This window comes from Streptomyces sp. YJ-C3 (assembly GCF_053891275.1).
Genome location: NZ_CM132685.1, coordinates 3,766,577 through 3,824,247 on the forward strand (window position 1 = coordinate 3,766,577; position 57,671 = coordinate 3,824,247).

At 71.5% G+C, this 57,671-nt stretch carries 43 protein-coding genes and 1 pseudogene (2 of these 44 running past the window's edge); 28 read left to right on the forward strand and 16 right to left on the reverse strand.

The genetic code is table 11. The annotated features are described in order from the left end of the window. The 5 genes from ACVHNB_RS16585 to ACVHNB_RS16605 all read right to left on the reverse strand — a co-directional run. Positions 1–178, reverse strand: the beginning of a protein-coding gene (locus ACVHNB_RS16585) for a hypothetical protein (RefSeq protein WP_428950384.1). The gene continues 245 nt to the left of window position 1, outside the view; only the first 178 of its 423 coding nucleotides appear in the window; its start codon is at positions 176–178; its stop codon lies beyond the left edge, outside the window. A 195-nt stretch (positions 179–373) separates the two neighbouring features. Continuing rightward, positions 374–1,603 (reverse strand): D-mannonate dehydratase ManD, encoded by a 1,230-nt coding sequence (gene manD, locus ACVHNB_RS16590; RefSeq protein ID WP_456228470.1) that lies wholly within the window; start codon positions 1,601–1,603, stop codon positions 374–376. Positions 1,604–1,727: 124 nt separating this feature from the next. Further along, positions 1,728–2,132: an ATP-binding protein gene (locus ACVHNB_RS16595; protein WP_428950382.1), complete on the reverse strand. Its 405-nt coding sequence runs from the start codon at positions 2,130–2,132 to the stop codon at positions 1,728–1,730. Positions 2,133–2,211: 79 nt separating this feature from the next. Beyond that, positions 2,212–2,640: a response regulator gene (locus tag ACVHNB_RS16600; RefSeq protein ID WP_428950381.1), complete on the reverse strand. Its 429-nt coding sequence runs from the start codon at positions 2,638–2,640 to the stop codon at positions 2,212–2,214. Position 2,641: 1 nt separating this feature from the next. Then, complete coding sequence (locus tag ACVHNB_RS16605) at positions 2,642–3,007, reverse strand: hypothetical protein (protein WP_428950380.1); 366 nt, start codon at positions 3,005–3,007, stop codon at positions 2,642–2,644. 118 nt (positions 3,008–3,125) lie between these two features. Here ACVHNB_RS16605 and ACVHNB_RS16610 point away from each other — a divergent pair, with 118 nt between their 5' ends. The 24 genes from ACVHNB_RS16610 (at position 3,126) to ACVHNB_RS16725 (ending at position 35,276) form a co-directional block, all read left to right on the forward strand. After that, entirely contained in the window at positions 3,126–4,715 is a 1,590-nt protein-coding gene (locus ACVHNB_RS16610) for a sensor histidine kinase (protein WP_428950379.1), read from the forward strand. Then, complete coding sequence (locus ACVHNB_RS16615; protein ID WP_428950378.1) at positions 4,712–5,950, forward strand: PP2C family protein-serine/threonine phosphatase; 1,239 nt, start codon at positions 4,712–4,714, stop codon at positions 5,948–5,950. The genes ACVHNB_RS16610 and ACVHNB_RS16615 overlap by 4 nt, the downstream gene beginning before the upstream one ends. 376 nt (positions 5,951–6,326) lie before the next feature. Continuing rightward, a complete protein-coding gene (locus ACVHNB_RS16620) occupies positions 6,327–7,148 on the forward strand; it encodes a SigB/SigF/SigG family RNA polymerase sigma factor (RefSeq protein ID WP_428957440.1) in 822 nt (273 codons plus the stop codon). Positions 7,149–7,686: 538 nt separating this feature from the next. After that, the gene (locus ACVHNB_RS16625; RefSeq protein ID WP_428950377.1) at positions 7,687–9,165 is read left to right on the forward strand and encodes a sugar transferase; all 1,479 of its coding nucleotides are present in this window, start codon (positions 7,687–7,689) and stop codon (positions 9,163–9,165) included. Positions 9,166–9,238: 73 nt separating this feature from the next. Then, complete coding sequence (locus tag ACVHNB_RS16630) at positions 9,239–10,555, forward strand: nucleotide sugar dehydrogenase (RefSeq protein ID WP_428950376.1); 1,317 nt, start codon at positions 9,239–9,241, stop codon at positions 10,553–10,555. Then, complete coding sequence (locus tag ACVHNB_RS16635; protein WP_428950375.1) at positions 10,545–11,810, forward strand: glycosyltransferase family 4 protein; 1,266 nt, start codon at positions 10,545–10,547, stop codon at positions 11,808–11,810. The genes ACVHNB_RS16630 and ACVHNB_RS16635 overlap by 11 nt, the downstream gene beginning before the upstream one ends. Continuing rightward, positions 11,807–13,174 carry a Wzz/FepE/Etk N-terminal domain-containing protein gene (locus ACVHNB_RS16640; protein ID WP_456228471.1) on the forward strand — a complete coding sequence of 456 codons (1,368 nt, stop codon included), beginning with the start codon at positions 11,807–11,809 and terminating at the stop codon, positions 13,172–13,174. Before ACVHNB_RS16635 ends, ACVHNB_RS16640 begins: the two co-directional genes overlap by 4 nt. After that, positions 13,171–14,685, forward strand: coding sequence for a Wzz/FepE/Etk N-terminal domain-containing protein (locus ACVHNB_RS16645; protein ID WP_456228472.1), 1,515 nt, complete (start codon positions 13,171–13,173; stop codon positions 14,683–14,685). Before ACVHNB_RS16640 ends, ACVHNB_RS16645 begins: the two co-directional genes overlap by 4 nt. A 3-nt stretch (positions 14,686–14,688) precedes the next feature. Continuing rightward, positions 14,689–16,623 carry an asparagine synthase (glutamine-hydrolyzing) gene (gene asnB, locus ACVHNB_RS16650; RefSeq protein WP_428950372.1) on the forward strand — a complete coding sequence of 645 codons (1,935 nt, stop codon included), beginning with the start codon at positions 14,689–14,691 and terminating at the stop codon, positions 16,621–16,623. A gap of 56 nt (positions 16,624–16,679) precedes the next feature. Then, complete coding sequence (locus ACVHNB_RS16655) at positions 16,680–18,866, forward strand: bi-domain-containing oxidoreductase (RefSeq protein WP_456228473.1); 2,187 nt, start codon at positions 16,680–16,682, stop codon at positions 18,864–18,866. Continuing rightward, entirely contained in the window at positions 18,863–20,806 is a 1,944-nt protein-coding gene (locus ACVHNB_RS16660) for an alginate lyase family protein (protein WP_456228474.1), read from the forward strand. Before ACVHNB_RS16655 ends, ACVHNB_RS16660 begins: the two co-directional genes overlap by 4 nt. An 8-nt stretch (positions 20,807–20,814) precedes the next feature. Beyond that, entirely contained in the window at positions 20,815–22,356 is a 1,542-nt protein-coding gene (locus ACVHNB_RS16665; protein ID WP_456228475.1) for a right-handed parallel beta-helix repeat-containing protein, read from the forward strand. A 1-nt stretch (position 22,357) separates the two neighbouring features. Beyond that, complete coding sequence (locus tag ACVHNB_RS16670) at positions 22,358–23,659, forward strand: O-antigen ligase domain-containing protein (RefSeq protein ID WP_428950368.1); 1,302 nt, start codon at positions 22,358–22,360, stop codon at positions 23,657–23,659. Between the two features lie 2 nt (positions 23,660–23,661). After that, positions 23,662–24,903, forward strand: a complete 1,242-nt coding sequence (locus tag ACVHNB_RS16675) for a glycosyltransferase (protein ID WP_428950367.1) — start codon at positions 23,662–23,664, stop codon at positions 24,901–24,903. Further along, positions 24,900–26,153 (forward strand): class I SAM-dependent methyltransferase, encoded by a 1,254-nt coding sequence (locus tag ACVHNB_RS16680; RefSeq protein ID WP_428950366.1) that lies wholly within the window; start codon positions 24,900–24,902, stop codon positions 26,151–26,153. Before ACVHNB_RS16675 ends, ACVHNB_RS16680 begins: the two co-directional genes overlap by 4 nt. After that, entirely contained in the window at positions 26,150–26,944 is a 795-nt protein-coding gene (locus tag ACVHNB_RS16685) for a glycosyltransferase family protein (protein ID WP_428950365.1), read from the forward strand. Before ACVHNB_RS16680 ends, ACVHNB_RS16685 begins: the two co-directional genes overlap by 4 nt. Then, complete coding sequence (locus tag ACVHNB_RS16690; RefSeq protein WP_428950364.1) at positions 26,941–27,603, forward strand: PIG-L deacetylase family protein; 663 nt, start codon at positions 26,941–26,943, stop codon at positions 27,601–27,603. The genes ACVHNB_RS16685 and ACVHNB_RS16690 overlap by 4 nt, the downstream gene beginning before the upstream one ends. Positions 27,604–27,606: 3 nt before the next feature. Then, positions 27,607–28,632: an NAD-dependent epimerase/dehydratase family protein gene (locus tag ACVHNB_RS16695; protein WP_428950363.1), complete on the forward strand. Its 1,026-nt coding sequence runs from the start codon at positions 27,607–27,609 to the stop codon at positions 28,630–28,632. Beyond that, entirely contained in the window at positions 28,620–29,903 is a 1,284-nt protein-coding gene (locus ACVHNB_RS16700) for a DUF4910 domain-containing protein (protein ID WP_428950362.1), read from the forward strand. The genes ACVHNB_RS16695 and ACVHNB_RS16700 overlap by 13 nt, the downstream gene beginning before the upstream one ends. 5 nt (positions 29,904–29,908) lie before the next feature. After that, positions 29,909–31,198 (forward strand): MATE family efflux transporter, encoded by a 1,290-nt coding sequence (locus ACVHNB_RS16705; RefSeq protein WP_428957439.1) that lies wholly within the window; start codon positions 29,909–29,911, stop codon positions 31,196–31,198. Beyond that, positions 31,195–32,169 (forward strand): glycosyltransferase family 2 protein, encoded by a 975-nt coding sequence (locus tag ACVHNB_RS16710; protein ID WP_428950361.1) that lies wholly within the window; start codon positions 31,195–31,197, stop codon positions 32,167–32,169. The genes ACVHNB_RS16705 and ACVHNB_RS16710 overlap by 4 nt, the downstream gene beginning before the upstream one ends. After that, positions 32,166–33,395, forward strand: a complete 1,230-nt coding sequence (locus ACVHNB_RS16715) for a polysaccharide pyruvyl transferase family protein (protein WP_428950360.1) — start codon at positions 32,166–32,168, stop codon at positions 33,393–33,395. Before ACVHNB_RS16710 ends, ACVHNB_RS16715 begins: the two co-directional genes overlap by 4 nt. Then, complete coding sequence (gene rfbC / locus ACVHNB_RS16720; RefSeq protein ID WP_428950359.1) at positions 33,392–33,943, forward strand: dTDP-4-dehydrorhamnose 3,5-epimerase; 552 nt, start codon at positions 33,392–33,394, stop codon at positions 33,941–33,943. The genes ACVHNB_RS16715 and rfbC overlap by 4 nt, the downstream gene beginning before the upstream one ends. 7 nt (positions 33,944–33,950) lie before the next feature. Then, a complete protein-coding gene (locus ACVHNB_RS16725; protein ID WP_456228476.1) occupies positions 33,951–35,276 on the forward strand; it encodes a glutamate-1-semialdehyde 2,1-aminomutase in 1,326 nt (441 codons plus the stop codon). 12 nt (positions 35,277–35,288) lie between these two features. On the opposite strand, the gene ACVHNB_RS16730 is transcribed toward ACVHNB_RS16725, so the two are convergent. After that, positions 35,289–35,975, reverse strand: a complete 687-nt coding sequence (locus ACVHNB_RS16730; RefSeq protein WP_428950357.1) for a phosphatase PAP2 family protein — start codon at positions 35,973–35,975, stop codon at positions 35,289–35,291. A gap of 357 nt (positions 35,976–36,332) precedes the next feature. Here ACVHNB_RS16730 and ACVHNB_RS16735 point away from each other — a divergent pair, with 357 nt between their 5' ends. Next, positions 36,333–37,256, forward strand: coding sequence for an endo-beta-N-acetylglucosaminidase H (locus ACVHNB_RS16735; protein WP_428950356.1), 924 nt, complete (start codon positions 36,333–36,335; stop codon positions 37,254–37,256). Positions 37,257–37,410: 154 nt separating this feature from the next. On the opposite strand, the pseudogene ACVHNB_RS16740 reads toward ACVHNB_RS16735, so the two are convergent. The 8 genes and pseudogenes from ACVHNB_RS16740 to ACVHNB_RS16775 form a co-directional block, all read right to left on the reverse strand. Next, positions 37,411–37,754 (reverse strand): annotated as a pseudogene (locus ACVHNB_RS16740) (response regulator transcription factor); the annotation flags it as partial. Between the two features lie 211 nt (positions 37,755–37,965). Next, complete coding sequence (locus tag ACVHNB_RS16745) at positions 37,966–38,580, reverse strand: hypothetical protein (protein ID WP_456228477.1); 615 nt, start codon at positions 38,578–38,580, stop codon at positions 37,966–37,968. A 56-nt stretch (positions 38,581–38,636) separates the two neighbouring features. Further along, the gene (locus ACVHNB_RS16750; protein WP_456228478.1) at positions 38,637–42,641 is read right to left on the reverse strand and encodes a CHAT domain-containing protein; all 4,005 of its coding nucleotides are present in this window, start codon (positions 42,639–42,641) and stop codon (positions 38,637–38,639) included. Further along, complete coding sequence (locus tag ACVHNB_RS16755) at positions 42,638–45,796, reverse strand: protein kinase domain-containing protein (RefSeq protein ID WP_456228479.1); 3,159 nt, start codon at positions 45,794–45,796, stop codon at positions 42,638–42,640. Before ACVHNB_RS16755 ends, ACVHNB_RS16750 begins: the two co-directional genes overlap by 4 nt. 97 nt (positions 45,797–45,893) lie before the next feature. Beyond that, positions 45,894–46,571: an FHA domain-containing protein gene (locus tag ACVHNB_RS16760; RefSeq protein ID WP_428950351.1), complete on the reverse strand. Its 678-nt coding sequence runs from the start codon at positions 46,569–46,571 to the stop codon at positions 45,894–45,896. After that, positions 46,559–47,239 carry a 4Fe-4S single cluster domain-containing protein gene (locus tag ACVHNB_RS16765; RefSeq protein WP_456228480.1) on the reverse strand — a complete coding sequence of 227 codons (681 nt, stop codon included), beginning with the start codon at positions 47,237–47,239 and terminating at the stop codon, positions 46,559–46,561. Before ACVHNB_RS16765 ends, ACVHNB_RS16760 begins: the two co-directional genes overlap by 13 nt. Further along, the gene (locus ACVHNB_RS16770; protein ID WP_456228481.1) at positions 47,236–49,350 is read right to left on the reverse strand and encodes an AAA family ATPase; all 2,115 of its coding nucleotides are present in this window, start codon (positions 49,348–49,350) and stop codon (positions 47,236–47,238) included. The genes ACVHNB_RS16765 and ACVHNB_RS16770 overlap by 4 nt, the downstream gene beginning before the upstream one ends. Then, positions 49,340–50,644: a hypothetical protein gene (locus ACVHNB_RS16775; RefSeq protein WP_456228482.1), complete on the reverse strand. Its 1,305-nt coding sequence runs from the start codon at positions 50,642–50,644 to the stop codon at positions 49,340–49,342. The genes ACVHNB_RS16770 and ACVHNB_RS16775 overlap by 11 nt, the downstream gene beginning before the upstream one ends. Before the next feature lie 204 nt (positions 50,645–50,848). Between ACVHNB_RS16775 and ACVHNB_RS16780 the strand changes: the two genes are divergently transcribed. Both ACVHNB_RS16780 and ACVHNB_RS16785 read left to right on the forward strand, forming a co-directional pair. Further along, entirely contained in the window at positions 50,849–51,562 is a 714-nt protein-coding gene (locus tag ACVHNB_RS16780) for a hypothetical protein (RefSeq protein WP_456228483.1), read from the forward strand. A gap of 4 nt (positions 51,563–51,566) precedes the next feature. After that, positions 51,567–52,262 carry an RES family NAD+ phosphorylase gene (locus ACVHNB_RS16785; RefSeq protein WP_428950346.1) on the forward strand — a complete coding sequence of 232 codons (696 nt, stop codon included), beginning with the start codon at positions 51,567–51,569 and terminating at the stop codon, positions 52,260–52,262. A 100-nt stretch (positions 52,263–52,362) separates the two neighbouring features. Here ACVHNB_RS16785 and ACVHNB_RS16790 read toward each other — a convergent pair whose 3' ends face one another. Together ACVHNB_RS16790 and ACVHNB_RS16795 are read right to left on the reverse strand one after the other, a co-directional pair. After that, a complete protein-coding gene (locus tag ACVHNB_RS16790; protein ID WP_428950345.1) occupies positions 52,363–53,358 on the reverse strand; it encodes a LacI family DNA-binding transcriptional regulator in 996 nt (331 codons plus the stop codon). A 132-nt stretch (positions 53,359–53,490) separates the two neighbouring features. After that, positions 53,491–56,454 (reverse strand): CBM35 domain-containing protein, encoded by a 2,964-nt coding sequence (locus ACVHNB_RS16795; RefSeq protein WP_456228484.1) that lies wholly within the window; start codon positions 56,452–56,454, stop codon positions 53,491–53,493. A gap of 543 nt (positions 56,455–56,997) precedes the next feature. Between ACVHNB_RS16795 and ACVHNB_RS16800 the strand changes: the two genes are divergently transcribed. Further along, positions 56,998–57,671: the beginning of an ABC transporter substrate-binding protein gene (locus ACVHNB_RS16800; RefSeq protein ID WP_428950343.1), read on the forward strand. 700 nt of this gene lie beyond the right edge of the window; 674 of the gene's 1,374 nt are visible here — the first part of the coding sequence; it begins with the start codon at positions 56,998–57,000; the stop codon falls past the right edge of the window.

A 57,671-nucleotide genomic window follows, 5' to 3' on the forward strand; every position in this document is an offset into this window, starting at 1 on the left:
AGTCGGGGCAGGCGCCGTGCAGCAGGACGGCGTAGAGGGGCATGAAGACGTCCGCGTCCTCCGCCTTCAGTTCCATGACGTCCTGTGCGTAGCGCACGAGTTCGGAGAGCCGCGTGAGCTGGATGCACAACTGCTGTCCGGCACGGTCGGATCCGCACGGTTCCACGAAGCGTTCCATGGCATCGTCGCTCGCTAGGTCTGGGCGGGCACGCCTTCCTGGGCTGAGTCGTGATGTGCGGGCCTTCGCGGCGCAGCCCACCAGAATTGTCCTCCGCCTACAGCCCCCGCCTCGCCGCAAGCCGGAATCTGTCCGTTTCGCGGACTGTCCGTACAGAAGCCGATCGCGGGCCCGCACCGGGAAGCGGTGAATCCGTCACCAGTCGTGGACGGTGCCGTCGGCGAGGCGGTTGTAGGGCAGATAAGCCTGCTGGTACGGGTGGGCCGCGGCGGCCTCCTCGTCCAGGTCGATGCCGAGCCCAGGGGTGTCGCCGGGGTGGAGCAGACCGTCCTTGAACGTCAGCGAGGGGCGGAAGACCACGTGCGTGGCGTCGCTGTGCCCCATGTACTCCTGGATCCCGAAGTTGTGGAGGGCCAGGCCCAGATGGGCCTGGGCGGCCAGGCCGACGGGGGAGATGTCGGTGGGCCCGTGGAAGCCCGACTTGATCTGGTACTCGGCCGCGGTGTTCATGATCTTGCGCAGCGGGGTGATGCCGCCGAAGTGGGTCGAGGCTGCCCGTACGTAGTCGATGAGCCGCTCGCTCAGCAGGGTCTGGAAGTCGGCCGCGTGGTTGAAGACCTCGCCGACCGCCAGGGGAGTGGTGGTGTGCCGGCGGATCAGGCGGAAGGCCTCCTGGTGCTCGGCGGGCGTGCTGTCCTCCAGCCAGAACAGGTCATAGGGCTCAAGGGACTTGCCGAGCTTCGCCGCCTGGATCGGCGTCATCCGGTGGTGGCCGTCGTGCAGCAGCGGCAGGGCGGGCCCGAACTCGTTCCGTACGGCTTCGAAGACAGTGGGCAGATGGCGCAGATAGGCGCGGGTGTCCCAGTCCTCCTCCGGAGGGCGGGGGCCCCGCCCGGCCGGCTCGTGGTCGTAGCGCTCGCCACTGGCCTGGGGCTGCGCCGCCACTCCGTACACGGCGTTGAGGCCGGGGACGGCGGTCTGGATCCGTACGGCCTGGTGCCCCTCCTCGATGTTCTGGCGCACCGAGTCGAACAGCTCGGGCAGATCGCGGCCGGAGGCGTGGCCGTAGGTCATGAGGCCGGTGCGGCAGGCACCGCCGAGGAGCTGGTACACGGGGAGACCCGCGACCTTTCCCTTGATGTCCCACAACGCCATGTCGACGGCGGCGACGGCGGCCATCGTCACCGGTCCGCGCCGCCAGTAGGCGCCGCGGTAGAGGAACTGCCAGGTGTCCTCGATGCGGTGCGGGTCACGGCCGACGAGCAGTTGGGCGAGGTGGTCGCGGAGGTAGGACACGACGGCGAGTTCGCGCCCGTTGAGCGTGGCGTCGCCGAGACCGGTGATCCCCTCGTCCGTGGTGATCTTCAGGGTGACGAAGTTGCGGCCGGGGCTGGTGACGATGACGTCGGCCGAAGTGATGCGCATGTCCACCTTCTGGGTCGAGGGAGCGACGGAGCCGGTTCAGTGCGTGAGGCCCGGCCGGGCCGGGTGATCGCACCGCAGGTCGTCTGCGGGCGCACCGTGGTCCTGGTCGTGGTCGTGACGCCGGTCACGGCCGACGGTAGGGAGCGGTACCCAGCACGGCGGAGATGGTCTTGCCCCGGTCGTGCGCCTCGACGGTGACGGCGTGCGCCAGGTCGTTGACCATCATCCAGCCGAACCCGCCGGGGACGGTGGGGTCGTGGGGTCTCAGGAGCGGTGCGTGCGGGCTGCGGTCGCTGACCTCGACCACCAGGGCACCGTCGTGGACGCGGGCGCTGAAGCCGGTGATGCCACCGCCGTGGCGCAGCGCGTTCGAGGCGAGCTCGCTGGCGATCAGGAGCGCATCGTCGTGCAGACGGCGGGCCTGCTGCTCGGTCAGGTCCGCGCACAGGGCGACCACGGTCCTGCTCGTGTCGGTCCGAGCCTGCGAGCAGGTGAAGCGCTCCGTGTCGGATGCGTCCGGAGCACCCACAGGACCTCCTCCAGTGTCTTCGGGCACCGGGCCTCTGCAGCCCGAACCCCGGTGCGCGGACGTCTGCTCCACGGTCTCGTCAGGGACGGGGAGGCTGAGTGGTCGTGTCCAGGTAGAACGCGTCGATGCTCTGGACCGCGTGCTCGAAGTCGTCGAGGTTGACCGGCTTGGTGACGTAGGCGTTGGCGTACTGCCGGTAGGCGCCCGTCACGTCGTCCGGAGCCGCGGAGGTCGTCAGGACCACCACGGGGATCGTGCGCAGGTCGTCGTCGCCCTTGAGCACGGCCAGCAGCTCCCGCCCGTTCATCCTCGGCATGTTGAGGTCGAGGACGATCAGGTCGGGACGCGTGGAGCTCGGGTCGCGCAGGTACTCCAGAGCGGCGATGCCGTCCTCGACCTGGGTCAGGTTCCGGGCACCGCGCGCGCTCAGGGCGTCCTGGACCAGCATGGCGTCGGCGAGGTCGTCCTCGACGAGGAGGACGTCGTAGGGACGGGGCGACGTGGTCATCTCATGGGCTCCGGGGCGGGGTCGGGTCGGCTGGGGTGCGGGACGGGTGGGTGATCAGATCGGGCCAGCGGTTCCTGGCCCCTTGCCGGGTGATGTTGAGGACCCGGCCGAGCTCCGGGTAGCCGGCCCCCGCCGCGACCGCATCCTGGGCCGCCTGGTACTCCAGGCGATCCAGCGCGCTCCTCAGTTGCAACACCATGTACAAGCGCGTCAACGCCTGTGATTGTGCCGTGACGTGGCCGTCGTCGGCGGGCCGGGGGTCCAGGGTGCGAGGGGTGAGCCGACGGACGAGGTCGCCGAGCGCGTCGATGGACAGCTGGGCGATCTCCTCCTCGGTCACACGTAGGGAGAAATGCTTGCCAGGCATGCCGCACACCCTAGGAAACTGCTGGTCGCTCGACAACATGACTTGTCGGATTGCGGTTACAGTATGCACGCCGCGCACAAGGGGAGGCGGCCCTGACTGATTCAAGGAGCGCCCCGGTATGGCGACCGACGTCAAGAGCGGACGTTCCCGAACATCCCGCGCGAACTGGACCACGCGCCGCTGGCTGCGGGTGAGCGCCGGCTCGGCGCTCGTCGTGCTCGCCGTGCTCGGCGGGCTCGGTCTCTGGTCCCTGACCCGCGCGTCCGCCATCACCGACGAGCTGGTCGGTGTCCGCAGCCCGTCCCTGTCCAACGCCGTGCGCCTGGAGGCGGCCCTGGTCAACCAGGAGACGGGCGTCCGCGGCTACGGCCTCACCGGTGAGCGTGCCTTCCTTGCGCCCTACGAGCAGGGCCTGACCGACCAGCGCTCGGCCGTGACCCAGCTGCGCGACCTGCTCGCGGACGACAAGGAGGGGCGGGCCGACCTCGACAACGTCCTGGCCAAGGCGGGACGCTGGCAGCGCACCGTTGCCCGACCGGTCGCCGAGGCCCCCGCCGGGACCTCGGTGGAACTCTCCGCGCAACGGGCCACCCAGGGCAAGACCTCGTTCGACGCGCTGCGCAAGGCCATGGTCGTCCAGCAGGACCACCTGCGCGACGCCCGCTTCGCGGCCACGGAGGATCTGAAGAGCGCGTCGCGGCTGCGCGACGGCATCCTCATCAGCATCGCCGCTGTCATCCTCCTGCTCACGGTCCTGGTCTTCGAGGGGCTCCGGCGGGGCATCACCACCCCTCTGGAGCGGCTGGGCGCCGATGCCCGCGAGGTCTCCGGCGGCAACTTCGAGCACCCCGTCGTCGCCACCGGACCCGCGGACCTGCGCCGGCTCGGCGCGGACATGGAAGCCATGCGGCGCCGGCTCCTGGACGAACTCGCCTTCACCGAGGAAGCCCGCCGCCGGCTCGACGAACAGGCGGTGGACCTGCGCCGCTCCAACTCCGAGCTGGAGCAGTTCGCCTACGTCGCCTCGCACGACCTGCAGGAACCCCTGCGCAAGGTGTCGAGCTTCAGCCAGCTCCTCCAGCGTCGCTACGCCGGACAGCTCGACGAGCGGGCCGACCAGTACATCGGGTTCGCGGTCGACGGGGCGAACCGCATGCAGAAGCTCATCAACGACCTGCTGGAGTTCTCGCGCGTGGGCCGCGTCCACAACGACCACCGCGAGGTCGATCTCGACGCGGTGGTCAGCCAGACGCTCGACGCGCTGAGTGTCTCCATAGAGGAGTCCGGCGCCCGGATCGTGCGCGATCCGCTCCCCACCGTCACCGGGGACAGCACGCAGCTCGGCATCCTGTGGCAGAACCTGATCGCCAACGCCGTGAAGTTCCGGCACGCCGACCGGGCACCCGAGATCACCATCGAGGCGACCCGTGACGGCGACCTGTGGCGCTGCGCGGTCAGCGACAACGGCATCGGGATCGCCCCGGAGTTCGCGGAGAAGGTGTTCATCATCTTCCAGCGCCTGCACACCAAGGACGCCTATCCAGGAAGCGGCATCGGCCTCGCCATGTGCAAGAAGATCACCGAGTTCCACGGCGGAACCATCGGTATCGACCCGGACCACGGGCCCGGCACCCGCTTCGTCTTCACCCTCGCGGCCACCGGGGCCGCGCAGCAGGCCGACGTCGTCGAAGGCGCGGCCGCGAGATGAACACCTTCGCACCCGAACAGCACGTGCGGATCATCCTGGTCGAGGACGACGACGGCGACGCCCTCCTGGTGGAGGAGTTGCTGATCGACACCGGGCTGCGCCATTCGCTGATCCGGGCCAGCAGCCTCGCCGCTGTCCGCGCCGAACCGACGGTCCACGCCGCGGACTGCATCCTGCTGGACCTGCACCTGCCCGACGCCAGCGGGATCGGTGCGGTCGCCGCGGTCCAGGAGATCGCACCCGATGCGGCGATCATCGTCCTGACCGGTCTCGCCGAGTCGCAGGCCGGCAGCGAGGCGGTGGCCGCCGGTGCCCAGGACTACCTCGTCAAGGGTCAGGTCGCCCCTGACCTTCTGCACCGCGCCGTCCGCTACGCGGTCCACCGCAAGCAGGCCGAGCGGGCCAGCGCCGACATCCGGACCGGGCAGCTGCGCGCCGAGGAGAACGCCCGCCTCGAACGGGGCCTGCTGCCGCAGCCGATGATCTCCGCCTCCGCCATCAGGGCCACGAGCCGCTACCTGCCCGGCCGCGAACGGGCCTTACTGGGCGGCGACTTCCTCGACGTGGTCCAGACGCCCGACGGTCAGTTGCACGCCATCGTCGGTGACGTGAGCGGGCACGGTCCCGACGCCGCCGCGCTCGGAGTGTGTCTGCGCATCGCCTGGCGATCCCTCACCCTGGGCGGCCACCGCGCCCAGGACCTGCTGCTGCTCCTCGAACGGATGCTGGTCGCCGAACGCACGCAGAGCGACCTCTTCGCGACCGTCACGCTGGCCTGTCTGGACCCGGCCGCCGGCCGCGCGACCCTCCATCTCGCGGGCCATCACCCGCCGTTGCTGACCACGGCGGGCCGGACGCGCGAGGTGTCGGCACGCCACGGCATCGCTCTGGGCATCGCGCCGGGCCACGCCAACTGGCAGGCCAGCGAGCTCACCCTGCCGGACCGTGGAGCGCTCGTCATCTACACGGACGGCCTGGTCGAGGGCCACGAGGGGAAAGAGCCGCAGCGGCTCGGCGTGGACGGACTCATCCGTCTCATGGACCGGATACCGGCGGACGACACCGACACGCACCTCGACGAGCTGATCACCCAGGTCCGCGAACTCAACGCCAACCGGCACACCGACGATCTCGCCATTCTCCGTCTGGAATGGAACGGCATCGGTTCACTCACGGGCCTGCTGCCCGCTCCGGGGACAGCTGATTCCCCGTCCCCGCGGCTCGAGCGTCGTTGACGACGCCCCAGGGGCGGCCCGCGGTCAACTAGGCCGCCCCTGGCGCGCTTTGGGCTGCCGTCCGTCCTCGGCGCAGCGCCGCGCCGCCGGATCCGTCCCTGTCACGTCGACGACCTTCGGTCCGTCGTACCCCCTGCGCGCCATGGCGCCGGCCGGCCCCTGTTGGCGCCCACGCGCGTGATCCAGGTACGCGGTTGGGCCGTCGCATTGGGGTACTTTGTCGCGTGTGTTCCAACTGCCCGCCGCCGAGCGGTCGAAGGGTGACGCCCGGCACGGATGCGTTCCGATCCGGAGCAGTTCTGAAGAAGTGAAGAGGATGGATCGGATGACCACAGTGATGTCGCAGCAGCACGCCCACGAGGCGGGCGGCGTCGACATGAAGTTGGTGGAACAGGCTTACGCGGATCCGGCGTCGATCGCGCCGCGTGACGTCAGAGAAGTGGCCACGTACTTCTTCGAGCGCCTCGCGCAGCTCGAGGAGGGTACGCGTGATCACCAGTACGTGCGCAACACGCTGATCGAGATGAACCTCTCGCTGGTCCAGTACGCGGCCGGACGGTTCAAGTACCGCGGTGTCGCGGAGAGAGAGGACCTCGTCCAGGTCGGCACGATCGGTCTGATCAAAGCCATCGACCGGTTCGAGCTCTCCCGCGAGGTGGAGTTCACCTCCTTCGCCGTTCCGTGGATCACCGGTGAGATCAAGCGCTTCTTCCGCGACGCCACGTGGGCCGTGCACGTCCCGCGCCGGCTGAAGGAGGCCCGCGCCGAAGTGACCGAGGCGACCGAGGAGTTGCGCCAGCGTCTGGGGCGCTCGCCGTCCACGGCCGAACTGGCGGAGCGGGTGCAGCTCGACCGGGCCGAGGTCGCCCAGGTCCAGATGGCGGTGAACGGGTACAACACCGCCTCCCTGGACGCCGCCGTCTCCGGGGGCAGCGGTGAAACCGACACCGTGCTGGGCGACTTCGTCGGTTTCGAGGAACAGTCCTACGAACTCATCGAGACCCAGCGCTCCCTCGCTCCGCTCATCGCGGAGCTGGACGAACGAGATCGCGTCATCCTGCATATGCGTTTCGTGGAGGAGCGTTCCCAGGTCGAGATCGGCCGCGAGTTGGGCGTCTCGCAGATGCACGCCTCACGCCTGATCAGCAGGCTCGTGGCCAGACTCCGGATCGGTCTGCTGGGGGACGGCGGTTCCTGACGAGCGCCTGTCCCGCGCGGCCGGCCCTCCGGGAGCTCCCGACGTCACAAGCCGCAAGACAGGTTTTGGCCAGCTGGAAATCCGCGGCCGGTCAGCGGCCCGTGACCCCAGCTACAAATCTTGAGCACAAATTCCACACATCACCCTCTCCAGACGGGTTCCGATGCTCTAGATTGTCCATGCTTCACATGCCGGGACACGAGGCGACAAGTGATGATCTATAGCTCAAATGCCATGGATATTCAGCTGTTGTGTCTCCGGCGTCAGAGGCGGGGGTGATCAATTCTGGGGGCCCGAGAGGGGGCTTCGGGTGTGGGGAGCACTCGAAGTTGAGACGGGTCCCGTGCATCTCGGCAGTCCGGCAGGACCTGCGAATCTGCCGCCGGGGTGAGCAGTCCAAGCAGCGCTGAAACGGCCGAGAAGTCATGCGCGGGAGGCGGGGGCCTCCAGGGGGAGGAACAGCGCGGTGCGGGGGGCGTGGCCTCCCGGGGGGATCAGCACACGACCATGTCGAACCATTGGGGACCGGGGGGTTCTTGTGCGGCAGGGGGGATTAGTCGGCCCTTTTCCGTCGGCGCGCGGGCGTCTGGCGGACGGGACGATCAGCCAGCCGGCGAATGACTGGGAACAGCGGTATCGCCGTACCGTGATCACCAGCGACACCGTGGCCACCGCCTTGGTGGTGGCGGGGATCGGCAACTTTTTCGGGGCCCGGGACGCGGCCAACTGGCATGAGAAATGGGGAATCCTCGCCTTCGGCACCGAACTGCTGGTGCTGGCATCGCTTGCGGTCAGCCGGGCCTGGGCCCCGGCTGTGCTCGGTCAGGGAGCCGAGGAGTTCCGCAGGCTCGGACGCTCACTGTTCACGGCGACCGTCGTGCTCGCGCTCGGCGGGATAGCCCTCACCTCGCGCAACATCAAACTATGGATCTTCGTCGCGATCCCCGCGATCGCGCTCGTCACCATGACCGAGCGGTATGTGCTCCGCCTCTCGCTGCACAAGCAGCGGAAGGAAGGGCAGTGCCTCAGACCGGTGCTCGCTGCCGGGAGCCCGGCCACCGTGCGCGACCTGATCAACCGGACCCGCAAGTTTCCGCACCTCGGCTGGCGCGTGGACGCGGTGTGCACCACGGACGGTCTCGGGCTCGACGGTGACCAGTTGGACGGAGTGCCGGTCGTCGGCCGGCTGACGGACGTCGCCAACCACGTCCGCCGCGACGGCTACCGTGTCGTCGCGGTCACCCCGGACCCGCACTGGTCACCGGACCGGCTGCAGCGGCTGGCCTGGAACCTCGAAGGCAGCGAGGCCGAGATGGTCGTGGCCCCCGTCCTGATGGAGGTGGCCGGCCCGCGGCTGCACGTCGACGCGGTGCTCGGCATCCCGCTGCTGCGGGTCAGCATGCCGACCTTCACCGGGGGCCGCCGGGCGGTCAAAGAGGTCGTCGACCGGCTGGGCGCGGCGGTCCTGCTGATGCTGTTCGCGCCGCTGATGGTGCTTGTCGGACTGTTCGTCCTGGCGGACAGCCGGGGCGGCGCGTTCTACCGCCAGCGCAGAGTCGGCAAGGACGGCCGCGAGTTCACCATTCTCAAGTTCCGCACCATGGTGACCGGAGCCCACGGGGCACGTGCCGAACTGGCCGACCGCAACGAGGGCGCGGGGCTGCTGTTCAAGCTCCGCCGGGATCCGCGGGTGACCCGGGTGGGGACGGTGCTGCGCCGGTACTCGCTCGACGAACTCCCGCAACTCTTCAACGTGCTCACCGGTTCGATGTCGCTCGTCGGCCCGCGGCCTCCCTTACCGGAGGAGTCCGCGGCGTACGGCCCGGACATCCGGCGGCGGCTGCTCGTCAAGCCCGGGCTCACCGGCCTGTGGCAGATCAGCGGGCGCAGCGACCTGCCGTGGGAGGAGGCCGTCCGCCTCGACCTGCGGTACGTGGAGGACTGGTCGCTCGCCCTCGACACAGTGATCTTGTGGAAGACGCTGCGCGCGGTGCTCCACGGGCAGGGGGCGTACTGATGCGCGGGGAGCATCGCACGGACGACGCAGGGAACGCAGGCCGAAAGGGCCTGCCTTGGGGGAGGAACGGGTCATGAGAGTCAGCGTCCTGGGGCTCGGCTACGTGGGCTGCGTGTCGGCCGCGTGCCTGGCGAGCCTCGGCCACGAGGTCATCGGTGTGGACGTCAACCAGGCGAAGGTCGACCTGGTCAACGACGGCAAGGCCCCGGTGGTCGAGGAGCGGATCGGCGAGCTCACCGCCGAGGTCGTAGGGACCGGAGCCTTACGCGCCACCACCGACGTCCGCGAGGCGATCATGGGCAGCGAGGTGTCCCTGATCTGCGTGGGCACACCGTCGGAGCCCAACGGCAGCCTGTGCACCACGTACTTGGAGCGGGTCACCGAGCAGATCGGCGCCGCACTGGCCGAACGGGGCGGGCGGCACACCATCGTGTTCCGCAGCACCATGCTGCCGGGCACCTGCACGAACCTGCTGGTGCCGATCCTGGAGAAGTACGTGGGCGGCACGGCCGGGGTGGACTTCGGCGTCGCGGTCAACCCGGAGTTCCTGCGCGAGGGCACGAGCGTGCGGGACTTCTTCGACCCGCCCAAGACCGTCATCGGCGAAGTCGACGCGGACAGCGGCGACGTGGTGGCGGCGCTGTACGACGGCCTGCCCGGCGAGGTGTTCCGGGTGCCGGTCTCGACAGCCGAGGCGATCAAGTACGCGGACAACGCGTTCCACGGCCTCAAGATCGGCTTCGCGAACGAGCTGGGCGCGGTCTGCCAGGCCCTCGGGGTGGACTCGCACCAGGTCATGGACGTGTTCCTGGCCGACCGCAAGCTGAACATCAGTCCCGCCTACCTGCGGCCCGGCTTCGCCTTCGGCGGCTCCTGCCTGCCCAAGGACCTGCGCAGCCTGGTCCACGCGGCCAACCGGGCCGACGTCTCGGTGCCCATCCTCTCCCACGTGCTGCCCTCCAACTCCGACCATCTGCAGCGCGCGGTCGACCTGGTCGAGCGCACCGGCAAGCGCCGGGTGGGCATGTTCGGGCTGTCCTTCAAGCCCGGCACCGACGACCTCCGCGAGAGCCCGCTCGTCGAGCTGGCGGAGAGGCTCTTCGGCAAGGGGTACGACCTGCGGATCTACGACGCCAACGTGAGCCTCTCCCGGCTGATCGGCGCCAACCGCGAGTACATCGAGACTCGGCTGCCGCACCTCGCGCAGCTGCTCGCGAACTCCGTCGGCGAGGTGCTGGAGCACGCCGAGGTGTGCCTCGTCGGGACCAAGGACCCGGCTGTCCTCTCGGCGCTCGGCCACGGCGAAAAACCGGTGATCGTCGATCTCGTCCGCCTTCCCGACGCCGAAGCGCGCCGGGCCGAACCGGGGTACATGGGCCTTGCTTGGTAACACGACCGGCGGCGACGGCACGGGCCGTCGCGCGCTGATCCTGGTCGAGAACCTGTCGGTGCCGTTCGACCGGCGGGTCTGGCAGGAGTGCACGACGCTGCGCGACGCCGGGTGGGAGGTGCACGTCATCTGCCCCCGAGGGAGCAAGCGGGACACGGAGCCGGAGGCGGTGATCGACGGGGTGCGGATCCACCGCTACCCGTTGCGCGCGGCCACCGGAGGACCGGCCGGCTACCTGAAGGAGTACGGATCGGCGTTGTGGCACACGGCCCGGCTGATCCGCAAGGTCGGCCCGGTCCACGTGGTCCACGCCTGCAACCCGCCCGACCTGCTGTTCCTGTCGGCACGGTGGCTGAAGCGGCGCGGCGCGCGGTTCGTCTTCGACCAGCACGACCTGGTACCCGAGCTGTACCTCTCCCGGTTCGACCGCGGCAAGGACCTGCTCTACCGCGGCGTGTGCGCGCTGGAACGGATGACGTACCGGGCCGCGGACGTCGTGCTCGCCACGAACGAGAGCTACCGGGACGTCGCGGTGGGCCGCGGCGGGCAGCGGCCGGAGGACGTGTTCGTGGTGCGCAGCGCGCCGCAGACCGACCGTTTCCAACCGGTTCCGCCCGAGCCGGAGTTGAAGCGCGGCAAGCCTCATCTGCTGTGCTACCTCGGCGTCATGGGCCCGCAGGACGGCGTCGACTACGCCCTGCGGGCACTGGCCAAGCTGCGCGACGAGTTCGGACGGACCGACTGGCACGCGGTGTTCGTCGGCTCCGGCGACGCCTTCGACGCGATGGTGGAGCTGTCCCGGCAGCTCGGGCTCTGCGAGCAGGTGCAGTTCACCGGACGCATTCCGGACGCCGACCTGGTGCGCTACCTGTCCACCGCGGACGTGTGCCTGTCCCCGGACCCGCGCAATCCGCTCAACGACGTGTCCACCATGAACAAGGTCCTGGAGTACATGGCGATGGGCCGGCCCATCGTCTCGTTCGACCTCCGGGAGGCGCGCGTCTCCGCCGGTGACGCCGCCGTCTACGCGCCCGCCAACGACGAGGCCGAATTCGCCAAGCTCATCACGGTGCTCCTCGACGATCCGGAGAAGCGCGCCCGGATGGGCGAGACGGGCCAGGAGCGGATCAGCGGGCAGCTTTCCTGGCGGAACTCGCAGGCGTCGCTGCTCGCCGCCTACGCCGCCGCGTGCCGTGACCGCACTCCGGTGTCGGCAGGTGGCCCGGACGGTACGAGGAAGAGGCCGCGTCAGTGAGTGATGACACGATCCGCCTGGTCACAGTCGGGCGGATACTGCGCCGGCGGTGGCGGCTGCTCGCCGTTCTCACCGTGGTCGGCGCGCTCGTCGGCTACGGCACATCGATGGTGTTCCCGCCCCGCTACACGGCGTCGGCATCAGTACTGCTCCCCGGGCAGTGGGAGGAGCGCGAACTGCTGACCCAGGTGGACATCGCGACCAGTTCGTCGGTGGTCGACCGTGCCGCCGCCAAGCTCGACTGGCATGACGTCACCAGCAGCGAGCTGCGGGACCGAGTGAGCGCCAAGGCGGCCGACGGGAACCTCATCAAGATCTCGGGCACGGCCGACACCCCGAAGCGCGCACAGCAGCTCTCCGACCAAGTGGCCAAGGAATTCGTCAGCTTCGCCGCGCGGATCGCGGGCGGCAGCACCGACCCCGACGCGGCGACCGGGACCGAGGCGCTGCGTCAGCAGGTCGTGGAGACCAACCGCCGCATCTCCGACCTGGCCGATGCGGCCGACCCGGGGCAGACCGTGGAGAGCGTGCAGGCCCGCACCGCCCTCGAGAAGCTGCGCACCTCGCTGGAGGAGGCCATGACGAAGCTCGACCAGGCCGACCCGGCGACCGACAAGGCGGGCATGGTGGTCATGGGCCCGGCGGCCCGGCCGACCGGCGAGGCGCCGCCGACGAGGACGCAGTTCATCGTCGCCGGAGCGCTGCTGTTCTTCCTGTTCGCGGTCCTCGGCCATCTCGTCGCCGCACGGGCGAACCGCCGGCTGCGCACCGAACCGGAGATCGCCGCGGCGCTGGGCTCGCCGCTCCTCGGCACCGTCGACGTGCCGGGTGAACAGGGCGCGCACCGGCCGCAGGACGCTGCCCCGCGCGCCCGGATCCGCCGGCTCCTCGGCATCGACACCCGGTGGGACGTACCGGCCCCGCAGAGATCCGGCGACGAGGCCGGCAGACGGATCCGCTACCAGCGGGTGTGCGCCCGCCTCCGGGACCGGTTGCCCTCACCCCGGCGGCTGCTGGTCGTCGTACCGAACGGCGACGCGACCGCCCACCAGGCCGCCGAGCAGCTCGCCGCCGAGGCCCAGGGCGACCCGGTGCTGCGCGTGGTGGAGGTTTCGACGGACCGGCCGACCGTGCCGGACCGCGACACCGAGTCCGGTGCCCTGGTGGTCCTCAGCGCCGGCAGCTGGACCGCGGAAGAGCTCGCCGGCATCGCCGAGGCGTGCGCGGACGGCAGCCATGAGGTCGTCGGCACCGTCGTCGTCGGCACGGTCCTGGCCCGTGCGACACGGTCTGCCGACCGTCCTTCGGACGACGCCGCTCCGGCGCTCGCGGCGCACGGTCACATGACGGGAGGTTCGCTGTGACGACGAGCACGACGTCCGAGTCGTCGGCGGCCGCCCCGCTCTTCGACCTGCAGGCGCTGGTGGTGTCGGTGCGCAGGCGCCGCCGCCTCTGGTGCTCCCTGGCGCTCCTCGGGCTGCTGGCCGGCGCGGCGGTGGCCGTCCTGATGCCGCCGCCACCGACCGCGGTGACCAAGGTGCTGGTCGCGCACGAGGACGACCAGCCCAACGACACCGGAACGCTGATCCGCACCGACGTCGCCGTACTGGGGACCACGCAGATCGCCGACAAGGCCCTGCGGGCCCTCAAGTCCTCCGAGGACCCGCAGGACTTCATGCGCGACTACCGGGGGACCGGCCTGACCAACAACCTGCTCCAGATCGACGTGACCGGTGACAGCGACGCCGAAGCGGTCGCCCGAGCCCAGGCGTTGGCCGACGCGTTTGTCGCGGACCACGTGCGGCGGATGCAGGAAGCCGCGAATGCCGAGGCCAAAGCCCTGAGCGACCAGCGTGACCGCATGCGGGACGAACTCACCCAGGTCAACAAGGAGATCGGGAACAGGTCGCCGGACAGCGACCCGAAGGCGTCGGCGAGCATCGAGTCGCTCTTCGCCCGCCGGGCCGAACTCAACTCGCGGATCGCCGATTTCGACCAGCGCGCCGCGGACGCACGTACCGGCACCCCCAAGGTGGTCGCCGGCACGCAGATCGTGGACGCCCCGCGCGCGGTGCGGCACTCCCTGCCCAAGGCCGCCGCCACCGACGCCGCGATCGGCCTCGTCCTCGGGCTCGTCCTCGGCCTCGCGCTGGCCGCGGTCGGCACGGTGGTGGCGGACCGCCCCGTGCTGCGCCGGGACATCGCGGCGAACCTGGGCGCCTCGGTCATCGCCGAGCTGCCCCGCCGATCGGGCAGGCCGTGGCAACGCCGACGGACCCGGGCGGCACGCGAACGGCTCACCGCGACCCTGGCCCGCACCGTGCGGGACTCCACGGAACCGGTGTCGCTGCTCGAACTGGGCTGCGCGCGCAGCACCAGCGTGATCGCCCTCGACCTCGCCAGGGCTTTGGGGGCCGAGGGGCAAGCGGTCATCATCGACGCGCTGCCCGGCCGACAGCTCTCGGGCCGCCGCCTGAAGCCGGGGGACCCGACCGTGGTCAGCAGCGAGCATGCCGCGACCGTGGCGCATCAGGAGCACCGGCTCGGCGTCGGCTCGGTGGCGCCCGGCACGGCGTGGACCGGACTCCAGGACCTCGGTACGCAGACCGTGCTCGTCGTGCGGGCCGGGCACGGCAGCGTCGCATGGCTGCACACCGTGGCACGGCAGCTCGCGGACCTGCTCATCCCGGTGATCGGTGTGGTGCTGATCGACCCCGATCCGCGGGACCGGACCGACGGCACCCTCTGGGACGGGCTGCAGACCGCGCTGCGCGGCCACAACGTGCGGCCTGCCCGGGAGAAGACGACGGGCCGGCCGCGGACGGAGCGGCCGTCATGGGCACGGGTCCCGGAGATCGACCAGGAGGCGCGGTAAGACATGTGTGGCATCGCAGGCACGTACCGATGGCCGGACGGAAAGGCCGTGACCGACCGGCTCACCGACACCCTCGCCCACCGGGGTCCGGACGGCTCCGGTCGCTACAGCCACCGCGTCGGTGACGGCGAGGTGCACCTCGGGCACCGGCGCCTCGCCATCATCGACCTGTCCGAGACCGGCGCCCAGCCGATGGTCTCCGACGGCCTCGTCCTCACGTACAACGGTGAGCTGTACAACGCGCCCGAGCTGCGCGCCGAGCTGGCCGCCGCCGGGGTGCGCTTCCGCGGTACCTCCGACACCGAGGTGGTGCTGGAGGCGTGGCGGCGCTGGGGCACGGACTGCCTGCCCCGGCTGCGCGGCATGTTCGCGTTCGGGATCTTCGACGAGCGAACCGGTGAACTGGTGCTCGCCCGCGACCAGTTGGGCATCAAGCCGCTGTTCCTGCTCCGGCGCGGTGCGGGTCTGGTCTTCGCCTCCGAGCTCAAGGCGCTCGCCGCCGCCACCGGGGGGTCCCTGGAGGTGGACCACGCCGCGCTGGTGGCCTCGCTGCTCTACTACTGGGTGCCGGACTCGCGCTGCGCGTTCCGCGAAGCGGAGAAGCTGCCCCCGGGGAGCTGGCTCAGATGCCGGCCCGACGGACGGGTGGAGCGCGGCCGGTTCTGGAACCTCAAGGACGTCGCCGCCGAAGGCCGGGAGCGGGCCCGCAGCGGCGACCAGCCGGACCTGGCCGCCATCGTCGAGGAGTCGACCCGGCGGCACATGCTCTCCGACGTACCCGTGGCGACCTTCCTCTCCGGCGGTCTCGACTCCAGCTACCTGACCGCGCTGGCGGCCCGCCGGCAACCCGGGATCTCCGCCTACACGATCGGGTTCCGCGCCGAGGACGCCAAGTTCGAGGCGATGCCGGACGACCTGCGCTACGCCCGGCAGGTGGCCGAGCGGTTCGGTGTCGACCTGCACGAGATCGAGATCGCCCCGAACGTGCTCGACCTGCTGCCGCAGATGACGTACAGCCTGGACGAGCCGATCGGCGACCCCGCCGCGATCAACACGTTCCTGATCTGCTCGGCCGCCCGGGAGGCCGGGGTCAAGGTGATGCTCTCGGGGATGGGCGCCGACGAACTGTTCGCCGGGTACCGCAAGCACCTCGCCAACCTGATCGCGCTGCGCTACCAGCGCGTCCCGCGGCCCCTGCGGCGCGGCCTGTCCGCGGCCGTGGACCGGCTGCCGGTCGCCACGGCCCGCCGGGGCTACCGCTCGGTGCGCTTCGCGAAGCGGTTCCTCTCCTTCGCCGATCTGCCGGAGGAGACCGCGTTCCGGCGCAGCTACACCATGTACGACCAGGAGGAACTGCTCGCCCTGGTCGATCCGGACCTGGCCGGGACGGTCGACGACGTGCTGACCGAGCACGCGGACATCTACGAGGACAACGACCTCGACGACTTCGTCAACCGCATGTGCCTGGGCGACGCCCGGATGTTCCTGCCGGGCCTGAACCTCACGTACACGGACCGCTCCAGCATGGCCGCGTCGACCGAGGTGCGGGTGCCCTACGTGGACGTCGAGGTGGTCAAGGCGGCGTTCGCCGTACCCGGCGACCGCAAGATCGTCGGACGGCAGGGCAAGGCCGTCCTCAAGGAGGCGGCCACCTCGGTCCTGCCCCGGGAGATCGTCTACCGCCCCAAGGGCCTGTTCAGCGCCCCGCTGCGCGCCTGGATGAGCCGGGACCTGGCACCGCTGGTGCGCGAGGTGGTGCACGACGGTGTGCTCGTCAACTCCGGGCTCCTGCGCCGCGACGCGCTCGCGCGCATGGTCGCCGAGGACGCCGCCGGGCAGCGGGACTTCTCCAAGCACCTGTGGCACGTGCTGACCCTCGAGTACTGGTACCGCGACGCGACCTCCGGGACCGGTCGGAGCGCTCGCTCGGCGGCGTAGAAGACAGCGAAGACGGCGAACACGGCGAACACGGCTGAGGAACAAGGGGACTTCGGGTGAAGCAGGTTGTACAGAACTACAAGAGCGGCGAGCTTGCGGTGCTCGACGTGCCGGAGCCGGGCTGCAAGCCGGGCGGTGTGCTGGTCCGCACCGCCTACTCGCTGATATCCACCGGGACCGAGCTCATGAAGGTGTCCGAGGCCGGCATGTCGATGCTGGGCAAGGCCCGCTCCCGCCCCGACCAGGTGGCCAAGGTCATGCAGAGCGTGGCCACCAACGGGGTGCCCGCCACCTACCGCAAGGTGATGGGCAAGCTGGACTCCTACACGCCGCTCGGCTACTCGCTGTGCGGGATCGTCGAGCAGGTCGGCCCCGGGATCGACGATGTGAAGGTCGGCGACCTCGTCGCCTGCGCCGGCAACGAGCACGCGCTGCACGCCGAACTGAACTGGGTGCCGAAGAACCTCTACACCCCGGTGCCGGACGGCCTCGCGCCGCGTCACGCGGCCTTCGGCACCGTCGGGTCGATCGCGATGCAGGGCGTCCGCCAGGGCGAGCCGCAGCTCGGTGAGGTGGCGCTCGTCATCGGCCTCGGGCTGATCGGACAGCTGGTGGTGCAGCTCCTCACCGCCTCGGGCGTCCGTGTCGTCGGGGCCGACCCCGACCCGGTGCGCTGCGAGCTCGCCGAGCGCCTGGGCGCCGCGGCCTGCGGCGATCCCGGGTCCGCGGCCGTGGAGGCCGCCGTCGCCGAACTCACCGGCGGTCACGGCGTGGACCAGGTGTACCTGGCCGCCGGCGGCGGCAGCAACCAGCCCGTCGAGCTGGCCGCCCGGCTCTGCCGGGACCGCGGCCGGGTCGTCGACATCGGCAAGTGCCGCCTGGACCTGCCGTGGAACGCGTACTACGAGAAAGAGCTCGACGTCCGGTTCTCCCGCAGTTACGGCCCCGGACGCTACGACCCGGAGTACGAGATCGAGGGGCGGGACTACCCGATCGGCTACGTGCGCTGGACCGAGCGCCGCAATCTCGCGTGCTTCCTCGACCTCGTCGCCCGCGGCCGTGTCGACGTGGAGCCCCTGGTCTCCCACGTCGCCGACTTCGACGACGCCGTCGAGACGTACCAGCGCCTGAAGGACGGCGATCTGAAGGCCGTGGCCGTGCTGTTCCGGTACCCCGAACAGTCGGGGGAAGGGGAGGCGGAGGCCCCGGTGGTGGCCGTGCCCGCGGTGCGCCGCAGCGGCGAGGCAGCCGCCCCGGCCCGGGCCGCCGGGACACCGGTGCGCCTTGCGTTCGTCGGCGCGGGCAACTACGCGACATCGATGCTGCTGCCGCACCTCTCGCAGCGCGACGGCGTCGAGCTGTCGACCGTCGTCACCACGACGGCGCTGTCCGCGGCCAACGCGCAGCGGAAGTTCGGCTTCGCCGAGGCGACCACCGACCTCGACGCCGTGCTCGGCGACAAGTCCATCGACGCGGTCTTCGTCGTCACCCGGCACAGCTCGCACGCCGAACTCACCCGCAAGGCGCTGCTGGCCGGCAAGGCGGTGTTCGTGGAGAAGCCGCTGGCCCTCACCGAGGACGAGCTGGCCGGCGTGCTCGCCGCGGTGGAGGAGTCCGGCAACGACCGGCTGCAGGTGGGCTTCAACCGCCGCTTCGCGCCGCTGCTGCAGGAGGCGAAGAAGCGCCTCGGCGCCCGGACCGGTCCGGCGAGCCTGCGCTACCTGGTCAACGCGGGCCGGCTGCAGCACGGCAGCTGGTACCTCCAGCAGGGCACGGAGGGCTCGCGGTTCGAGGGCGAGGGCGGACACTTCATCGACACGGCGAGCTGGCTGCTCGAGGCCGACCCGGTCTCGGTGTACACGGTCGCCTCGTCCGGCAACGAGGACCTGCAGGTCGTACTGAGCTACCCGGACGGGTCCACCGCCACCATCAGCTACGTCACCACCGGCGCGCCCGGCTTCCCCAAGGAGACGCTGGACCTCGTCGCGGACGGCAAGGTGCTGCGGCTCGACGACTTCGTCCGTGCCTCGGTCTACGGCCGCAAGCGGTGGGTCAGTTCGCGGCTGCCCAAGGCCCGGGACAAGGGACAGAACGCCGAACTGGCCGCGTTCATCAAGGCCGTGCGGACCGGCGGGCCGATGCCGGTACCGCTGGAGTCGCTGGTCGCCACCACGTCGGCCACCCTCGCCGTGCAGGCCGGCCTGGCCGGCGGCGCGCCGGTGACGCTGGCGAGGACGCGATGACCATGAGCGCGGGCTGGTACCTGCGGCGGCTGTCCCGGATGAGACCGGCGGAGGTCGGCGGCCGGGTGGGCGACGCGGTGCGCAGGCGGCGGTGGAGGTCGGCGCGGCCCGACTGCCCGAGCGTGACCGGCGCCCGGTTCACCGCGGTCCTGCCCGCCGGGACGATCGGCGCGATACCGCCGGACGCCGCGAAGCGTCTCCTCGCCGAGGCGGACCGGCTGATGTACGGCCACGCCGAATTCTTCGGAGTGGTCCGCGACGACCTGACCGATCCGGACTGGTGGTACGACCCGAAGACCGGCCGCCGGGCGCCGTTCGGCTACGCCTTCGGTGTGCCGTACCGGAACGAGGACGTGGTCGGGGACATCAAGCAGATCTGGGAGCCGTCCCGGCACCAGTACCTCACCGTGCTCGCCGCCGCCTACGCGGTCACCGGGAACGAGCGGTACGCCGAGCGCGTGGCCGAGCACCTGAGGTCGTGGTGGGCGGCCAACCCGCCGCTGCGCGGCGTGCACTGGATCAGCGGCATCGAGCTGGGCATCCGGCTGCTGTCCTGGGTGTGGATCCGCCGGCTGCTCGACGGCTGGGCGGGCGCGGCCGAGCTGTTCGAGGACAACCCGGTCGCACGGAACCAGATCTGGCACCACCAGCGCTGGCTGGCCGCCTTCCCCAGCCGGGGGTCCTCGGCGAACAACCACGTCATCGCCGAGACCGCCGGGCAGTTCGCCGCGGCCTGCGCGTTCGGCTGGTTCCCCTCCTCGGCGCGCTGGCGAGACGACGCGCTGCGGTCGCTGGAGCGGCAGCTGCGCAACAACACCTTCGTCTCCGGCCTCAACCGCGAACTGGCCACCGAGTACCACGGCCTGGTGCTCGAACTCGGCCTGGCCGCGGTGGCCGAGGCGGATGCCGCCGACGTGCCGGTCCCCGCGTCGATCCGGCTGGTGCTGCTGCGGATGACCGACGCGCTCGCGGCCGTCGTCGACAGCCGCCTGCGACCGCCGCGCCAAGGCGACGCGGACGACGGGTACGGCCTGGTCGTGGACGGCGCCGGCACCGACCGCTGGGCCTCGCTGCTCGCCACCGGGGACGCCGTGTTCGGCCGGCTCGCCTGGTGGCCGGCCGTGACCGGCACCGATGTGCGCACCCCGCTCCTCGCCGCGCTCATCAAGCGCACGGAACCGTCCGTGACGCGTCCGGCGAGCCGACCGGCCCACTTCGCCGACGCGGGCCTGACCATCCTGCGCGGCGGGTCGGAGATCTGGTGCCGCTGCGACGGCGGTCCGCACGGCTTCCTGTCCATCGCCGCGCATGCCCACGCGGACGCGCTGTCCGTGGAGGTCCGGCACGACGGGGTCGACGTGCTCGCCGACCCCGGGACGTTCTGCTACCACGGGCAGCCCGAGTGGCGGCAGTACTTCCGGTCGACCCTCGGTCACAACACCCTGGAACTGGACGGCAGCGACCAGTCCGTCTCCGGCGGCCCCTTCCTGTGGACCCGCCAGGCCCGCAGTCGTGTCCTGGTCGCGGACACGTCCGGAGAGGGCGTGGCCCGCTGGTGCGCCGAGCACGACGGCTACGAGGACTCCGTGCACCGCCGCCGGGTCGAACTGACCGAAGCGACAAAGGAATTGAGGATCGTCGACGAGGTGCGCGGCCCGCGCCGGGCCGTGCGGCTGGCGTTCCACCTCGGCCCGGCGATCACCGCTGACCTGTCGGGCGACCGGGCCGTGCTCACCTGGACCCGGGACGGCGAGGACCGCTCCGCCGTGCTCGACCTGCCCGGCGAACTGAGCTGGCGGGCCCATTGCGGCGAGACCGAACCGCCGCTGGGCTGGTACTCCGCCGGGTTCGGGCGCAAGGAACCCTCTACCACGCTGGTCGGCACCGGCTTCACCGACGGCACGGAGGGCTTCACCACCGTGCTCGGGTTCCACGGCTAGGGGGGCGCGTGGAGATCAAGAGGCGGCACTGGGTGTGGGCGACGGCTTTACTGGCGCTGGCCCTGCTGACGGTGACCGGCTGTGAGAACACGACGACGGACGCGCGGACAGAGCCGACCGCTGTGCCCTCCACGTCCGCGACCCCGTCCACGGCCGTGGCCCGGGTGTGCGCCAAACCCGCGGCCGGGCCGGCGAAGGCACCGGCGGGCGCGGTGACGGTCGACCCCAAGAAGGTCGGTGACCTGGCGGCGAAGACCAAGAGCAACCCCCCGCACACCACGTTCTGGCTCCGGCCGGGCAAGCACCGGCTCGACCCGGACCGCTACGCCCAGGTCATCCCCAAGAAGGGGAACCGCTACCTCGGTGCGCCGGGCGCGGTGCTCGACGGCCGGAAGAAGAACCAGTACGCGTTCGGCGGCAGCGCCCGCGACGTCACCATCCGCTACCTGACCGTGCAGGGTTTCGTCGCGCCGCAGAACGAGGGCGTGGTCAACCACGACTCGGCCGACGGCTGGGTGATCGAGCACGCGACGATCCAGAAGAACTCCGGCGCCGGGCTGATGGCCGGTGCCCGCCAGCAGGTCCGCGCCAACTGCCTGCGCGACAACGGCCAGTACGGAATGAACGCGTACAAGTCCGGCGGTCCCCTCAGCGGCCTGGTCGTCGAGGGCAACGAGATCGTCGGCAACAACACCGGCGACTGGGAGCGGCGGCGCAAGGGCTGCGGCTGCACCGGAGGCATCAAGTTCTGGGCCGTCAACGGCGCCGACGTACGCGGCAACTGGGTGCACGACAACCGCGGCACCGGCTTGTGGGCTGACACCAACAACAACGACTTCCGCATCGAGAACAACGTGCTCGAGGCGAACGACGGGGCCGCGCTGATCTACGAGACCAGCTACAACGCGGTCATCCGGAACAACACGATCCGGCGCAACAACTGGGTCGAGGGCCGCAAGGCGGCCGACAGCGGCGACAGCTTCCCGTTCGCGACCGTCTACCTGTCCGAGTCCGGCGGCGAACCGCGGATCCGAGCCCGCACCGACAAGATCGAGATCTACCGGAACGTGCTGGAGAACAACTGGTCCGGGATCACCCTGTGGGAGAACGCCGACCGGTTCTGCAACAGCCCGGCCAACACCTCGTCCGGTGACTGCACCCTGCTGGTGCACCACACCGACCGCTGCGCGAAACCGGCGATCTCCAAAGCACCGCTCTACGCCGACTGCCGGTGGAAGACCCAGCGGGTGGACATCCACGACAACCGCTTCGTGCTGGACAAGTCCGTCCTCAAGTGCACGGCGAAGTGCGACCGCATGTCGGTGCTCGCCAACTACGGCACCTATCCGGACTGGTCGCCCTACAAGGGCGAAGGGGTGGCTGACGCGATCACCGAGAAGCAGCACAACCGCTGGCACGACAACGCCTACCTCGGACCGTGGAAGTTCGTCGCCCGCGACCCGAGCCAGGTGCTCGACGTCGGGGAGTGGCAGGACGCGCCGTACCAGCAGGACGCGGGCAGCACCTTCCGCGCACAGGCGGGTGGTTGAGATGGCCTGGAACCTGACGCGCACCGGGCCGCCGAGCCGACCGGACACCGCGGGCACGCAGCCCGCCGCGCCGCGCCCGGCCGGCACTCCGAAGATCGTCGGCATCGTCTGGGGTCTGCTGATCCTCAACACGCTCGGCTCCGCCGGTGCGAAGACCATCGTCCCGCTGCCCCGCTCCCTCATCCAGATGGTCACGATGGGCTCGCTGGTCGCCGCGTTCGCCCTGGCGCTCGCGGTCAATCTCCGGCTGCGCATCCGGGGCGGCGCCTTCCTGCTCCTGCTCACCCTGCTGCTGGTGCCGAGCGTGATCTCCAGCGCGGACCTGGAGTCCGGGTTCGGCGCGCTGTTCCGCTGCGGCCGGCTGGCGCTCTTCGTCGGCACGCTGTGGCTGCTCAGCCGCTGGTGGGACGGCGGCCTGACGTTCGCCCGGCACCACATCCGCCTGTACTTCGCGGTGCTCGGGTCGGTGGCCGCCGGCCTGGTCATCTCACCGGGCGCCGCCCTGCCCGAGCTCTACGGCGGACGCCTCGTCGGAGCGTTGTGGCCGCTCACCCCGCCGCAGATCGGACAGTACGCCGCGGTGATCATCGGCCTCACCGTGCTGCTCCTCCTGGGCCGCCGGACCGACAGGACCAGCGCGGCGGTGGTCATCGTGCCGTCACTCGTCCTGCTCGCGCTGACCCATACCCGTACCGCCACGCTCGGCCTGCTCGTCGGTCTTGCCCTGGCGATCGGCTCGCTCATTCTGACCAGCGCCGCCGCCCGCCGGTTCTTCGCCTGGACGGTGCTGTGCGCCACGGTGGCCGCGGTGGGGTTCAGCTCCGCTCTGCAGGCGTGGTTCCTGCGCGGGCAGACCCAGGAGAACTTCTCCAACCTCACCGGCCGGGCCAAGGTCTGGGACGCCCTGCTGGCAGCACCCCGGACGACCTCGGAGCAGCTGTTCGGCATGGGCCTGGGCGACAAGTCGTTCGGCGGGCTGCCCATCGACAACAGCTGGCTCGCCGTGTACGAGGAGCAGGGCCTGATCGGCACCGCCATCGTGGCGGCGATCATCATCGTCCTGGCCGGCGTCGCGTTGCTGCGGCCACCGTCGTTGCAGCGGGCCTGCGCGATCTTCCTGATCAGCTACTGCGCGATCGCGTCGTACACCGAGGCCGGGCTCGGCGATGCCTCGCCGTATCTGCTGCATCTGGCCGTGGCCGCCTCGCTGCTGGCGGCGCCTGCCGCGGCCACCGCGCTGCCCGCGCCCGACGTCCCCCGACGACGCGTGCCGCGCCGGGCCCGTAAACCGGAGGTGACCTGAGCATGCACGTCCTCGTGGTGCACAACCGCTACGCCTCGGCGCAGCCGAGCGGGGAGAACAAGGTCGTCGACCAGGAGGTGGAGCTGCTGCGCGCGGCCGGCCACCGGGTCGAGGTGTTCGAGCGGCGCAGCGACACCATCGCCGACCGGTCCCTGCTCAGCAAGGCCGCGGTACCGCTGCTCGTGCCGTGGAACCCGGCGGTCCGCGGCGAACTCGCCACCCGGCTGCGCGCCGAGCGGCCGGACGTGGTCCACGTCCACAACGTCTTCCCGCTCCTGTCGCCCGCGGTGCTTGCCGCCTGCGCCGACGCCGGTGTGCCCGCCGTCGCGACGCTGCACAACTACACCCAGGTCTGCCCGCCCGGCACGCTGCAACGGGACGGCCGGCCGTGCACCGAGTGCGTCGGGTCGACGCCGCTGCCCGCCGTCCGGCACGGCTGCTACCGGAACTCCCGGCTCGCGACGGTGCCGCTCGCCGTCAGCCTGTCGGTCAACCGGCGGCGCTGGTGGTCCGGCGTGGAGCGGTTCTTCTGCATCTCCGAGGCACAGCGCGACGTGCTGGTGCGATCGGGCATGCCGGCCGAGCGGCTGGCGGTGAAGCACAACTTCGTGCCCGACCCCGGTACGTGCCGTGAGGACGCCGGCGAGCACGTGCTCTATCTCGGCCGGCTCGCGCAGGCCAAGGGAGTGCGGCTGCTGATGGCCGCGTGGGACGAGCTCGCGGCGAGCGGCGGTGTGGGCGTACCGCTCGTGATCGCCGGCGCGGGGCCGCTGGAGCAGGAGGTGACCGCCTGGGCGGCGGGCCGGGACGACGTGCGCTACGTCGGCCTGTACGACACGGCGGAGTGCCAGAAGGCCATCGCCCGGTCGGTCGCCGTGGTGGCTCCCTCGACGTGGCTGGAGGCGTTCGGCCTCGTGGTCGTCGAGGCGATGGCGGCCGGGGTGCCGACCGTCGCCGCCGGTCACGGCGCCTTCGTCGAACTCGTCGAGGACGGGGTGACCGGGCTGCTGCACCGGCCGGGCGAGGCCGCCTCGCTCGCGTCCTGCATACGCCGGATCGCGGTCGAACCGGACCGCAACCGGGAGATGGGCCGGGCGGCCCGACGCCGTTACGAGCAGGGGTTCAGCCCGGCCGTCGGCCTGGAGCGCCTGGTGGAGGAGTACCGCACCGCGATCGCGGGGCGGTCAGCACTGGCTCGTGGCGGGGACATCCGCGCGAGCAGGGGGGATGGGGACAGCACATGACACGATGCCGACTCTGCGGCTCGGAAGCGATGGCGAGCGTCGTCGACCTGGGAGCGACGCCACCGTGCGAGAGCTTTCTCGCCGCGGACCACCTGGACGAGCCGGAGCCCGCGTACCCGCTGCACCTGCGGGTCTGCACGGACTGCTGGCTGGCGCAGATCCCGCCGCTGATCACGCCGGAGGAGACGTTCAAGGAGTACGCGTACTTCTCCTCCTACTCGACCTCCTGGGTGGAGCACGCGCGCACGTTCGTCGCCGACGCCGTGCAGAAGGTGGGTCTCGGCCCCGACGGCTTCGTGGTCGAGGTCGCGAGCAACGACGGGTACCTGCTGAGCCACGTGGTGGACCGGGGGATCCGCTGCCTCGGCATCGAGCCGTCGGTGAACGTCGGCGCGGCGGCACGGGACGCGGGGGTGCCCACCCTCACGGAGTTCCTGTCCCCGGAGACCGGCGCGGCCGTCCGCGCCGAGCACGGTCCGGCGGGCCTGGTCGTGGCCAACAACGTGTACGCGCACATTCCCGACGTGGTCGGGTTCACCCAGGGGCTGCGCGCCCTGGTCGCCGACGACGGCTGGGTGTCCATCGAGGTGCAGCACCTGCTGACCCTGATCGAGGAGAACCAGTACGACACGATCTACCACGAGCACTTCCAGTACTACACGGTCGCGTCCGCGATCCGGGCCCTGGCCAGCGGCGGGCTGAAGCTCGTGGACGTCGAGTTGCTGCCCACGCACGGCGGCTCCATCCGGCTGTGGGCCCGGCCCGCCGAGGTGGCCGGCGAGCCGACGCAGCAGGTGGCCGACGTGCTGGCCCGGGAGAAGGCCGCCGGGCTGCAGGAGCTGTCCGGGTACACCGAGTTCTCCGCGCGGGTGGCCAAGGTGCGCCGGGACCTCCTCAAGTTCCTCATCGAGGCCGCCGAGCGCGGCGAGACGGTCGTCGGCTACGGCGCCCCGGGCAAGGGCAACACCCTGCTCAACCACTGCGGCATCCGGCCCGACCTGCTCCCGTACACGGTCGACCGCAACCCGTACAAGCACGGCAGGTTCACCCCGGGCACCCGCATCCCGATCCTGTCGCCCGAGCAGATCGGCACCGACAGGCCCGACTACGTCCTCGTCCTCCCGTGGAACCTGCGGGCCGAGCTGGTCGAGCAGCTGTCCTTCGTGCACGAGTGGGGCGGCCGCCTCGTCTTTCCCATCCCGGAACTGAGCATTGTCGAGGTCGCGTCCTTGAAAGAGGTCACAGCATGAAGGTCGTTCTGTTCTGCGGCGGTTACGGGATGCGGATGCGCAGCGGCGCCGCCGACGACGTGCCCAAGCCGATGGCGATGGTCGGCCCGAGACCGCTGATCTGGCACGTCATGCGCTACTACGCGCACTTCGGGCACACCGAGTTCATCCTGTGCCTCGGGTACGGGGCGCACCACATCAAGAACTTCTTCCTCAACTACGAGGAGACGACGTCGAACGACTTCGTGCTGCGCGGCGGGCGGACCGAGCTGCTGTCCACCGACATAGCCGACTGGACGATCACGTTCGCGCAGACGGGCATCGAGTCGCCGATCGGGGAGCGGCTGCGCCGGGTCCGCCACCACCTGGACGGCGACGAGATGTTCCTCGCCAACTACGCCGACGTGCTCACCGACGCGCCGCTGCCGGAGATGATCGACCGGTTCGCCGCGCGCGACGCCGGAGCGTCGATGATGGTGGTACCGCCGCAATCGTCCTTCCACTGCGTGGAGTTGGGCGAGGACGGTCTGGTCGGGGGCATCACCGCGGTGAGCGACATGCCGCTGTGGGAGAACGGCGGCTACTTCGTTCTCCGGCAGGAGGTCTTCGACCACATACCGGAGAACGGGGACCTGGTCGCCGACGGATGCGCCCAACTGGCCAAGCAGGGACGGCTGGTGGCACATCAGCACCGCGGCTTCTGGAAGCCGACCGACACCGTGAAGGAACGGGCCGCGCTCGACGACGCCTACACCCGGGGCGACCGCCCGTGGGCCGTGTGGGAGCGGGACGCCGCGGGGGTGAGTGCGTGATCCGGCTCGGGGCCGGTCGGCTCGACCGGATCGTCGCGGTCGGCGCGCACTGCGACGACATCGCCATCGGCGCCGGCGGCACCCTGCTGACGCTGTGCCTCGCCCACCCGGGAATCCGGGTCGACGCGCTGGTGCTCTCCGGCGGCGGCAGTGAGCGGGAGCAGGAGGAGCAGGCCGCGCTCGCCGCCTTCTGCCCGGGCGCCGACCTGCGGCTGACCGTGCTCAAGCTGCCGGACGGCCGGATGCCCGCGCACTGGGAGGAGGCCAAGGCCGCGGTCGAGGAGCTCCGCGAGCGGACCGAGCCGGACCTCGTCCTCGCGCCGCGTACCGATGACGCGCACCAGGACCACCGCGGCCTGGCGAAGCTCATGACCACCGCGTACCGCGACCACCTCGTGCTCCGCTACGAGATCGTCAAGTGGGACGGCGACCTCGGCCGCCCGTCGGCGTACCAGCCGCTGTCCCCGGAGACCGCCGAACAGAAGGTCCGGCTGCTCCAGGAGCACTACCCCTCGCAGCGGCACCGGCCCTGGTACGACCGGGAGGCCTTCCTCGGTCTCGCGCGGATCCGCGGCATCGAATGCCACGCCCGCTACGCCGAGGCCTTCGCCGTCTCCAAACTCACGCTCGATCTCGGCACTTCCACTCTGGGGGAATGAACCTTGCGCGTACTGCTGACCGGACACCAGGGCTACCTGGGCACCGTGATGGCCCCGGTCCTCACGGCAGCCGGACACGAAGTCGTCGGTCTCGACGCCGGCCTGTTCGCCGACTGCGTCCTCGGCCCGCCGCCGGCGGACCCGTCCGGGCACCGGGTGGACCTGCGTGACATCACGGCCGAACACGTCGCCGGGGTGGACGCCGTGATCCACCTGGCCGCGCTCTCCAACGACCCGCTGGGTTCGCTGGCACCGGAACTCACCTACGACATCAACCACCACGCGTCCGTACGCCTCGCCCGGCTGGCCCGCGACGCCGGCGTGCGGCGCTTCCTGTACGCGTCGACCTGCTCCGTCTACGGCGCCTCCGGCGGCGACGACCTGGTGACCGAGGACGCCCCGCTGCGCCCGGTGACGCCGTACGCGGAGTCCAAGGTGCGGGTGGAGGACGACCTGCACGCACTCGCCGACGACGACTTCACCCCGGTGTTCATGCGCAACGCCACCGCCTTCGGCTACTCGCCCCGGCTGCGCGCCGACATCGTGCTGAACAACCTGGTGGGCCACGCGCTGATGTCCGGCGAGGTGCGGGTGCTCTCCGACGGCACTCCCTGGCGCCCGCTGGTGCACGCCGCCGACATCGCGCGGGCCTTCACGGCCGCGCTGTCCGCGCCCCAGGAGGCGGTGCACGACCGGGCGTTCAACATCGGCAGCGAGATCAACAACGTCACGGTCGCCGAGATCGCCGAGCAGGTCGCCGAGGCGGTGCCCGGCTCGAAGGTGGTGATCACCGGGGAGAACGGCGCCGATCCGCGGTCGTACCGGGTGGACTTCTCGCGGTTCCGTGCCGCGCTGCCCGGCTTCGACGTCGAGTGGACGGTGGAGCAGGGCGCGCTCGAACTCGCCGAGGCCTACCGGAAACACGGGCTGGCCCAGGAGGACTTCGAGCGACGCTTCACCCGCCTCGCCGTGCTGCGCGCGGCGTCCGACGCCGGCACCGTCGACGGCACCCTGCGGTGGCGCCGATGACAGGCGCCGGCGAAGAGATGCACGCACTGGTGGAGCGGCTCTACCCGCTCTGCCGGAGCATCACCGGCGACGGTGTGCGCGCCACCCTGGACATCGTCGGTGAGTACGTCCCGCTGCAGGTGCACGAGGTGCCGACCGGGACGCAGGTGCTCGACTGGACGGTGCCGCAGGAGTGGAACATCCGGGACGCGTACGTCGCCGACACCGCGGGCAACCGCGTCGTCGACTTCGCCGCGTCCAGCCTGCACGTGCTCGGCTACAGCGTGCCGGTGTCACGGACCATGCCGCTGGCCGAGCTCCGCGCACACCTGCACACCCTGCCCGACCAGCCGGGTCTGGTCCCGTACCGCACCAGCTACTACAAACCCGAATGGGGGTTCTGCCTGGCCCAGGAGACGCTGGACGCACTGCCGGACGGCGACTACGAGGTGCGCATCGACTCCACACTCGCCGACGGGCACCTCACCTACGCCGAGCACGTCGTCCCCGGGCAGGTCTCCGACGAGGTGATCGTCTCCTGCCACGTCTGCCACCCGTCGCTGGCCAACGACAACCTGGCCGGCATCGCGGTGGCGACGTACCTGGCCAGGGCGCTGGCCGAGCAGACGCCCTACTACACCTACCGGTTCATCTACGCGCCCGGCACCATCGGGGCCATCACCTGGCTGGCGCGCAACGCGGAGCGGATCGAGCGGGTCAAGCACGGCCTGGTGCTGGCCTGCGCCGGCGACTCGGGACAGCTGACGTACAAGCAGAGCAGACGCGGCGACGCGGAGATCGACCGGGTGATGCGGCACGTGCTGTCCGCCTCCGAACGGCCGCACCACATCAACGAGTTCACCCCGTACGGCTACGACGAGCGGCAGTACTGCTCGCCCGGTTTCGACCTCGGCGTGGGCTCGCTCAGCCGGACCCCGTACGCCGGGTACCCCGAGTACCACACCTCGGCGGACAACCCGGACTTCGTCACTCCGGAGGCGATGGCGGACACCCTCGCCGTCTGCCGCGAGGCGTTCGCCGTGCTCGACCGCAACCGGCAGTACGTCAACCTCAGCCCCTACGGCGAACCACAGCTGGGACGCCGCGGGTTGTACGACGCGCTCGGCGGCCGCAGCGACACCAAGCAGGCCCAGATGGCCATGCTCTGGGTGCTCAACCTCTCCGACGGCGAGCACAGTCTGCTGGACGTCGCCGAACGGTCCGCTCTGCCGTTCGACACCGTCGCCGCCGCGGCCGACGCCCTGCACGGCGCCGGACTGATCAAGGCATGACGCCGATGACCACCGAGGGGGAGAAGACGAGGCCGAAGACGGCGAGCGCGCGGCGGGCCGTCGTCGGCCGGCTGTCCTGGGGACTGGCCGACCAGGCGGCCTCCAGCATGACCAACTTCGCGGTGGGCATCTACGTGGCACGCTCGCTCGGGGTGACCGCGTTCGGCGTGTTCAGCCTGGCCTGGCTGACCTACGGCGTGGTGCTCAACGTCGCCCGCGGTCTCGCCACCGACCCGCTCGTGGTGCGCTTCAGCGGCGTGCCGGAGGCGTCCTGGCGTGCGGCGGCCGGCCGGTCGTCGGGTGCCGCGCTCGGCGTCGGTACCGCCCTCGGCGCGGTGTGCCTGCTGGTCGGGCTCGGCCTCGGCGGCCGGGTGGGGCCCGCGTTCGTCTCTCTCGGTGTCGTGCTGCCCGCGCTGCTGCTGCAGGACGCCTGGCGGTTCGCGTTCTTCGCCGCCGGCGCCGGGCGCAAGGCGTTCGTCAACGACCTCGTGTGGGGCGTCGCGCTCGTCCCGGCCATGGTCGTGGCGGCCCGCGTGGGCAGCGTCGCCGCTTTCGTGCTCGCCTGGGGCGTGTCCGCCGCGGTGGCCGCGGCGTACGGCTGCCTGCAGTCCGGCATTCGGCCCCGGGTGACCCAGGCGCGCGGGTGGCTGCGCGAGCAGCGCGACCTGGGCTACCGGTACCTGGTCGAGAACGTCAGCCTCAGCGGCGCGAGCCAGCTGCGGGCGTACGGGCTCGGCGCGATCGTCGGCGTCGGCGCGGTGGGCGCGGTCCGGGGCGCCGAGCTGCTCCTCGGCCCGTTCCTCGCCCTGCTGATGGGGCTCTCGCTGGTGACCGTCGCGGAGGCGGCACGGGTGCTGCGGCAGGCCCCGCAACGCCTCGCCAAGTTCTGCCTCCTGCTGGGCGGTGGGCAGGCCGCCGCCGCGCTGCTGTGGGGCGCCGCGCTGCTCCTGATGCCCGACCGGGCCGGCGAACTCGTCCTCGGCGACGTCTGGCACTCCGCCTCCCAGCTCATCGTGCCGGCCACCCTCGGCGTCGCGGGCAGCGGCCTCGGCACCGGCGCGGCGGCCGGACTGCGCGCGCTCGCCGCGGCCCGGCGCAGCCTGCGCTGCCAACTGTTCGCCTCCGCCTGCTACGTCGGCGGCGGACTCGGCGGCGCGGTCGTCGGCGGCACGGTCGGCTCGGCCTGGGGCGTCGCCGCCGCGACCGTCTGCAGCTCGGCCGTGTGGTGGCTGCACCTGCGGTCCGCCCTGCGCGAGCGCCACCAGAACCCCATCCCCGAAGTGAGGACGCAATGACCGCCCACCCCAGGCTGAGCATCGGCCTGCCCGTGTACAACGGCGAGGAGTACCTCGCCGAGTCGCTCGACGCCCTGCTCGGCCAGACCTACGAGGACTTCGAGCTGGTCATCACCGACAACGCCTCGACCGACGGGACCCAGGACATCTGCCGCAAGTACGCCGCGCAGGACTCCCGCATCCGCTACATCCGGCTGCTGAAGAACATCGGCGCCGCGCCGAACCACAACTACGTGTTCACCCAGTGCCGCGGCGAGCTGTTCAAGTGGGCCTCGCACGACGACCTGTACGCGCGGGACCTGCTGCGGGCTTGCGTGGAGGCCCTCGACGAGCGGCCGGACGTGGTCCTCGCGCACTCCGACCAGGCGGTCATCGACGGCGACGGGCAGGTGAAGGTGCCTTACGAGTACACGCTCGCCACAGACTCGCCCAGCGCGCCCGAGCGCTTCCGCAGCCTGCTGTTCGAGCCCGGCGGCGACGACTTCTACGGGGTGATGCGGGCCGACGTGCTGCGCCGGGTGAAGCCGCACGACAGCTACCACCACGCGGACCGCACGTTCGTCGCCGAGATCACCCTGCACGGGGCCTTCCACCAGGTGCCGGAGCTCCTCTACTTCCGCCGCGACCATCCCACCCGCGCCGAACGGGCGAACCCTTCCAAGCGCTCCCGGTGCGTCAACCTGGACCCGCGCCGGGCCGGCCCGCTGCACCCGACGCCCCGGCTGCTCGCCGAGTACGTCTGGGGTTTCGCCTCGGCGATCCGGCGGGCGCCGTTGTCGGCGGCCGACCGGCGCGCGTGCCACCGCCACCTGGCCACCTGGATGACCAGCCGGGTCCGTCCGGGCGCCGGCGAACGGGTCGAGGACCGCGCTCCGGTCGACCCGGCCAAGCTCACCGTCTCCGTCGACGCCCTCGTCGCCGGGCGTGAGGGCCGTGCGGGTCGTGAAGGTCGTGAAGGGGGACAGGCGTGACCCCGGTGCGGGTCGGTGTGTTCGGCCTGCTCGGCTCCGGCAACCTCGGCAACGACGGGTCGCTCGAAGCGGTGCTCGGATACCTCCGCGCCGACCACCCGGAAGCGGTCGTGGACGCACTGTGCGGTGGCCCCGAGGCCGTCACGGCCCGGTTCGGGATTCCCGCGACGCGGCTGCACTGGTACCGCGGGGAGTACCGGACCGCGTCACGGGCGGGCGCGATCGCGGGCAAGGGCCTGGGCAAACTCGTCGACGTCGTCCGTACCGCCGCCTGGGTGCGCCGGCACGACGTGGTGATCGTGCCGGGCATGGGCGTCCTGGAGGCCACGCTGCCGCTGCGGCCGTGGGGCTTCCCGTACGCGCTGTTCCTGCTCTGCGCGAGCGGCCGCGTACTGCGCACCCGGACGGCGCTGGTCGGCGTCGGCGCCGCCCCGATCGGCAACCGTCCGACCCGCGCGCTGGTGCGCTGGTCGGCCCGGCTCGCCACCTACCGCTCGTACCGTGACACCCAGTCCCGGGACGCGATACGGGAGATGGGCGTGGACACCACGCGCGACGAGGTCTACCCGGACCTCGCCTTCGCCCTGCCGACGCCGTCGGCGAGCGCGGCACCGGGCCCGCCGGGCCCGGTCTGCGTCGGGGTCATGGACTTCCACGGCGGCAACGACGACCGTGCCCGGTCCGAGGAGATCCACCGCCGTTACCTCGACGGCACGACCCGGTTCGTGCGCGCGCTCGTCGAGGACGGCAGGCCGGTCCGGCTGCTCACCGGCGACGAATGCGACGCGCCGGTGGTCGCCGCGATCACCGACGCGGTGGACTCACCGCTGGTCACCGCCGCCGAGGCGACCTCGCTGGCCGACCTGATGAAGGAGACGGCGGCCGCCGACACCGTGGTGGCCACCCGCTACCACAACCTGATCTGCGCGCTGAAGGCCGGCACACCGACACTCGCACTCAGCTACGCGGCCAAGAGCGACGCGCTCATGGCGCAGATGGGACTTGCCGCGTACTGCCATCCGGCCCGTGAGGTCGACGCCGACCAACTGATGCAGCAGTTCCGGGCGTTGGAGAAGCGCTCGGCCGAACTGCGCCGGACCCTCGCCGAGCGGAACCTGGCCGCCACCCGACAACTCGCGCATCAATTCACCGCCTTGACCACGGCCCTTTTCCCGGCGACCGCCGACGCCGGCGCCAAAGCCCACGCCCGGCAGGAGACCTCATGAAAGCGACCGCAGTCCCGGAGATCTCCGGCGCCTACCTGTTCGAGCCGACGCCGTACGCCGACGAACGCGGCTTCTTCTGCCGCACCTTCGACGCCGACGTGGTCCGCTCGGTCGGCCTCGACCCGGACGCCTTCATCCAGGACAGCGTGTCCCGCTCGGTCCGCGGCGTACTGCGCGGCCTGCACCTGCGCTCCGGCGCGGGCGAGGCCAAGCTGGTGCGGTGCTCGTACGGGCGGATCTTCGACGTCGTCGTCGACCTGCGGCCCGACTCGCCGACCTACCGCAACGTGGCCTCCTTCGATCTGTCCGGCGAGACGCAGGTGACCCTGTACATCCCGGCGGGGTGCGCGCACGGCTTCCAGGCGCTGACCGAGACCGCCGACACCTCGTACCGGATCGACCGCCCGCACGATCCGGCCGAGGACGTGACGATCGCCTTCGACGACCCTGAACTCGCCATTCCCTGGCCGCTGCCGGTCACATCGATCTCCGAGCGGGATCGGAAGGCGCCGGGACTCGCCGAGGCCCTGAAGCAGAAAGAGAGCTGAACTCACCGTGGACACCGAAGAGTTCTCCCTGCCCCGGTCGCGGACGGCGAACGAGCGGCTGCACGCCCTGATCCCGGGCGGCGCGCACACCTACGCCAAGGGCGACGACCAGTACCCCGAGGACCTGGCCCCGGTCATCAGCCACGGCCGCGGTGCCCACGTGTGGGACCTCGACGGCAACCGTTACATCGAGTACGGCTCCGGCCTGCGGTCGGTCAGCCTCGGCCATGCCCACCCACGGGTGAGTGAGGCGGCGCGCCGGGAACTCGACCGCGGCAGCAACTTCGTCCGGCCCTCCGTCGTGGAGGTCGAGGCCGCCGAACGCTTCCTGGCCACGGTGCCGACCGCGGAGATGGTGAAGTTCGCGAAGAACGGCTCCGACGTCACCACCGCCGCGGTGCGCCTCGCCCGCGCCGTCACCGGGCGCCCGCGGGTGGCCATCTGCGGCGACCATCCGTTCTTCTCCGTCGACGACTGGTTCATCGGCACCACACCCATGTCCGCCGGTATTCCGGCGGCGACCACCGAGCTCACCGTGTCCTTCCCGTACGGGGACCTGGCCGCCACGGACGAGATGCTGACCCGGTATCAGGACGAGATCGCCTGCCTGATCCTCGAACCCGCCGGCCACACCGAACCCGCGCCCGGGTACCTCGAGGGCCTGCGCGAGCTGGCCGACCGGCACGGCTGCGTACTGATCTTCGACGAGATGATCACCGGCTTCCGCTGGTCCGAGGCGGGCGCCCAGGGCCTGTACGGTGTCGTGCCCGACCTCTCCACGTTCGGCAAGGCGCTGGGCAACGGGTTCGCCGTCTCCGCGCTGGCCGGACGCCGCGAACTGATGGAGCGGGGCGGGCTGCGGCACTCCGGGGACCGCGTGTTCCTGCTGTCCACCACGCACGGAGCGGAAACGCACTCCCTGGCGGCCGCCATGGCCGTGCAGGCCACCTACGTCGAGGAAGGGATCACCGCGCGGCTGCACGCCCTCGGCGAGCGGCTGGCCGCCGGGGTCCGCGACGCGGCGGCGAGCATGGGCGTCGCCGAGCACGTCGTCGTCCGGGGCCGGGCCAGCAACCTGGTCTTCGCCACTCTCGACGAGAACGGGCAGCCGTCGCAGCAGTACCGCACCCTGTTCCTGCGCAGGCTCCTCGCGGGCGGAGTGCTGGCCCCGTCGTTCGTGGTGAGCAGCGCGCTCGACGACGCCGACATCGATCACACCGTCGACGTCGTGGCCCAGGCATGTGCGGTGTACCGGAAGGCACTGGACGCCGCCGACCCCACCCCCTGGGTGGGCGGGCGGCCGGTGAAACCCGTCTTCCGCCGCCTGGCATGACGTGACGTGACGTCAGAGACGCTCCGGCAGAGGGGCGTCGGCCGACCGGTCTGCCCGCCGGTCGGCCGTCCGGTCGATCAGCCATGCGGTCGCCGGTACCACCGCCAGCGCGGTGCACCAGCCGCCGAGGACATCGGTCGGGTAGTGCGCGCCCAGGGCGACCTGCGCCCATCCCATCGCGGCGCCGGCCACCAGCGCCGCGCCGAGCACGAGTGACGTGCCGGCCGTCCTGCCGAGGCCGAGCCGGCCGGTCGCGAGCAGCGCCACCGCGAGGGCGAGCGCGGTGGCGAAGGCGGTGTGCCCGCTCGGATAGGACAGATTGTCGGGGCCGTGGATGGTGCGCCCCACCAGAGGCTTGAGCAGCGTCGTCGTCGCCACGGCCAGGCCGACGCCGGCGACGAGGAGCACGGCCCCGCGGGGACGCCTGAGCAGCAGGCAGGCCGCCGCGGCGGGCACGACCAGGATCGCCGCGCCGGCGGGCTCCCCCCAGAAGTCGATGGCCAGAGCGATGTTCCGCCACGGCTGCTGCACACTGTCCGCGGTCGGATCGACGAACCACCTGTCCACCCGGCCGGGCTGAGTGTGGCCGGCATACAGGACCCCGATCACGACGACCACCAGCGCGGCGAGCACCGCGATCGGCCCGAGCCGCGAGCGCAGCGTCGGGGGCAGTACCGCGGGTGCCGGACGGCCGGTCACACGCTCACCGCGTCCGGTCGACCCGCGGTTTCGCTGTCCGCTCCGGCCAGGCGTTCCAATGCGAGCCCTCCCCGTGGTGTCCGACCACCCTCCAGCGGCCATGACCGTCCCACGGAGAGCTGTTCCTGGGGATCAGCGTAGCGTCCCAGAACGTACGAGATGCGACGAAACACCTTCGCGAGGATGGGGGCAACTCTGCTACCCCGGGCCGTAGTTGTGGCGCGAGGTGCGTGGGAGTCGTGAAGGGTTCGCGCACGATTCTCGGAATTCGGTCACGTGAGAGGAAAACTCGGAGGGCTCACTCGGCGCTTTCGAACAGGTCGGGCGCCGATCCATGCGAGGGGAGACCGATCAACGATGTTCACTCTGGTACGGCGCAGAGCGCGGACGGCCGCGCTCGCGCTCTCGGCCGTCGCAGCTCTCGCCTTCGGCACGACCGCCACGGCCGGCGCGGCAGCGGCCCCCGCTCCCGCGCCCGCGAAACAGGGGCCGACCTCGGTGGCGTACGTCGAGGTGAACAACAACAGCATGCTGAACGTCGGCAAGTACACCCTCGCCAATGGCGGCGGCAACGTCTTCGACGTCGCCGTGATCTTCGCGGCGAACATCAACTACGACACGGGCTCGAAGGCGGCCTATCTGTCCTTCAACGAGAACGTGCAGCGCGTCCTCGACAACGCCGCCACGGAGATACGGCCGTTGCAGCAGAAGGGCATCAAGGTCGTCCTCTCGGTGCTCGGCAACCACCAGGGCGCGGGCTTCGCCAACTTCCCGTCCCAGCAGGCGGCTTCGGCGTTCGCGACGCAACTGTCGGACACCGTCACCAAGTACGGCCTCGACGGCATCGACTTCGACGACGAGTACGCCGAGTACGGCAACAACGGCACCGGCCAGCCCAACGACAGTTCGTTCGTGCACCTGGTGACGGCGCTGCGCGCGAACATGCCGGACAAGATCATCAGCCTCTACAACATCGGCCCGGCCGCGTCGCGCCTCTCCTACGGCGGCGTCGACATCTCGTCCAAGTTCGACTACGCCTGGAACCCGTACTACGGCAGCTGGCAGGTCCCCGGCATCGCCCTGCCCAAGTCGCAGCTGTCGCCGGCGGCCGTCGAGATCGGCGGAACCCCGCAGAGCACGGTCGCCGACCTCGCCCGCCGTACCGTCAGCGAGGGATACGGCGTCTACCTGACGTACAACCTCGACGGCTCCGACCGCAGCGCCGATGTCTCCGCGTTCACCAGGGAGCTGTACGGCAGTGACGCCGTCTACACGCCGTGATCCGACCGCACGCTCCGGCGCGCGGTGCCCCCGCGGGGCTCGCCGCATGCCGTAGTGACGCGCCTTGTGCAGGCCGCGCCCTCGACAACGATGTCGGGGGCGCGGCCCGCGCGTCTTGGCCACCGGCGACCGAGGCCGGCGCACGGTCTGCCGTTCAGGGTTCGATGAGGCCGGTACGGATCGCGTAGCGCGTCAGGTCGGTGCGGTCACGCATGCCGAGCCGCTGGAGGATGCTCGCCCGGTGACGTTCCACGGTTTTCGTGCTGATGAAGAGCAACTCGCCGATCTCCTGGGAGGAGCGGCCCTCGGCGACCAGCTTGAGGACCTCTTCCTCACGGTCGGTGACGGCACGATCGGGAAGGTCGTCGCCTCGCCGGACACGGTCGACATAACTGCGCACCAGCGTGGTCTGTGTGCCTCCGCGCAGACGAACGACTCGTCGCGCAAGGCGGCGCGGCATGCTGGGACAAGGTCCCGGTCGGCGGCCGATGTGAGGAGGCCGGGCCGGCAAGGCGGACCCGCTCACCCACGGCGACGACTCCCGGATCCAGAACAGCTGCGCGCTGGCACCCCGAGTACGAGAGCCTTCTCATGGACCGCGCTCGCCGTGCCGGCCGGCCGGCGTCCACGGTGGTCAAGCTCAAGCGGACGCCGTTCCAGCACTTCCTGGACAGTGCGGCCGCATCCCATGGATGCCCCCGGGTGGCCCTCACCCGCGCGTAGAGCTGCCGGGTACGGAGGGTGGGGGCGGTCCTGGATGCCGGGGGTCGGACGAAGGCGCTGTCACGTTCAGGTCCGCGCGCATGGTCGCCCGCATCAGGGACAGGGCCCGCCAGCTTTCCTTGATCCGGGACTGTGCGGTGGCGATGTCCTCGCCTTCACGGGCTGTCCCTCGCGTGATGCGGGCGAGGATTCCGTAGACGGCAGCGATGCCGGTGTTGACCGTGCGTACCTGTGCCAGCACCTGGTCCGGCACGATCATCTGTGCCTCGGCGTACCACTGGCGGTATTCCGCACGTGCCGTTTCGACGGCGTCGAACGAGGTCTGCGGGGTCTCCGTGCCGAGGCGCAGCGCGTGGACGTGATCGTTGAGGCTCGCCAGGTAGTGCCGAGCGGCAGCATTGAACGCGATGTAAGCCGCCTTCCGGGCCTCCACCATCACCGTTCGCTGCTGGGCCGCGAGGTCGGCGATCCGCGTGCGCTCGAGGTGCTGCCACTCCTCTCTGCGGGTGGCGTCCGCGCGGCGCTGGACCAGCCAGGCCGAGGCCAGCGTGCCTCCCACACCCACCGCCGCCGCCAGCAGACCTGCCGTAGCCGAATCCATCCAGCCTCCCCAGTACGCCTGTCGATGCCAACGGACTGCCTCCGTCACCTGACGCGTCACAGTCCCTGACAGGAGAACGCGGCCCATAGTTCGAGCGCTGCCGGATCTCCGTCGTTCAGGATGTCGGTCACCGCGCGTGGCATGTTCTCGGGGATCTCGCGGTGGGGGTCCAGCAACCACAGCTGGGTCTCGCGAAGGGCATGGACCGGCGGCGATCCTTTGCGCAGGCGGTCGTGGAAGACGTACATCATGAGGCCGGTGAGACCGTCGAGCACCTCCCAGCGGGAGCCCACGACCCCGGTGGCACCCGCCGCGAGGAAGGCGGTCGACAGGGTCAGGGCCTCGTCGAAGTCGCCGGTGGCGTGGTCGCTGACGCAGGCATCGAGGACCACCAGGCCGCCGGGGGCGCCGACCGGGCGGCCGCGGGCCTGCCGGAGGATCTCGTGGACGGGCAGCAGACCGGAACCGTCCTCGGGCGCGGCCAGCAGCAAGCAGGCGTCCAGTGGGGAGTTCCCCGACGGCCGCGCGTGGCAGGCCAGGTGGAGAACGGAGGCCCCGGCCCCCGTGCGACCCGGCAGCGCGGCCAGTACTTCCGCGGGCACACCGCGCCCGGCCGCGCGGCGCACCTTGCCGAGCAGTCTGCCGCGCGGATAGAGCGCCGCGTGCAGATGCCGCGCCTCGGTGGTGGCGCCGGGCAGGGAACCGTCCGGATTGCCCACGATCACCGGACCGGCGTCCAGCGGCAGCCGGGGACGGCCGAGCACCTCCAGCAACTGGCGTGAGGAGGCGGCGTAGGAGAGGGCGAGACGGTGGACGGCCCGGACCGGCGGGCCGCCGTGCCGCAGTCCGCTGCTCAGCAGGGCCGCGTGCCAGGGGACGCCGCCGAGATCGCCGAACGGCACCAGGATCAGATGGGGTTCGGGTCCCGCCTCCCTGATCAGCGGGGAGCGCACGAGCGGGGCCATCACCACCGTGCCCGCCCAGTCGCACAGCTCCTCCAGGGCGCCGTGCCAGCGTGCGTGCGCCGTCTTCCGTTCGGCCGGGGACGCGTCCCGGTCCAGCGTGGCCTGACGGTGCCGGTGGGCCTCCTGGTACGTCGCCAGGACATCGAGGGACTCGCGCCGCACCAGGCCGAGGTCGACAGTGCCGACGCGGGCATCGTGCGTGACGACGACCGCCCGGCCCGCGCTCCCGCCACCGGGCGGCAGCAGATACACCAGCGCGTGCGCGCCGGCCCGGTGCAGCGCGGCGGCGATCTCCTCGGCCGTGGGCGGCGACATCAACGCGGTGTTCACCCGCGACTTGGCGAGCGCGGCGAGCGTCCGCTGCCGCAGGTCGTCCGGGAGCGGCAGCTCGGCCCCCTCGTCGAGGGCGCCCAGCAGCGAGCCGGCCCCGGCCAGCAGGCTCCCCAGGTCGTTCGGCGTCGGTGCCCGGCCGCCGCCCTCCCACTCCTCGGCCAGATCCGCCCGGCCCGCCTCCCGCAGCAGAGCGGGCACGTCGGACGTGGTGGTGGAGGCGTGCAGCACCTGGCCGCGCCCCAGCTCCAACGCCTCGACCGCGCCGGGCAGATCGCCGTCCGCCAGACACCAGCGGGCGATGGTCAGGGCCCGTTCGGACGCCGTGCGGGCCATCTGCAGCGCCGGTTCGGCGGAGGCCTGGAGCAGGACGACGGTGGCCGCCTCGCGCAGCCCGGCGACCCCCGTGCGTCGCGCCGCCTCGTCGTCGCCGGAACCCGAACGGGCCCGCAGGACATCGGAGAGCACCTGGGCGAGCAGCGTCGCCAGCGGGGACGGCGGGCGGTCCGCGATCCGTTCCCGCGCGGCGCGCGCCAGCTCGACGGCCCGGTCGGCGTCCGCGGGCGCCCGACCGTGGGCGAACCGGGCGTGGCACAGGACCGCGTGCAGCGTGGTGGCGCGCAACCCCTCGGGACTGTCCGGCTCCACCGCGGCGAGGGTCTCCCGCACGAGCTTCTCCGCCGCCTCGACGCCCCGCTTGTTGTACGGCGCGAACGAGGTCATCAGCAGCGCGGCCGACGTGCGGAGCAACAGACGTGGCCGCTGCGGGTGTTGCCCGGGCATCGCCTCCACGCTCTCCGCCATGAGGGCGAGCCCGTCCACGCGGTCGCGCGGCGTGCCGCCGAAGAAGGAGTACAGCAGCAGCATCAGTCCGAGGTCCGCGTCGAGCTCCAGGCGACCCGGGTCGTCCTCGGGCACGGACGTCTGCAGTCGGCGCATGGCCTCGACCGCGGCCGCCATCCCGGAGCGGGACCGGGAGGCCGAGGCCAGCATGAACTGCATCTGGACCAGGCCGTGTTCGAGATACGGCAGATCCTGCCCGACCAGGTGCAGATCGGCGAAACCGGCCCGGTCGCCGCCGGCGACGACGGCGTTGACCTCCTGGATGTAGCGGGCCGCGGTCTGCAGGTCCTGGAGATCACCGCCCTCCTGGTAGCGCTGGTAGAGGCTGATGGACAGGTTCTGCAGGTACACGATCCGGTTCACGTCGTCGACGGCGGTCTGCCGGAACGCCGCCGTCAGATGCCGGATCGCCTCGTCCAGGTCGTCCGACGAATGGGACAGCGCATGACGCTGGCTGAGCGCGGCGGCGTACGCCCCGTGCGACTGCGAGCCGAAGCCGGGCGTTTGCGACGGTACCCGCATCGACTCGTTGAGCAGCGCGATCGTGCGGTCGACCCCCTCCAGGTCGACGTGGCCCTGGTCGCTGCGGACGATCCTGGCGTGCGCGAGCTGATTGAGCAGATCGCTGCGCATCGGATCGTCCGCCGGAATCAGCTCGACGGCCCGCTCCAGATGATGCAGGGCCTCGTCGTTGTCGTAGCGCGCGGGATGGTGCTCGCGCAGGGAGTTGAGCAGACAGCCCAGCAGGGCGTGGCTCGTCGGACGCAGCCCGTCGTCCTCGGCCAGGTCGTCGAGGGCCTCACGCAACAGCCCGACGGCCTGCTCGTTCTCCGGTGTCGGCAGGGAGCCGGGCCCGGCGGACTCGTCCCGTTCCGCGAGCGCGGCGCCCAGCATCGCCGTCGCCTGGGCCCGATACGGGCTCTCCGGATCCACCAGGCGTGACAGATCGCGCAGGCTCGCCAGGTACGCCGGACGGTCCGCGGGGCTGACGCGGCCGTCGCCGCGCTCCCGGTAGACGTCGACCAGGTGCGCGGCGGCGAAGATCCGCGCATGGTGCTCGTGCGGGAGGGTCGCGGCGAGCAGCTCCAGGTGCGCGACGGCCGACGCGCCGTCGGCGGTGTCCGCAGCCGGGTCGAGGAGCCGGATCAGCCGGACCCTGGCCTCGGTCTCCAGGTCGTCCGCCTCGTCGGCCCACGAGCCCGCCCCGTCCTCGGCGGGCACCCAGCCGACCGGGCGGAGCCCGTCGAGGACCGACTCCAGCGCGGCCCGCGCCCGCCGCATGTCCTCGGGATCCGCGTCGAGGTCGTACCGGTCGGCCAGCGCACAGCCGTACGCCACGATCAGTCCGGGGTGCGGCTCCTCGTCGAGCCGGGGCACGCCGTCGTCGAAGGCGGCGAGGGCCTCGACGAGGTCGGACGCGTCGGGCCCCGTCACCCGGTCCGCGGGCGGGGACGGCTCCGTCGCCGCGTCGTCCTCGGCGGCACGGGCGTCCTCGTACCGGGAGTGGAGCAGCAGACCGACGCGGACACAGGCCGTGGCGTACTCCGGATCGTCCGGGTGCAGCGTCGCCCGGGCCTCGGCCAGCAGCGGGATCGCCGTCTCGCGCGTCTGTGGCGGGTCGTGCACCTCGTACGCGTCCGCGTTGCCCCCGACGGCCTGCCAGTAGCCCACCGACAGGGTGAGACCCAGCAGGAACCGGCACCGGGCCAACTCCGCCGGGTCGACGGCGCCGCCCTGCCCCACCAGCAGTCCGTCGGCGCGCAGCAGCGCGTCGCGGGAGGAGCGCCAGGAGACCCCCGCCTCCTCGGGCCGGTCCTGCGCGTCGTGGAGTTCGAGCAACTGCTCCGCGTGGTCGAGGAGTTCGGCCGGTCCCGCCCCGGGCGCGAGGTCGGGCGGGCCGGCCGCCGCGGTGGGGGCGGTCATCGCGCGGCGCGCCGCGTGCGGCGCACGGCGAAGGTGCCCGCGTACAGACACAGCGGCAGGGCCAGCAGCAGGGCCGACCAGAACGCCGCATGCCCCCAGGTCCCGGCGAAGTCCGCGAACAGGCCGGAGAGGATCGGCCGGCTGACCGCCTCCGCGGGTTCGACCGGCGGTGGCCACAGGCCGAGCGCGGCCACCACGACGACGCAGACGCCGAGCAGCCGCCGCGCTCCTTCCGGAGACAGCAGGGCGGCCAGCGCACACGCCGCCGCGCAGACCAGCACGTACTGCGACTGGTAGGAGGCGCCTTCCTGCCCCGTTCCCCACGACGCGAGCGTCCGGTGTTCCCCGGTGAGCGCGACCCGCACCTCGACGGCGGCCCACAGCAGGGTGACCAGCGTCAGCAGGCCGGCCATGGCGAACAGCACACGGTCCCGGGTGCCGAGCTGCCCGGTGCGCCAGCGGCTCGGGTCCTGGTAAGGGTGCCGGGCCAGGCCGGCGCGGGCGCGCCGCTGCTCGGTCCGCTGTCGCCGCAGGCCGGCCTGCTGCTCCTCCGCGGCACGGGCCTCGGCCAGCCGGCCGCGGGCGAGGCGCAGGAGCACGACACAGACCAACGGGACGATCACCAGCGCCACGACGGCGTTCCAGCTGCGCCAGCCGCCCAACAGGGGGCGCAGGAACTCGGTCAGCCAGTCCGGGGCCCGCAGCACGTCGAGGGGCGGCAGGTCCGGGAGCGCGTGCCCGAGGTACCCGGTCAACGCCGCACCGGCCAGCAGCGGTCGCAGGGACAACCGCGCCGGAGCCACCGCGAAGGCCACGGCGAAGGCGAGGGCCACCGCGCACAACCCGGTCTGGGCCGCGGACGCGGCGTCGGCGGCGCGCGCGAGGGGCGCGGTCAGCCGGTCGGACGGGTCCATCGCGTCCCAGCCGAGCCCGGAGTCCGAGACGAACCGGAGCATCGCGCCCGACCAGATCAGCAGCAGGAACATCGTGAACAGCGCGGCGGCGGCGAACAGCCGTCGGACCAGCGGCCCCCGGGCGCCGCTCCACCACTCGGCGAACGTGACGTCGTGGTCCTGCCCGATGGCGTCGGCGCGCAGCGCCCGCGGCAGCAGCACGGCCGCGGCGACGAGGGCGGCCCGTCCCGGTACCGTCCGCGTGTCACCGCCCGCCGCCCGGCGCAGGAGATCCGCCCAGCCGCGCCGGAACCCGGCGTCCTCGGAACCACGGCGCAGCGCGGCACCCGCACGGTGCCGCAGCGCGCCCAGCCGGACCAGGACGGCGAGCACGACCGCCGGTGCCCTCGCGAGCAGCACGGCGAGCGGACGAGGCAGTCCGGTCAGCGGCAGGAGCGCCTGGCCGCGCCGCCCCGGGTCCACGATCAGCGCGGCGGCCAGCCCGTACGCGGCGTCTCTCTCGCGCTGGTCGAGACGGCCGTCGCCGCCCCCGCGCCGGCCCACGGACCGGGCCCGGGAGCGTACGTCCTCGATGGTGCGGGGCAGTTCGTCGGCGAGAGCGAGCAGCACCGCGCAGCGCCGCTCGCCGCAATCGGGATGGGCGCAGTCGAAACCGGCCGCGATGATCGGCACGTTCGCCTTGAGCAGCTCGTCGAGGAACGCGACCGCGCCCTGCCCCTGGGCGATGCGGGCGATGCCCTCGGCGTCCACGCGCCGGCCCCGGTACTGCGGGGTGGCCGAGGGAGCGAAGACCGCGACGAAGGAGAGCGCCGCCACGGCGGCCCGCGTCGCCTTGTCCGGACCGCGGCCGAGCCCGAGCAACTGGCCGCTGTCGAAGGAGGTGTCCTCCAGTTCGTCGCGCAGCCAGGTGGCGAGCCGGGACCCGTCCGGGCCCGCCAGCCAGTCCGCGGCCTCCGTGGAGTGCTGCGCCATGGCGGCGGCCAGACTCTCCGCCTCGTGGTGCGCGGTGCCACGGAAGGTGATGGGCCGGTTGGCGTGGCGGGCGCCCGGTGCGGTGTCGGGGGCGTCGGGCCGGATCACGGGCGGGTTCTCGCCCCGGAGCCAGCGGCGGACCTCGGCCGCGGTCCAGCGGTCGTCGGGGTCCTTGGTGAGCAGGCCCTGGAGCAGCAGGTTCTGCCGGGCGTCCGTGACGGCCGTCAGGTCGACCTCGTGGTTGACGATCAGCTTCCTGGTCCAGGCCTCGTCGGTGATCCGGGCGTCGTCGCCGAGGACGTAGAGCGGGCGGCCGGTGAACACCTGGTAGAGGACGAGGCCGACAGTCCACCACGGGGTGGCCTTGAGGTTCTGGTTGACGATCTGCTCGGGCGCCATGTACAGGGCCGTGATCTGGAAGTCGTGGTAGCTCTGGCTGGCGGTGAACCGGGCGACTCCGCCGAAGTCCGCGACGACGAACTGGGACCGGTCCCCGCCACCGCCCCGGCGCTGCCGGACGAGGATGTTCGCCGGTTTCAGGTCGAGGGGGTTCCGGTCGATCCGGGACTGCCAGAAGTCGAGCAGGTCGGTGAGCTCGCGCACCGTCCGTTCCGTGTGCGCCCGGTTCTCGCGCGGTTTCCCGTCCCGCAGCCGCCGGGTGAGGTGGTCCTCGAACGTGGTCGGCAGATACTCCATCGCGACCCAGCCACATACGACGGGTCCGACCGCGACCTCCCCGAACTCGTGGATCCGGGGCACGTGGCGGCGGAAATCGGGGGTCGCCAGGTGTTCCAGCGTGTCCAGGTCCATGGACTGGCCCGGGTGCGCGACCTTCACCGCGGCGTCGGTGCCGTCGGCGAGGCGTCGCACGTGCCAGACGGTGCCCTCGCTGCCGACACCGGCGACGTTGTGGGGCTCGTACCGGTCGAGCAGGCCCTGGGGGAAGTCGGACCGGGCGGCGTTTGCCGTCTCACGGCGCGTGGGCGGATCGGTGCCGGGCCGGCCGGCGCGGGTGGGAGCCTCGGGATTCTGCAGGCGGGTGCGGGGGCTGGGAACCGCTGCCGGGTCGTCCTGGCGCCGGGTCTGCTCCGGCTGTGCGTCGTCGGCGGGCCGGGCGCCGCGCTGCAGGCGTGTCGGCGGGCTCGGGGGAGCGGCGGAGGGCCGCTGCTTGCGGGTCCGCGGGCTCGGCTGTCTGCGGGTCGGCGGGCTGGGCTGCTTGCGGGGCGGGCCGGCGGGGTGCGCCGGTGTCTCGTCGGAGTCGTCGGCCATGAGGGGTCCTCGAAGGTTTCCAAGTCCTGCGCGTACTACAGGACTTCTTGCGAAAGGCGTCGGTTCGGCCGGTGAGCGCCACAGGGCGTCGTACGGCTCAGCGGGGCAAGCCGAACTCGTCGAGCTCGACGAGGCTGATGTCCACGGCCTCCGGGGGCTGCGCCAGTTGGACGCGGTGGGTGCCGGGCCACAGCTGGACGGGGCGGGTGAGGCGCTCGCCGTCGACGAACGTGCCGTTGGACGAGCCCCTGTCGGCGAGATAGAGCCGGCCCGCGTCCCAGTACACCTCGGCGTGGACCCGGGACACCTGGTCCAGCGCGGCCAGTCCCGGCACATGGGCGCAGTCGGGGGAGTCCCGCCCGAGCGGGGTGGGCCCGCGCTCCGCGGCGCGTACGGGGACGAGGACCTCGGCCACCAGGAGGGCGAGACTCGGGGCGGCCGGGACGGACCCGGTAGCCCGGCCCGTCGCCGACTGCAGGCGCGTGGCGGGCGCGGGAGCACCGGGACGGCTGTCGGGCTGCGGGGGGACGGACCCCGGTCCGGCGGGCCGGGACTCCCGGCCGGGTGCGTCGGCTCCTCGGCTCGGAGCGTCGCGCTCGGAGCCCGGCCCGGACGTCGCGGCGCCCTGCCGGTCGCCCTCCTCATCGACCGTCAGATACTGCCGCTCAGGCACGAGTTGCTCCCACTCGTGGATCCGGCAGTAGCCGCGGCGCGGTGACGTCGGACAGTCGTCGGGCGTCACCGGGCAGCGATAGCGGGTGGTCACGGTCGCCATGTGTTCTCCCGGAAGGTCAGGCCCTGAGTGGTCAAGTCGCTTTCCAGTGAGCTCAGTTCACCTGGCCTGGGTACGCCGATGATGTGCACGGCATCCTCCGTGACCTGTATCTGCAGTTCGGGATGGTCGGTGCGTCGGTCGAGATGGGGTCCGTAACGGCGTCGGCCCCGTGCGGTGCGCGGCGTCAGCCGCTGGTTGGCCGAGCCGCGCCACACCAGACGCGTCGGCTCGCCCGCGCGGTACCGACCGGTGACGACGGCGTCCGCGTGCCGGAGCGCGAGCACGGCCGACGGCGAGGCGGCGATCTCGGTCTCCTCCCATCCCGTGTACACGAGCAGGTCGGCCTCGGCCCGGCCCACGTCGCGACGCACCCGGTCCGCCGTGTCCAGCAGCGCGCCCAGCGCCTCCGGCTGCTCCAGAGGCTCACCGCCGCTCACCGTCAGCCCGTCGTAACCGTCGGCCAGAGCGCGCTGCCAGACGCGCGCCAGCCGCTCCACGGTGACGTCGTGGCCACCGCCGGGGTCCCAGGTGTGCCGGGACATACAGCCCGCGCAGGCGAGGGGACAGCCCTGTACCCACAGCCCCAGGCGTCGCCCCGGGCCCAGCGCGGTGATCGGACCGAGCACCTGCGACACCCGCAGCGTCGGCACCGCCGGTGCGTCCCTCATGTCCCTCGCCGTACCTTCACCGCGTACGCGTCACCCTCGCCGTCCACCGCCTCCACCTCGAGCCGGTCGCCGGGCCGGGCCGGCTGGTGGAACAGCTCGCGCGACAGCGGATTGACCAGCGCGGACTCGACGGCCGTCACCACTCCGCGGCCGCCGTGGTCGAGACGCCGCGTGGCCTCCACCCGCAGGACCTCCCACGGGTCGTCGGCCACCGTGAGGTCCGCGCCGTGCACCTCTTTGATCCGGGCGGTCACGGAGGCCAGCGCCTTGTTGAGGATCGGCGGTACCGAGTCGGGCTGGATGAAGTCCATGGCGACGAAACTGTCGCCGAACCGGTTGCGCAGTTCGGGCCGGCCGATGTGATCGTTGAAGAAGGTGTCGAAAGCCGCGCGCAGCGCCTCGCGGACGTCCTCCGGCTTGTCGTGCCGGCTGAGCCGGGGCCCCTGCCCGGCCTTCTCCTTCCCGGGGTCCTCCGGACCGTCCCCGCTGCCGTCGCCGCCGCCCGCTTTCGCATCCCGACGGTTCTTCGGCCGGATCACCTCCGCGGACACGCCCAGGTTCGACGTGAAGATCAGCACGCATTCGGTGAAGTGCACCGTGGCCCCCTGCCCGTCGGTGAGCCGACCGTCCTCCAGGATCTGCAGGAACAGGTCGAACAGCCGCGGGTGGGCCTTGTCGATCTCGTCGAAGAGCAGCACGCTCATCGGGTGCGCGCGCACGGCGTTGGTCAGTTCGCCGCCCGCGCTGTGTCCGACGAAGCCGGGCGGCGCGCCGATCAGCCGGTCCCTGGCGTGCTCCTCGGCGAACTCGCTCATGTCGAACCGGATCGGCCGGGCGTCCTCACCGAGGATCATCTTGGCGACGCCCTTGGCGAGTTCGGTCTTGCCGACACCGGTGGGCCCGGACAGGAAGAGGGTGCCGCGGGGCCGGCTGGGCGAACTCGACGACTGGGCGCCGGTGAGCCCGGCCGCCGAGCGCATGAAGATCTCGATGGTCCGCCGTACCGCGTGCGGCTGGCCGATGACCTCGGCGTTGAGATACGCCTCGCCGTTGAGGATGTTCTCGCGCACGGCCTGGGTCGCCCACGGGTTGTCGAGCACCCCCACCCGGTACAGCCTGGCGGCTTCGTCGAGGCGGGCGAGCGGCAGTCCCCGGTCGGCGGCCATGCGGCCGACGGCCAGGATCTCGCCTACTCCCATCCCGTGCGAGGACCGGGTCAGCGCCTCGGCCGCCTGGTCCCGCTCCTCCCGCGTCGCCGGTGCGACCGCCGTGCCGTCCTTCGCCGTCCTGCGTCCGGCCAGCCGCTCGACGACGAACCGGCCGGCCGCGCGGCGCTGGTCGTGCGGCGGCTCGGGCACACTGATCACGCGCAACGCCCGGCTGCCGATGGCGAATTCGAGCGGCAGTTCCTCCTGCTTCTCGACCACCCAGAAGATGGTGTTGTACGGAGTCACGCCCCCGGTGCCGCGCACCGGCCGCGCCGTGTGGCCCAGCTCCTCGACCGTGGCCAGCAGCCGCGCGGCCTCACCGGCGACCGGGCCGCGCGGCGACCCCAGGCGGGCCGTGTACGGGATGATCAGGCCGATCGCGGGCCCCGTGTGCCGGACCGTGCCGATCATGATCTCCCGGATGCGCGCGATGCCCGCCTCGACGTCGTCGCCGTCGTCCGCATCGTCGGTATCGGCCGCGCCGTTGTGCTCCTCGCGCTCCCGCGCCTCGCGTTCGTGATCGGTGCGGGCGTCCTCCTCGGCCATGCGGCGCAGCGCGGGCGGGAAGGCGAACGGATCGTTGGTCAGCCGCCAGGCGAGCACCCGGTCGTCGACCAGGCTCTGCCGGGCCAGGGCGCCGTATCCCCGGGTGCGGCACAGCGACTCGACGACCTCCTCCAGGCTGTACGGGGTGGGCGGCCCGTCCGGTTCGGGTGCCGCCACGCCGCCTTCGCCCTCCTCGGGCAGGAGGAACACATCGCGGACGTTGCCGGTCAGCAGGATCTGCGGATAGACGGTCAGGGCCATGTCCAGCTCGCGGATCCAGGCGGGCGCCAGAGCCGGGGCCTCAGGTGCGGACGACCCGCGCTCCTTCCCGAACATCCCTGCGGTCTCAGCGTTCACGCCACTGCTCCTGCCCGTATGCCGCGGACCGCGGGGTCTTCCGCTTCTTCTTGGGGCGCTGCTTCGGCTGGGCCGACGCGTTCGCCGAGGCCGTCTCCTCCGTGCCCTCCGCCGCGTGGTCGGGGGAGCTCTCCGCGTCGGGCCACGAACCGTCGGGCAGCACCGCGGTGGGGCGCACGCCCGGCGGCAGCGTCATCGTCCGGGCCAGCTCGACGCCCTGTCGGCGCACCGCGTCCTCGATGCCGGGCAACTGCTCGTCGCAGAACCAGCGTTGGACCTGATCGTCCACCTCGGCCGTGGCGCCGGTCCGGGCCACCAGTACCGTGTTGAGGCCCGGCCGGTCCGGCGTCAGGGCCACTCGCACCCCGTAGTTGTCGGACGCGGTGGTCCCGCCGTCCGCTCCGTCGGCGGCCGTGCCGAGCGGCACGACGACGCTCCCCTCGTCCGTCAGCAGGTCGGCGAAGTCGTCGCCGACGGCGTACCCCCGCGTGCGCAGCGCGTCCATCACGGTGCCGGCGACCGTGGCGCGGTGCCGGGCGGTCTCCGCCTGTGCCACGGCCCAGTCCACCTCCCGTTCCAGATGGGACGGATCGGGCGACTCGGTGATCGCCGCCGACAGCCGGTCCCGGTCCTCGGGCGCGGCATCCTCCAGACGGTCGAGCAGCCGCGCCCGCACCGCGGACCGCCGGGCCGCGTCGCGCTGGCGCTGGGTCGACCTGTGCACGAGCACGCCGAGATCGTGGAAGAGCGTCCGGGCCTCGTCCGCGCCGCGCGCCTGACGCAGCGCCTCAAGACGTCGGGCGAACACCGGCAGGTCGTCCGGCTCGCAGGACGCGCCGTCACGGCTCAGCAGCGCCTCGGCCTGCGCCACGGCGGCGTCCCGCGCGCGCGAGGCGTGTTCCCCGTCGGCGGCGCGGGCCGCGGGAGCGGCGGCCGGACGTGTGGCGGGCCGGGGCGCAGCCGTTCGCCGGCTCCCTCGGCTCCTGTCGGCGGACGTGTCGGTCGACGTGGCCCAGACGTCGGCGGCGGCCCGGCTGAGTTCGGACTCCGCGCGCGCGTTGATGTCGCGGGCCGACGCCAGGGCGGCGGCCAACTCCGTGGAGTCGGCGGAACCGGAGGCGGAGACGATGTGCACGTCGACCTTGGCCGTGCCGTACGCGCGACGCAGAGACCTGGCCTGCCCCCGCAGGTTCCGCGACCGGGCGGTCTCCTGCGCCAGTTGGGCACGCAGCTCCCTGCGCCGTTCCGCCTCGCGATCGACGTAGGTCCACTCATAGGCCGCGGAATTGCTCACAGACCCCCCTATGGCGCGGTCGCACCGGGAGGGCCCTGGTTCCGCGCATCTGCCGGCTGACGGCGTGCACCTACTCCCTCGGGCGCTGCCTCCTGCCCATGATGCCTCACACGGCGCATCCGCGACCGGGCTTCGGGAATCCCAACACCCCTCCCGGACAAGGCTGTTACGGTGCGGGCGACGACGGCGAGAGGAGGTGTCCACGTGCCCTTCCTGGCGGACGCGATCGAAGCGATCGAGGAGAACTGGGAGGAACTGTCCGGGCTGCTGGACGCGGCCGGACGCGCCGAGCTCCTCGAGATCGTCGAGGACGCGGAATCGGCCCCGGAGATCGCCGCGGACGAACTGCGCGACCTCATCAAGCCGCTGCTCGCGCCCGGCCACCCGGTACGCGACGCCCTGACCCCGTCGGGCGTGCGCTACCACCCGGTGTCGGGAACCGCGCAGGAGCGCCCTCAACTCCTCGAATCCTTCCGGAAACTGAGGACGCGTCTGCTGGCGACGGGAATCCTGGAGACCGGCGGCGTCGCCCTGCCGTACGAGATGAGCGCGGTGGAGCCGGCGGCCGAACCCGCGTACCGTCCCGACGCCGACGACGCCTGGATCCTCGCGGCACCCTCGTTCCCCGTCACCTTGGTGGAGCTTCCCCCGGGCCAGGCCGACCAGTTGATCGTGCTGACCGTCGAGAACGAGGTGGACCGGGTCCCCGCCTTCCAGCTGGCCGAGCGGTCGGGCGCTCCGTACCCGGTCGTCATCGAGATCAACAGGCTCCTGTCGGCCGACGAGGATCCCTGGGGCGCCGCCGACTGGTGGCTGGGGGCCAATGTGTGGTTGGGCGCCGCGCCCGCGACCCTGCTGGGCACCGGGGTGGACCATGCGCTGCTGTCCGCCGCACGAGCCGAGATCCCGGAGTGGTGAGTACGTGCCCGACGTCATGATTCCCGCCCCCGCCGTCCGGGCCGAGCCGCACCGGTACGTTCTTCCGGCCGGCACCGAGCTGTGGCGCGTGCACGCGGCGCACCGTGCGGCCACCGAGTTCAAGGGCGTACCGGCCGACCTGCACTGGGGCGGCGGGCGCTTCTGTCACATCCGCGACGGGCTCAGCCCCGACACGCTGCCTTTCCTCTACGCCGGGCTGACCCCGTTGACGGCGGTCTGCGAAACCCTGGCCCGCGACCTGCTGCCGCGTGCGGACGGCCGACGGCGCATCACGCAGCCCCGTGTGCGGGGCAGGGCGCTGTCGAAGGTCGTCGCCGCCGTCGACCTGCCGCTGGTCGACCTGACGGACAATGCCGGTCTGGCCGCGGTCCATCAGGACATCTGGCTCGTCCAAGCAGCGGCTCCCGACTATCCGCGCACCCGCCGCTGGGGTTCCTGGATCCGGGGCCAGGCCCCCTGGGCCGTGGGCATGCGCTGGCCGTCACGCCAGGATTCTGGACTGCTCTCCGGCGAGGTCGTCGCCCTGTACGGACACCATGACAACGGCCAGCACCTGCTCCGGCCGTCCGCCGATCCATCGGTGGACCTCGATTCCCCGGCAGGGCGTGACTACCTGAACGAGCTGCTGAAACCGTTGCGGATCCGGGTCGAAGCCGCGCGCAAGCGGTCCCAGGCGTGACAGGTCCGCAACCGCTGGTCAGCAGTGGGACACCTGCTGTCCGCAGGCGGCCCCGGCCGGTCTTCTAGCGTTCCTCTGACTCGGCTCGCTTTGACACGATCTAGGCCCCGGTCAGCCGAGGCAGGAGGGAAGCGGTCGAGAGCCGGACGACGAGTTCCGGTTCGTGCAGGAGTTCGTGCGGGATGGGGCTGTCGCCGGAGATCTGGTTGGCGAGGAGGGTGACGGCTGCCCGGGACATGGCCTCGATCGGCTGTCGCAGGGTGGTCAGTGGCGGGTCCGTGTAGTTCATGAAGGCGGAGTCGTCGAAGCCGACGATCGACAGGTCGTCGGGGACGTGCAGGCCCACGCGCCGGGCGGCCCGGATGGCGCCGAGGGCCAGGACGTCGCTGCCGCAGATCAGTGCGGTGATGTCCTGGGAGAGCAGTTCGGAGGCGACGGCCTGGCCGCCCTCGAAGGAGAACAGGGCGTTGCCGACCGGGTGGTTGCCCCGGGCGTTCGCGGTGAGGGCTTCGAACGCGGCGACCTTGCGGCGGGACGGCATGTGGTGGCCGGGGCCGACCATGAGACCGATGTCGGTGTGCCCCATGGCGGTGAGGTGGGCGAAGGCCTGGCGGACGGCGGCGGTGTCGTCGGTGCTGACGCTGGGGAAGCCGGGGTAGTCGACCGCGGCGTTGAGCAGGACGACAGGGACCTTCCGCTGCAGCAGCGCCTGGTGTTCGTCCTCGGTCAGGCCACCGCAGAAGATGACACCCGCGACCTGTTGGTCGAGGAGCATGGAGACGTACTCGGCCTCGGTGAGACCGCCGGCGGTGCGGGTGCACAGGACGGGCGTGAACCCGAGCTGGACGAGGGCGCCGCCGGCGATCTCGGCTATCGCGGGGAATATGGGGTTCTGCAGCTCGGGCAGGACGATGCCGACCAGACGCGCCCGTGCCGCACGCAGGTGCGTGGGGCGCTCGTAGCCCAGGACGTCGAGTGCCGTGAGGACGGCTTGTCGCGTGCTGTCCGACACTCCTGGTTTCTCGTTCAGGACGCGACTGACGGTTGCTTCACTGACGCCCACTCGGCGGGCTACTTCTGCGAGCTTGCGGGCCATGGGCGGAGTGTATCCGCACGTCAGTGATGTGGGTCGCGGCGTGAGTCACAGTGGATCAAAGGGAGAGACCCGGTCGTACGGCCCCGGGCGTGCCAGGGACGGGCGCACGACCGGGGCCGGGGGCTTCGGTGTTCAGAAGCCGCTGTTGCCGCTTCCCCGGGTGAGGGTGAAGGAGGGGGAGTTGTTGAGCAGCCCGCCCGTCTTCGCGGTGACGCTGGTGTTCGAGACGGTCATGCCGCCGGTGACGTTGTTGAGGTCGAAGCCGTAGGTGCCGGCATTGGTGATCGTGTCGTGGTCGAGGGTCAGGTTGCTGATCTGCTTGGCATAGCTGAGCAGGACGCCCTGGTACGTGCTGTCCTTGATGGTGTTGCCGTCGACGTGGACGGGCTGGGTGATGTCGGCGGTGTTCGCGTAGATCCACAGGGCGCCGATCGTGGTGGCCCAGTTGATGTGATACGAACCGCAGCGGGTGAGGAGGTTGTCCTCGACGTAGGTGGGGGCGCTGAAGCCCTGCCCGAAGTACGTGCTGATGGTGATGCCGGAGCCGAAGGCGACCGTGTCGCTGACGGAGTTGTTCTCCACGGTGTTGTCACCGCCGCCGTAGACGCCGATGCCGTTGGCCTGGATGGGGAGTTGCACGGTGTTGTGGGAGACCGTGCTGTGGGTGACGTTGCCGTCCTCGGTGTCCAGCGCGATCGTGTCGTCGCCGGTGTTGCGTACGTGGGACTGCTCGACGCGGGTGTTGGTGGAGCCGCCGTGGACGTGGAGGCCGTCGGCGAAGACGTTGCGCACGCGGACCCCGGAGACGAGCAGGCCGGTGCCGGGCCGTGCCCACAGGCCGACCTTGGTGTGCTCCATCCACACGTTGGAGATCAACGAGCCGGAGGCGAAGCTGCCCTCGATGGCGGCGGCACCGGAGTCGTTGTTGCGGGAGGTCTGGTCGCCGAAGACGGACAGGTCGGCGATCTGGACCCGGCCACCGGTGGAGAAGAGGCCGCCCGCTCCGTTCTCCGCGCTGGACGTGAGGGTGGTGTACCAGGGGCCCGCGCCGCGCAGCGAGACACCGGACAGGTTGATCCGGCCGGAGATCGTGTACGTGCCCGTGGGCAGCCACAGTCCCTTGCCGGCGCTCGCGGCGCTGCTCAGCGCCGAGTTGAGGGCGCTGGTCATGTCGGTCGAGCCGGGCTTCACGCCGTAGTCGGCGGCGGAGACGTACCCCGCCGGCATCGTGGCGGCGGCGTCGACGAGCTCGGTGTCGACGACGTCGACGGTGTACGAGGCGGCCGTGGAAGAGGCGTCCTTCTGCAGCTTGAGGACGGTACCGGCGGGCCACGTCGTCGAGTTGAGGTAGCGCACCTCGTCGAAGTAGTGGTGACCGGTGGAGTCCCCGGCATTGCCGGGCGTGTTGGTGTCGTAGTAGCCGGCGCCGTACAGCCACGAGAACTTGTTGGTGGTCTGCAGGTCCGTGACCTTGGTGGAGCCCGCGTACAGGGACAGCGGGGCGGTGGTGACGGAGCCGCTCGCGGTGTCGGGGATCGAGTAGCGCACGACGACGGCGTTCGCCGGCTCGGTCAGGGTGATCTGCACGTACTGGCCGGTGGCGGTGAGCTTCACCGCGCTGCGGCCGGTGGACTCGGCGGACAGGCTCGGGTAGCTCGTGCTGACGGCCAGCTTGGTGCCGTTGGTGGTGGCGTCGGCCGCGCGGTACTCGGTGTAGGGCAGGGCGGCGCCCTGGGTGGGCAGCGCGCTGCCGCCGTCGACCGAGACGCTGTCCACGGAGACGTTGCCGCTGTCGCCGGAATCGTTCTGCAGGCCGATCAGGTTCAGGCCGCCGCGCAGCTTGGCGTTGACGGTGACGTAGGCCCAGGTGCCCGTGGCCGGCAGGGACAGCTGGCTGGAGCGGACCCCGTTCACGTAGAGCGAGAGGGTCTGCGGGGAGCTGGTGGTGTTGCGGTAGGTGGCCGCGACCGGATAGGTGCCGGCCGAGGGTACGGCGGTGTCGATCACGGTCTGGGCGCCCTGGGCGGTGAAGCCGGTGAGGTAGCCGCTGCCGCTGAACCCCGACAGGGACGTGGCGGAGGTGGGACCGCCGGTGGCGAAGGCGGTCTCCGCCTCGTAGACCTTGCCCGGAGCGGTGCCGCCTCCGCTGCCGGGCGGCGGCTCGGTGGAGCCGGACGCCACGGTGATGTCGTCCAGGTTGACGTTGCCGCTGTCGGAGGAGTCGAAGCGGTAGGCGACGGTGTTGGAGCCGGACTTCAGGGTGAGTGACTCCGTGCGGGTGGCCCAGGTGTTCCAGTCGGAGGTCGCCGGGAGTGACGTGGTCAGGGCCTTGCTGCCGTTGACGTACACCGACAGCGTCTTGGCGGACCCGGTGCCGTTGGCGTAGCGCAGCACCACGTCGGTGGCTCCGGCGGCGCTCGCGGTGACGGTGAAGGTGGTGGCCGCAGAGCCCTTGTTGGCGTCCGTGTAGCCGCCCACGTATCCGCTGCCCTGGTAGCCGGGGTGCTCGGTCTCGGTGAGGGTTCCACCGGTCAACGCCGCGGACTCGGCCTCGTACTGGCCGGCGGGTGGGGCGGGAGCCGCCTCCAGCGCGAGCGCGTCGATGTTCACGTTGCCGCTGTCGGAGGAGCCGAAGGCGTAGGCGATCTTGTTGCTGCCGGCGGTGAGGTTCACCGGGCTCGCCACGGTGGTCCAGGTGTTCCAGTCGGCGGTGGCCGGCAGGGAGACGGTGCCGACCTTGGTGCCGCGGACGGAGAGGGACAGCGTCTGCGTGCTGCCCGTGCCGTTCGCGTACCGGAGGGTGGAGGTGTAGGCGCCCGCGGTGCTCGCGGTGACGGTGAACGTGGTGGTGGCGGTGCCCTTGGCGGAGTCGGTGTACCCGCCGACGAAGCCGCTGCCGGTGAAGCCCGTGTGGTCGCTCTGGACGACGGCGCCCCCGCTGAGGGCGGCCGATTCGGCTTGGTAGGTGGTGGAGGCGGCCACGGCCGGGGTGCCGCGCCAGCCGAGTGCGGCGCACAGCACGGCCAGGATCGTGCCCACGAGAAGGAGGCGGGGTCTGGCGCGCTCCAGGCGGAGCACGGAGCCGAATTGAGACATGGGAATCTCCCACGAGTGAGGAGCGGGTGAGTGACGCGCACCGTAACGGCGGGGTGATGACCGGGCAATGCGTGTGGACATCCGCGAATTCCACCGACGTGCCGCACGAAATCCGTTGCGCTCCTTGCGGGCCCTCAAGTACCGCGCGAATGAAGGGAGTTCAGGCATCCGGTGCGTTGAATGCGCGGAACGGAATTACGTTCGGACGGTTGTGTTCTTGCTCTGCATCTTGCGTGCTCCCGGTGAGGGGGCAAGGGCGGCTCCGGGGGTGTCGGGCCAGCTCAGCGTGGGCGCGAATGCTTGGCATCGCTGATGGACGCACCGCGGCGGCCGGTGCGGCGGCGGCTCGCTGCGGGACGCACGTCGGGTTCTTGCGTACGGTTTCGTCGACAAATTTCTCGGTGGTTCGCAGGTGTTATTGATGCTTTGCGCATCCAGGTTTGTGTATTGCTCGGCGTTCTCGTGGCCCGTAACTTGTGCGTCACCTCGACGGGCCGCGAACCGACACAGGGCCCACACCCACTTCACCCTCAGGGACGATCCATGACCGCAATACCGGCGGGCAGAAACACCCGCGTCGGCATCGCCGTGGCCGCGATGGCCGCACTCGGCCTCGTTGTGAGCGGCTGCGGAGCCTCCAACGACGAGTCCGGAGACCCCAACGGCAGGATCACCATCACGGTGAACGACATGCCGGCCAAGACCGACCCGGTCAACCGCAAGATCTTCCTGCAGGACGTCGCCGCGTTCGAGAAGGCCAACCCGAAGATCCACGTCGTGCCGCACGAGGGCCAGATGGATCCCCAGACGTTCTCCGCCAAGCTCGCCGGAGGCCAGCTGGAGAACGCCTACTACGTCTACCTCACCGACCCGGCCGGCATCATCGCCAAGCACCAGGCGGCCGACATCACCGACTTCCTCAAGGACTATCCCGAGGCCCAGCAGGTCAAGCCCGAACTGCGCAAGGTCTTCCAGGACGAGGCCGGACGCACCTACGGCGTCACCGAAGGCAACTACTCCATGGGGCTGGTGTACAACCGCACCCTGTTCAAGAAAGCGGGCCTGGACCCCGACAAGCCGCCCACCACCTGGGACGAGGTCCGCGCCGACGCGAAGAAGATCGCCGCCCTCGGCAAGGGCGTCACCGGCTACGGCGACTACAGCAAGTCCAACACGGGCGGCTGGCACTTCACCGCCGAGATGTACTCGCGCGGCGG

Coding starts and splice junctions, on each gene's coding strand:
- manD (WP_456228470.1), bottom strand. CDS start 1,603: ATGCGCATCACTTCGGCCGACGTCATCGTCACCAGCCCCGGCCGCAAC.
- ACVHNB_RS16600 (WP_428950381.1), bottom strand. CDS start 2,640: ATGACCACGTCGCCCCGTCCCTACGACGTCCTCCTCGTCGAGGACGAC.
- ACVHNB_RS16605 (WP_428950380.1), bottom strand. CDS start 3,007: ATGCCTGGCAAGCATTTCTCCCTACGTGTGACCGAGGAGGAGATCGCC.
- ACVHNB_RS16610 (WP_428950379.1), top strand. CDS start 3,126: ATGGCGACCGACGTCAAGAGCGGACGTTCCCGAACATCCCGCGCGAAC.
- ACVHNB_RS16615 (WP_428950378.1), top strand. CDS start 4,712: ATGAACACCTTCGCACCCGAACAGCACGTGCGGATCATCCTGGTCGAG.
- ACVHNB_RS16620 (WP_428957440.1), top strand. CDS start 6,327: ATGAAGTTGGTGGAACAGGCTTACGCGGATCCGGCGTCGATCGCGCCG.
- ACVHNB_RS16630 (WP_428950376.1), top strand. CDS start 9,239: ATGAGAGTCAGCGTCCTGGGGCTCGGCTACGTGGGCTGCGTGTCGGCC.
- asnB (WP_428950372.1), top strand. CDS start 14,689: ATGTGTGGCATCGCAGGCACGTACCGATGGCCGGACGGAAAGGCCGTG.
- ACVHNB_RS16660 (WP_456228474.1), top strand. CDS start 18,863: ATGACCATGAGCGCGGGCTGGTACCTGCGGCGGCTGTCCCGGATGAGA.
- ACVHNB_RS16670 (WP_428950368.1), top strand. CDS start 22,358: ATGGCCTGGAACCTGACGCGCACCGGGCCGCCGAGCCGACCGGACACC.
- ACVHNB_RS16675 (WP_428950367.1), top strand. CDS start 23,662: ATGCACGTCCTCGTGGTGCACAACCGCTACGCCTCGGCGCAGCCGAGC.
- ACVHNB_RS16680 (WP_428950366.1), top strand. CDS start 24,900: ATGACACGATGCCGACTCTGCGGCTCGGAAGCGATGGCGAGCGTCGTC.
- ACVHNB_RS16685 (WP_428950365.1), top strand. CDS start 26,150: ATGAAGGTCGTTCTGTTCTGCGGCGGTTACGGGATGCGGATGCGCAGC.
- ACVHNB_RS16705 (WP_428957439.1), top strand. CDS start 29,909: ATGACCACCGAGGGGGAGAAGACGAGGCCGAAGACGGCGAGCGCGCGG.
- ACVHNB_RS16710 (WP_428950361.1), top strand. CDS start 31,195: ATGACCGCCCACCCCAGGCTGAGCATCGGCCTGCCCGTGTACAACGGC.
- rfbC (WP_428950359.1), top strand. CDS start 33,392: ATGAAAGCGACCGCAGTCCCGGAGATCTCCGGCGCCTACCTGTTCGAG.
- ACVHNB_RS16735 (WP_428950356.1), top strand. CDS start 36,333: ATGTTCACTCTGGTACGGCGCAGAGCGCGGACGGCCGCGCTCGCGCTC.
- ACVHNB_RS16745 (WP_456228477.1), bottom strand. CDS start 38,580: ATGGATTCGGCTACGGCAGGTCTGCTGGCGGCGGCGGTGGGTGTGGGA.
- ACVHNB_RS16750 (WP_456228478.1), bottom strand. CDS start 42,641: ATGACCGCCCCCACCGCGGCGGCCGGCCCGCCCGACCTCGCGCCCGGG.
- ACVHNB_RS16755 (WP_456228479.1), bottom strand. CDS start 45,796: ATGGCCGACGACTCCGACGAGACACCGGCGCACCCCGCCGGCCCGCCC.
- ACVHNB_RS16760 (WP_428950351.1), bottom strand. CDS start 46,571: ATGGCGACCGTGACCACCCGCTATCGCTGCCCGGTGACGCCCGACGAC.
- ACVHNB_RS16765 (WP_456228480.1), bottom strand. CDS start 47,239: ATGAGGGACGCACCGGCGGTGCCGACGCTGCGGGTGTCGCAGGTGCTC.
- ACVHNB_RS16790 (WP_428950345.1), bottom strand. CDS start 53,358: ATGGCCCGCAAGCTCGCAGAAGTAGCCCGCCGAGTGGGCGTCAGTGAA.
- ACVHNB_RS16795 (WP_456228484.1), bottom strand. CDS start 56,454: ATGTCTCAATTCGGCTCCGTGCTCCGCCTGGAGCGCGCCAGACCCCGC.